47 protein-coding genes, 1 pseudogene and 1 riboswitch (2 of these 49 cut by a window edge) are annotated in these 57671 nt (G+C 72.7%); of the genes and pseudogenes, 30 read left to right on the top strand and 18 right to left on the bottom strand.

The annotated features are described in order from the left end of the window. From ACZ7D7_RS04470 to recQ, 12 genes are all read left to right on the top strand, one after another. On the top strand, positions 1-603 hold the end of the coding sequence (locus ACZ7D7_RS04470) for an NADH-quinone oxidoreductase subunit D (RefSeq protein ID WP_470822232.1). Its footprint begins 720 nt before the window's first position; only the last 603 of its 1323 coding nucleotides appear in the window; its start codon lies beyond the left edge, outside the window; the stop codon is at positions 601-603. Next, positions 600-1472, top strand: a complete 873-nt coding sequence (gene nuoE, locus ACZ7D7_RS04465; protein WP_470822230.1) for an NADH-quinone oxidoreductase subunit NuoE — start codon at positions 600-602, stop codon at positions 1470-1472. Before ACZ7D7_RS04470 ends, nuoE begins: the two co-directional genes overlap by 4 nt. Then, positions 1472-2818, top strand: coding sequence for an NADH-quinone oxidoreductase subunit NuoF (gene nuoF / locus ACZ7D7_RS04460; protein WP_470822228.1), 1347 nt, complete (start codon positions 1472-1474; stop codon positions 2816-2818). The genes nuoE and nuoF overlap by 1 nt, the downstream gene beginning before the upstream one ends. Beyond that, the gene (locus ACZ7D7_RS04455) at positions 2815-5319 is read left to right on the top strand and encodes an NADH-quinone oxidoreductase subunit G (protein WP_470822226.1); all 2505 of its coding nucleotides are present in this window, start codon (positions 2815-2817) and stop codon (positions 5317-5319) included. Before nuoF ends, ACZ7D7_RS04455 begins: the two co-directional genes overlap by 4 nt. Beyond that, entirely contained in the window at positions 5316-6692 is a 1377-nt protein-coding gene (nuoH, locus tag ACZ7D7_RS04450; protein ID WP_470822224.1) for an NADH-quinone oxidoreductase subunit NuoH, read from the top strand. Before ACZ7D7_RS04455 ends, nuoH begins: the two co-directional genes overlap by 4 nt. Beyond that, the gene (gene nuoI / locus ACZ7D7_RS04445) at positions 6685-7335 is read left to right on the top strand and encodes an NADH-quinone oxidoreductase subunit NuoI (RefSeq protein ID WP_470822222.1); all 651 of its coding nucleotides are present in this window, start codon (positions 6685-6687) and stop codon (positions 7333-7335) included. The genes nuoH and nuoI overlap by 8 nt, the downstream gene beginning before the upstream one ends. Next, the gene (locus tag ACZ7D7_RS04440; RefSeq protein ID WP_470822220.1) at positions 7332-8174 is read left to right on the top strand and encodes an NADH-quinone oxidoreductase subunit J; all 843 of its coding nucleotides are present in this window, start codon (positions 7332-7334) and stop codon (positions 8172-8174) included. The genes nuoI and ACZ7D7_RS04440 overlap by 4 nt, the downstream gene beginning before the upstream one ends. After that, positions 8171-8470: an NADH-quinone oxidoreductase subunit NuoK gene (nuoK, locus tag ACZ7D7_RS04435; RefSeq protein ID WP_470822218.1), complete on the top strand. Its 300-nt coding sequence runs from the start codon at positions 8171-8173 to the stop codon at positions 8468-8470. The genes ACZ7D7_RS04440 and nuoK overlap by 4 nt, the downstream gene beginning before the upstream one ends. A gap of 14 nt (positions 8471-8484) precedes the next feature. Next, positions 8485-10449, top strand: a complete 1965-nt coding sequence (gene nuoL, locus ACZ7D7_RS04430; protein ID WP_470822216.1) for an NADH-quinone oxidoreductase subunit L — start codon at positions 8485-8487, stop codon at positions 10447-10449. Between the two features lie 5 nt (positions 10450-10454). Then, complete coding sequence (locus ACZ7D7_RS04425; protein WP_470822214.1) at positions 10455-12026, top strand: NADH-quinone oxidoreductase subunit M; 1572 nt, start codon at positions 10455-10457, stop codon at positions 12024-12026. Further along, positions 12023-13672 (top strand): NADH-quinone oxidoreductase subunit NuoN, encoded by a 1650-nt coding sequence (gene nuoN / locus ACZ7D7_RS04420; protein ID WP_470822212.1) that lies wholly within the window; start codon positions 12023-12025, stop codon positions 13670-13672. The genes ACZ7D7_RS04425 and nuoN overlap by 4 nt, the downstream gene beginning before the upstream one ends. 196 nt (positions 13673-13868) lie before the next feature. Continuing rightward, a complete protein-coding gene (recQ, locus tag ACZ7D7_RS04415; protein WP_470822211.1) occupies positions 13869-15905 on the top strand; it encodes a DNA helicase RecQ in 2037 nt (678 codons plus the stop codon). A 63-nt stretch (positions 15906-15968) separates the two neighbouring features. On the opposite strand, the gene ACZ7D7_RS04410 is transcribed toward recQ, so the two are convergent. Further along, positions 15969-16907, bottom strand: coding sequence for a M56 family metallopeptidase (locus tag ACZ7D7_RS04410; RefSeq protein WP_470822209.1), 939 nt, complete (start codon positions 16905-16907; stop codon positions 15969-15971). 274 nt (positions 16908-17181) lie between these two features. Next, entirely contained in the window at positions 17182-18393 is a 1212-nt protein-coding gene (gene fahA / locus ACZ7D7_RS04405; RefSeq protein ID WP_470822207.1) for a fumarylacetoacetase, read from the bottom strand. Between the two features lie 219 nt (positions 18394-18612). On the opposite strand from fahA, the gene ACZ7D7_RS04400 reads away from it, so the two are divergent. The 5 genes and pseudogenes from ACZ7D7_RS04400 to ACZ7D7_RS04380 all read left to right on the top strand — a co-directional run bounded on the left by ACZ7D7_RS04400 (position 18613) and on the right by ACZ7D7_RS04380 (position 25302). Continuing rightward, the gene (locus tag ACZ7D7_RS04400; protein ID WP_470822205.1) at positions 18613-20061 is read left to right on the top strand and encodes a DegT/DnrJ/EryC1/StrS family aminotransferase; all 1449 of its coding nucleotides are present in this window, start codon (positions 18613-18615) and stop codon (positions 20059-20061) included. Between the two features lies 1 nt (position 20062). Next, positions 20063-21553: pseudogene (locus ACZ7D7_RS04395) on the top strand (lipopolysaccharide biosynthesis protein); the annotation flags it as partial. 169 nt (positions 21554-21722) lie between these two features. Beyond that, positions 21723-23714 (top strand): glycosyltransferase, encoded by a 1992-nt coding sequence (locus tag ACZ7D7_RS04390; protein WP_470822204.1) that lies wholly within the window; start codon positions 21723-21725, stop codon positions 23712-23714. After that, positions 23714-24139: a hypothetical protein gene (locus ACZ7D7_RS04385; RefSeq protein WP_470822202.1), complete on the top strand. Its 426-nt coding sequence runs from the start codon at positions 23714-23716 to the stop codon at positions 24137-24139. Before ACZ7D7_RS04390 ends, ACZ7D7_RS04385 begins: the two co-directional genes overlap by 1 nt. A 23-nt stretch (positions 24140-24162) precedes the next feature. Further along, a complete protein-coding gene (locus ACZ7D7_RS04380) occupies positions 24163-25302 on the top strand; it encodes a glycosyl hydrolase (RefSeq protein ID WP_470822200.1) in 1140 nt (379 codons plus the stop codon). A gap of 115 nt (positions 25303-25417) precedes the next feature. Here the strand turns inward: ACZ7D7_RS04380 and ACZ7D7_RS04375 are convergent, their stop codons facing one another. Genes ACZ7D7_RS04375 through ACZ7D7_RS04365 form a run of 3 tightly spaced genes read right to left on the bottom strand, consistent with a single transcriptional unit; the run spans position 25418 to position 28609 of the window. Then, positions 25418-26173 (bottom strand): polysaccharide deacetylase family protein, encoded by a 756-nt coding sequence (locus ACZ7D7_RS04375; RefSeq protein ID WP_470822461.1) that lies wholly within the window; start codon positions 26171-26173, stop codon positions 25418-25420. Between the two features lie 34 nt (positions 26174-26207). Continuing rightward, positions 26208-27545, bottom strand: a complete 1338-nt coding sequence (locus tag ACZ7D7_RS04370; protein ID WP_470822198.1) for a glycosyltransferase family 2 protein — start codon at positions 27543-27545, stop codon at positions 26208-26210. Beyond that, complete coding sequence (locus ACZ7D7_RS04365; RefSeq protein WP_470822197.1) at positions 27542-28609, bottom strand: GNAT family N-acetyltransferase; 1068 nt, start codon at positions 28607-28609, stop codon at positions 27542-27544. Before ACZ7D7_RS04365 ends, ACZ7D7_RS04370 begins: the two co-directional genes overlap by 4 nt. Before the next feature lie 321 nt (positions 28610-28930). On the opposite strand from ACZ7D7_RS04365, the gene ACZ7D7_RS04360 reads away from it, so the two are divergent. After that, the gene (locus ACZ7D7_RS04360) at positions 28931-29758 is read left to right on the top strand and encodes an HAD family hydrolase (RefSeq protein ID WP_470822195.1); all 828 of its coding nucleotides are present in this window, start codon (positions 28931-28933) and stop codon (positions 29756-29758) included. On the opposite strand, the gene ACZ7D7_RS04355 is transcribed toward ACZ7D7_RS04360, so the two are convergent. Then, entirely contained in the window at positions 29752-30231 is a 480-nt protein-coding gene (locus tag ACZ7D7_RS04355; protein WP_470822193.1) for a transglycosylase SLT domain-containing protein, read from the bottom strand. The two genes, ACZ7D7_RS04360 and ACZ7D7_RS04355, sit on opposite strands and share 7 nt — an antisense overlap. Positions 30232-30235: 4 nt before the next feature. Beyond that, positions 30236-30402, bottom strand: a riboswitch (cyclic di-AMP (ydaO/yuaA leader). A 580-nt stretch (positions 30403-30982) separates the two neighbouring features. Between ACZ7D7_RS04355 and ACZ7D7_RS04350 the strand changes: the two genes are divergently transcribed. The 4 genes from ACZ7D7_RS04350 to ACZ7D7_RS04335 all read left to right on the top strand — a co-directional run bounded on the left by ACZ7D7_RS04350 (position 30983) and on the right by ACZ7D7_RS04335 (position 35405). Beyond that, a complete protein-coding gene (locus tag ACZ7D7_RS04350; protein ID WP_470822191.1) occupies positions 30983-31993 on the top strand; it encodes a polyprenyl synthetase family protein in 1011 nt (336 codons plus the stop codon). Between the two features lie 282 nt (positions 31994-32275). Beyond that, positions 32276-33511 (top strand): LolA family protein, encoded by a 1236-nt coding sequence (locus tag ACZ7D7_RS04345; RefSeq protein ID WP_470822189.1) that lies wholly within the window; start codon positions 32276-32278, stop codon positions 33509-33511. A gap of 39 nt (positions 33512-33550) precedes the next feature. Further along, a complete protein-coding gene (locus tag ACZ7D7_RS04340; RefSeq protein WP_470822187.1) occupies positions 33551-34498 on the top strand; it encodes an ABC transporter ATP-binding protein in 948 nt (315 codons plus the stop codon). After that, positions 34485-35405, top strand: coding sequence for an ABC transporter permease (locus tag ACZ7D7_RS04335; protein WP_470822185.1), 921 nt, complete (start codon positions 34485-34487; stop codon positions 35403-35405). Before ACZ7D7_RS04340 ends, ACZ7D7_RS04335 begins: the two co-directional genes overlap by 14 nt. A 23-nt stretch (positions 35406-35428) precedes the next feature. On the opposite strand, the gene ACZ7D7_RS04330 is transcribed toward ACZ7D7_RS04335, so the two are convergent. Then, on the bottom strand, positions 35429-36010 hold the full coding sequence (locus ACZ7D7_RS04330) for a flavodoxin family protein (protein WP_470822183.1): 582 nt from the start codon (positions 36008-36010) through the stop codon (positions 35429-35431). Positions 36011-36153: 143 nt separating this feature from the next. Beyond that, entirely contained in the window at positions 36154-36678 is a 525-nt protein-coding gene (locus tag ACZ7D7_RS04325) for a DUF6668 family protein (protein ID WP_470822181.1), read from the bottom strand. 1054 nt (positions 36679-37732) lie between these two features. On the opposite strand from ACZ7D7_RS04325, the gene ACZ7D7_RS04320 reads away from it, so the two are divergent. Beyond that, positions 37733-38821 carry a tetratricopeptide repeat protein gene (locus ACZ7D7_RS04320; protein WP_470822179.1) on the top strand — a complete coding sequence of 363 codons (1089 nt, stop codon included), beginning with the start codon at positions 37733-37735 and terminating at the stop codon, positions 38819-38821. 69 nt (positions 38822-38890) lie between these two features. Here the strand turns inward: ACZ7D7_RS04320 and ACZ7D7_RS04315 are convergent, their stop codons facing one another. The 3 genes from ACZ7D7_RS04315 to rarD all read right to left on the bottom strand — a co-directional run bounded on the left by ACZ7D7_RS04315 (position 38891) and on the right by rarD (position 41535). Continuing rightward, positions 38891-39835 carry a M28 family metallopeptidase gene (locus ACZ7D7_RS04315; protein WP_470822177.1) on the bottom strand — a complete coding sequence of 315 codons (945 nt, stop codon included), beginning with the start codon at positions 39833-39835 and terminating at the stop codon, positions 38891-38893. Between the two features lie 152 nt (positions 39836-39987). Next, positions 39988-40461, bottom strand: coding sequence for a VOC family protein (locus ACZ7D7_RS04310; RefSeq protein WP_470822175.1), 474 nt, complete (start codon positions 40459-40461; stop codon positions 39988-39990). A gap of 39 nt (positions 40462-40500) precedes the next feature. Next, positions 40501-41535 (bottom strand): EamA family transporter RarD, encoded by a 1035-nt coding sequence (gene rarD / locus ACZ7D7_RS04305; protein ID WP_470822173.1) that lies wholly within the window; start codon positions 41533-41535, stop codon positions 40501-40503. 247 nt (positions 41536-41782) lie between these two features. On the opposite strand from rarD, the gene ACZ7D7_RS04300 reads away from it, so the two are divergent. Further along, complete coding sequence (locus ACZ7D7_RS04300) at positions 41783-42367, top strand: M23 family metallopeptidase (RefSeq protein WP_470822171.1); 585 nt, start codon at positions 41783-41785, stop codon at positions 42365-42367. Between the two features lie 152 nt (positions 42368-42519). On the opposite strand, the gene ACZ7D7_RS04295 is transcribed toward ACZ7D7_RS04300, so the two are convergent. The 7 genes from ACZ7D7_RS04295 to ACZ7D7_RS04265 form a co-directional block, all read right to left on the bottom strand. Then, positions 42520-45414, bottom strand: coding sequence for an AfsR/SARP family transcriptional regulator (locus ACZ7D7_RS04295; protein WP_470822169.1), 2895 nt, complete (start codon positions 45412-45414; stop codon positions 42520-42522). A 200-nt stretch (positions 45415-45614) separates the two neighbouring features. Then, complete coding sequence (locus tag ACZ7D7_RS04290) at positions 45615-46469, bottom strand: SDR family oxidoreductase (RefSeq protein ID WP_470822167.1); 855 nt, start codon at positions 46467-46469, stop codon at positions 45615-45617. A gap of 149 nt (positions 46470-46618) precedes the next feature. Next, positions 46619-47698, bottom strand: a complete 1080-nt coding sequence (locus ACZ7D7_RS04285; protein WP_470822165.1) for a 2-oxoacid:ferredoxin oxidoreductase subunit beta — start codon at positions 47696-47698, stop codon at positions 46619-46621. Beyond that, positions 47691-49622: a 2-oxoacid:acceptor oxidoreductase subunit alpha gene (locus tag ACZ7D7_RS04280; RefSeq protein WP_470822163.1), complete on the bottom strand. Its 1932-nt coding sequence runs from the start codon at positions 49620-49622 to the stop codon at positions 47691-47693. The genes ACZ7D7_RS04285 and ACZ7D7_RS04280 overlap by 8 nt, the downstream gene beginning before the upstream one ends. Before the next feature lie 155 nt (positions 49623-49777). Then, positions 49778-50437, bottom strand: a complete 660-nt coding sequence (locus ACZ7D7_RS04275; protein WP_470822460.1) for a LuxR C-terminal-related transcriptional regulator — start codon at positions 50435-50437, stop codon at positions 49778-49780. Positions 50438-50840: 403 nt separating this feature from the next. After that, positions 50841-52211 (bottom strand): sensor histidine kinase, encoded by a 1371-nt coding sequence (locus tag ACZ7D7_RS04270; RefSeq protein ID WP_470822161.1) that lies wholly within the window; start codon positions 52209-52211, stop codon positions 50841-50843. Between the two features lie 156 nt (positions 52212-52367). Further along, positions 52368-53579: a sensor histidine kinase gene (locus tag ACZ7D7_RS04265; protein WP_470822159.1), complete on the bottom strand. Its 1212-nt coding sequence runs from the start codon at positions 53577-53579 to the stop codon at positions 52368-52370. Between the two features lie 203 nt (positions 53580-53782). Between ACZ7D7_RS04265 and ACZ7D7_RS04260 the strand changes: the two genes are divergently transcribed. The 6 genes in view from ACZ7D7_RS04260 to ACZ7D7_RS04235 are tightly spaced (each overlapping or abutting the next) and all read left to right on the top strand, a layout consistent with a single transcriptional unit that may run on beyond the window. Beyond that, positions 53783-54205 carry an NADH-quinone oxidoreductase subunit A gene (locus ACZ7D7_RS04260; protein ID WP_470822157.1) on the top strand — a complete coding sequence of 141 codons (423 nt, stop codon included), beginning with the start codon at positions 53783-53785 and terminating at the stop codon, positions 54203-54205. Then, positions 54196-54861, top strand: a complete 666-nt coding sequence (locus tag ACZ7D7_RS04255; protein ID WP_470822155.1) for an NADH-quinone oxidoreductase subunit B — start codon at positions 54196-54198, stop codon at positions 54859-54861. Before ACZ7D7_RS04260 ends, ACZ7D7_RS04255 begins: the two co-directional genes overlap by 10 nt. After that, on the top strand, positions 54858-56066 hold the full coding sequence (locus tag ACZ7D7_RS04250; RefSeq protein ID WP_470822153.1) for an NADH-quinone oxidoreductase subunit C: 1209 nt from the start codon (positions 54858-54860) through the stop codon (positions 56064-56066). The genes ACZ7D7_RS04255 and ACZ7D7_RS04250 overlap by 4 nt, the downstream gene beginning before the upstream one ends. Beyond that, positions 56063-57031 (top strand): complex I subunit 1/NuoH family protein, encoded by a 969-nt coding sequence (locus ACZ7D7_RS04245; RefSeq protein WP_470822152.1) that lies wholly within the window; start codon positions 56063-56065, stop codon positions 57029-57031. The genes ACZ7D7_RS04250 and ACZ7D7_RS04245 overlap by 4 nt, the downstream gene beginning before the upstream one ends. Continuing rightward, entirely contained in the window at positions 57031-57594 is a 564-nt protein-coding gene (locus tag ACZ7D7_RS04240; protein WP_470822150.1) for a NuoI/complex I 23 kDa subunit family protein, read from the top strand. The genes ACZ7D7_RS04245 and ACZ7D7_RS04240 overlap by 1 nt, the downstream gene beginning before the upstream one ends. After that, on the top strand, positions 57591-57671 hold the start of the coding sequence (locus ACZ7D7_RS04235; RefSeq protein ID WP_470822149.1) for an NADH-quinone oxidoreductase subunit J family protein. 480 nt of this gene lie beyond the right edge of the window; 81 of the gene's 561 nt are visible here — the first part of the coding sequence; the start codon lies at positions 57591-57593; its stop codon lies off the right edge, out of view. The genes ACZ7D7_RS04240 and ACZ7D7_RS04235 overlap by 4 nt, the downstream gene beginning before the upstream one ends.

Raw genomic sequence — 57671 nt, 5'->3', positions numbered from 1 at the left:
CTCACCGGCTGCGTCGCCCTCGGCGCGACGGGGCCCATCCTGCGCGCCAGCGGCCTGCCGCACGACCTGCGCAAGGCGCAGCCGTACTGCGGCTACGAGACGTACGACTTCGACGTCCCGACCACCGAGACCTGCGACGCCTACGGCCGCTTCCTGATCCGTCTCGAAGAGATGCGCCAGTCGCTGCGGATCATCGAGCAGTGCCTCGACCGGCTGGAGCCCGGGCCGGTCATGGTCGCCGACAAGAAGATCGCCTGGCCCGCCCAGCTCGCCCTGGGACCTGACGGACTGGGCAACTCCCCCGATCACATCAAGGAGATCATGGGCACCTCCATGGAGGCCCTGATCCACCACTTCAAGCTGGTGACCGAGGGATTCCGCGTACCGCCGGGGCAGGCGTACGCGGCCGTCGAGTCGCCGAAGGGCGAACTCCTGGTGCACGCCGTGTCCGACGGCGGCACCCGCCCCTACCGGGTCCACTTCCGTGACCCGTCGTTCTCCAACCTTCAGACGATGGCGGCGATGTGCGAAGGCGGCCAGGTCGCCGACGTCATCGTCGCTGTCGCGTCCATCGACCCCGTGATGGGAGGCGTCGACCGGTGACCACCAGTTCTTCGGAGCGGGGCGTCAGCCTGGGCATGCCTGAACTGCCCGCGCCCGCCTACCCGGACGACGTCCGAACCCGGCTGGAGACCGACGCGCGCGAGATCGTCGCCCGCTACCCGGACTCCAGGTCAGCCCTCCTGCCGCTGCTGCACCTCGTGCAGTCGGAGGAGGGACACGTCACGCGCACCGGAATGCAGTTCTGCGCGGACGTGCTCGGCCTGACCACCGCCGAGGTGACCGCCGTCGCCACCTTCTACACCATGTACCGGCGCAGGCCCTCCGGCGACTACCAGGTCGGCGTGTGCACCAACACGCTGTGCGCGGTGATGGGCGGCGACGCGATCTTCGAGGAGCTCCAGGAGCACCTCGGCGTCGGCAACGGCGAGACCACCGACGACGGCAAGGTCACCCTGGAGCACATCGAGTGCAACGCGGCCTGCGACTTCGCGCCCGTCGTGATGGTCAACTGGGAGTTCTTCGACAACCAGACCCCGGGCAGCGCCAAGCGCCTCGTCGACGACCTGCGCGCCGGGCGCGAGGTCACGCCCACGCGCGGGGCGCGGCTGTGCACCTTCAAGGAGACCGCGCGGATCCTGGCCGGCTTCCCCGACGAGCGGCCCGGGGCCGTCGAGGAGAGCGGCAGTGCGGGACCGGCGTCGCTGGTGGGTCTCCGCCTGGCCAAGGGAGAGACCGCACCCGCGCGCGTGGTCCATCCGCGCGACGGCGGACCCCACGACGAGACGCGGGGCACCGCCGTGCACGAGCCGTCACCGGCGGAGCACCTGAGCTCGCACGACGCGCCACAGGACACGTCGGCCTCCGACCCGGCCCACCCGGCCGGGCCTGTCGCCGAGGAGGGGGAGTGATGACCTTGGCACCCGAACTCAAGGACACGAGCCCGGAGAAGCTGCTCGCACCCGTGCTGTCGGCCTTCTGGGACGAGGACCGGTCCTGGACGCTGGACGTCTACCGGAGGCACGAGGGGTACGAGGGGCTCCGCAAGGCGCTCGCCATGTCGCCCGACGACGTGATCGCGTACGTCAAGGACTCGGGTCTGCGCGGCCGCGGCGGCGCGGGGTTCCCGACGGGCATGAAGTGGCAGTTCATTCCGCAGGGTGATGGAAAGCCGCACTATCTAGTTGTCAACGCCGACGAATCGGAGCCCGGGACCTGCAAGGACATCCCGCTCCTCTTCGCGAACCCGCACAGCCTCATCGAGGGCATCATCATCGGGTGCTACGCGATCAGGTCGTCGCATGCCTTCATCTATCTGCGGGGTGAAGTCGTCCCCGTCCTGCGGCGGTTGCACGAGGCCGTGCGCGAGGCCTACGCGGCGGGCTACCTCGGGAAGAACGTCCTGGGCAGCGGCATGGACCTCGACCTCACCGTGCACGCCGGCGCCGGCGCGTACATCTGCGGTGAGGAGACCGCGCTGCTGGACTCCCTCGAAGGCCGCCGTGGTCAACCGCGGCTGCGTCCCCCCTTCCCCGCCGTGGCGGGCCTCTACGCGTGCCCGACTGTGGTGAACAACGTCGAGTCGATCGCGTCGGTTCCCGCCATCATGAACCGGGGCAAGGAATGGTTCCGGTCGATGGGGAGCGAGAAGTCCCCCGGCTTCACGCTGTACTCCCTCAGCGGGCACGTCGCCAACCCCGGACAGTTCGAGGCGCCGCTCGGTGTCACGCTCCGCCAGCTCCTCGACATGAGCGGCGGCATGCGGCCCGGGCACCGCCTCAAGTTCTGGACGCCGGGCGGCTCCTCGACCCCGCTGCTCACCGACGAGCACCTCGACGTCCCCCTCGACTACGAGGGCGTGGGCGCGGCGGGATCCATGCTCGGCACCAAGGCCCTGCAGTGCTTCGACGAGACGACCTGCGTCGTCCGCGCCGTCACCCGCTGGACCGAGTTCTACGCCCACGAGTCCTGCGGCAAGTGCACACCCTGCCGCGAAGGGACCTACTGGCTCGTGCAGCTGATGCGCGACATCGAGGCCGGCAAGGGCGTGATGAGCGACCTCGACAAGCTGAACGACATCGCCGACAACATCAACGGCAAGTCGTTCTGCGCCCTCGGCGACGGCGCCGCCGCGCCGATCTTCTCCTCGCTGCAGTACTTCCGTGAGGAGTACGAGCAGCACATCACGGGCCGCGGCTGCCCCTTCGACCCGGCCAAGTCGACGGCCTGGGCCGACCGCACGGAGGTGAACGCATGACCGTGACCACCAACGCTCCCTCAGGCGGGGGAGAGGCGGCGGTCCCGCCGGAGGACCTCGTCACGCTGACGATCGACGGCGCCGAGATCAGCGTGCCCAAGGGCACCCTGGTGATCCGCGCCGCCGAGCAACTCGGCATCGAGATCCCCCGGTTCTGCGACCACCCCCTCCTCGACCCGGCCGGCGCCTGCCGCCAGTGCATCGTCGACGTCGAGGGACAGCGCAAGCCGATGGCGTCCTGCACCATCACCTGCACCGACGGGATGGTGGTCAAGACCCACCTCACCTCCCCGGTCGCGGAGAAGGCCCAGAAGGGTGTGATGGAGCTCCTGCTCATCAACCACCCGCTGGACTGCCCCGTCTGCGACAAGGGCGGCGAGTGCCCCCTGCAGAACCAGGCGATGTCGCACGGCAACGCGGAGTCCCGCTTCGAGGGCAAGAAGCGGACCTACGAGAAGCCCGTGCCGATCTCCACGCAGGTGCTGCTCGACCGTGAGCGGTGCGTGCTGTGCGCCCGCTGCACCCGGTTCTCCAACCAGGTCGCGGGCGACCCGATGATCGAACTGATCGAGCGGGGCGCGCTCCAGCAGGTCGGCACCGGCGAGGGCGACCCCTTCGAGTCGTACTTCTCCGGCAACACCATCCAGATCTGCCCGGTCGGCGCCCTCACCTCGGCCGCCTACCGGTTCCGCTCCCGCCCCTTCGACCTGGTGTCCTCGCCGTCGGTGTGCGAGCACTGCTCGGGCGGCTGCGCCACCCGCACCGACCACCGGCGCGGCAAGGTCATGCGCCGCCTCGCCGCCGAGGACCCCGAGGTCAACGAGGAGTGGATCTGCGACAAGGGCCGCTTCGGCTTCCGGTACGCGCAGCAGCGTGACCGGCTCACCACGCCGCTGGTGCGCAACGCGGAGGGCGAGCTCGAACCGGCGTCCTGGCCCGAGGCGCTCCAGATCGCCGCGCAGGGGCTGCTCGCCTCGCGGGGCCGCACCGGCGTGCTGACCGGCGGCCGGCTCACCGTCGAGGACGCCTACGCCTACAGCAAGTTCGCGCGCGTGGCGCTCGACACCAACGACATCGACTTCCGCGCGCGCGTGCACAGCGGTGAGGAGGCCGACTTCCTCGCCGCACGCGTCGCGGGCCGCGGTCACTCCCTCGACGGGACGGGTGTCACGTACACCGCCCTGGAGAAGGCGCCCGCGGTGCTGCTGGTCGGTTTCGAGGCGGAGGAGGAGGCGCCCGGCGTCTTCCTGCGGCTGCGCAAGGCCTGGCGCAAGCACGGCCAGCGCACCTTCGCGCTGGCCACGTACGCCACCCGGGGCCTGGAGAAGGCGGGCGGCACGCTGCTGCCGGCCGCTCCCGGCACCGAGACCGAGTGGCTGGACGCGCTCGCCAGCGGCGTCGGCCTGGAGGGCGACGGCGCCACGGCCTCCGAGGCGCTGCGCGCCGAGGGCGCGCTGATCGTCGTCGGTGAGCGGCTGGCCGCCGTGGCCGGCGGGCTCACCGCCGCCGTGCGGGCCGCCGCGGCGACCGGCGCCCGGCTGGTGTGGATTCCGCGCCGGGCCGGCGAGCGCGGCGCGATCGAGGCGGGCGCGCTGCCGTCGCTGCTGCCGGGCGGGCGCCCGGCGACCGATCCACGCGCGCGTGACGAGGTCGCCGCGGTCTGGGGCGTCGCCGAACTCCCGCACCGCTACGGCCGCGACACCGGCCAGATCGTCGAGGCGGCGGCGTCCGGCGAACTCCAGGCGCTGCTCGTCGCGGGCGTGGAGATCGCCGACCTGCCCGATCCGGCACGCGCGCGTGCGGCGCTCACCGAGGTCGGCTTCCTGGTCTCGCTCGAACTGCGGCCCAGCGAGGTCACCCGGCACGCCGACGTGGTCCTGCCGGTCGCGGCGGTCGCCGAGAAGGCGGGCACCTTCCTCAACTGGGAGGGCCGGGCCCGCCTCTTCGAGACCGCGCTCAAGCCCGACCAGATGACCCGGCGCGTGGCCCCCACCGACGGGCGCGTGCTGCAGATGCTGGCCGACGCCATGGACGTGCACCTGGGTCTGCCGGACCTGCGGACCACGCGCGCGGAGCTGGACCGGCTCGGCGCCTGGGACGGGCCGCGGGCCGACGAGCCCCTGGAGAGCGCGGGCGTGCTGCCCCGGCCCGCGGCCGGTGAGGCCGTTCTCGCCGGGCACCGGCTGCTGCTCGACCAGGGTCTGCTCCAGCAGGGCGACGAGGCGCTCGCCGGGACCCGGCACGCCGCCTGCGCGCGCGTGTCGGCCGCGACGGCCGCCGAGGCCGGCGTCAAGGACGGCGACCTGCTGGCCGTGACCGGCCCGGCCGGAGCGACCGAACTGCCGCTGCGCGTCACCGAGATGCCCGACCGGGTGGTGTGGCTCCCGCTGAACTCCCATGGCGTGGGCGTCGCCTCCGACACCGGGGCCCGGCCCGGCTCCCTCGTCCGTATCGGTCCGGCGACCCTCGCCGGCGAGGCCCCCAAGGAGGTGGAGGCATGAGCCCGTATCTCGCTGCTGAAGACCTCTCGATGTTCGGCCGCGACCCGTGGTGGCTGATCGCCCTCAAGGCGGTGTTCTGCTTCGCCTTCCTGATGGGGACCGTGCTGATCTCCATCGTCATGGAGCGCAAGGTCATCGCCTGGATGCAGCTGCGCATCGGCCCCAACCGGCACGGCCCCTGGGGCATGCTCCAGTCGCTCGCCGACGGCGTGAAGCTGATGCTCAAGGAAGACGTCGTCGTCAAGCGCGCCGACAAGGTCGTCTACGTCCTCGCGCCGATCGTGGCCGCCGTCCCGGCGTTCATGGCGGTCGCCGTCATCCCCTTCGGCCCGGCCGGCAACGAGATCTCGATCTTCGGCCAGCGCACCACGATGCAGCTCACCGACCTGCCGATCGCGATGCTGTACATCCTGGCCGTCGCGTCGGTCGGCATCTACGGCATCGTGCTGGCGGGCTGGAGCTCCGGCTCGACGTACCCGCTGCTCGGCGGCCTGCGGTCCTGCGCGCAGATGATCTCGTACGAGATCGCGATGGGCGCCGCGTTCGCCTCCGTCTTCCTCTACTCGGGTTCGATGTCGACGTCGGCGATCGTCGAGCAGCAGGCCGACCGCTGGTACATCCTGCTGCTGCCGGTCTCCTTCCTGCTCTACATCGTGACGATGGTCGGCGAGGTCAACCGCGCGCCGTTCGACATGCCGGAGTCCGAGGGCGACCTGGTCGGCGGCTTCAACACCGAGTACTCGTCCATCAAGTTCGCGATGTTCATGCTCGCCGAGTACGTGAACATGGTGACGGTCTCGATGGTCGCGGTCACGCTGTTCCTGGGCGGCTGGCGGGCCCCGTGGCCCATCAGCACCTTCTGGGAGGGCGCCAACCACGGCTGGTGGCCGATGCTGTGGTTCACCGGCAAGGTCGTGATGCTGCTGTTCTTCTTCGTCTGGCTGCGCGCCTCGCTGCCACGCGTGCGCTACGACCAGCTGATGAAGCTCGGCTGGAAGGTCCTCATCCCGGTCTCCGTGGTGTGGCTGATGCTCGTCGCGACCGTGCGGGCCCTGCGGAACGAGAACTACGACTTCGCCGACATCGCCCTCTACATCGGCGGTGGCGTGCTCGTCCTGCTCCTGCTGTCCTTCGTCGCCGACATGTTCCGCGAGCGGTCCGGGCCGGACGAGAAGGCCGCCGGGGAACCGGCCGCGTTCGACCCGATGGCCGGTGGATTCCCCGTGCCGCCGCTGCCCGGACAGGAGTTGCCACCCGTGCCGCGGCGCCGCCCGCGCCGCGAGCGGGAGCTGATTGTCAGTGGCGGACCCGATACTCAGAGTGACGGATCTCTGGGCGGATCTACGGATGGAAAGGAGGCGTCCGATGGCTGAGGAGCCCAAGGAGGCCGGGCACACGTCGCCCGGTTTCCTGAACCCCGTGGCCGGCTTCGGCGTGACCTTCAAGGCCATGTTCAAGAAGCGGCTCACGGAGCAGTACCCGGAGCAGCAGAAGACCACGGCTCCGCGCTTCCACGGACGGCACCAGCTCAACCGCCATCCGGACGGCCTGGAGAAGTGCGTCGGCTGCGAGCTGTGCGCCTGGGCCTGTCCCGCCGACGCGATCTACGTGGAGGGCGCGGACAACACCGAGGAGGAGCGCTACTCGCCGGGCGAGCGGTACGGGCGGGTGTACCAGATCAACTACGCCCGCTGCATCCTGTGCGGCCTGTGCATCGAGGCGTGCCCCACGCGCGCGCTCACGATGACGAACGAGTTCGAGCTGGCCGACTCCAGCCGCGCCAACCTCATCTACACCAAGGAGCAGTTGCTCGCCGGTCTCGAGGACGGCATGGTCGACTCCCCGCACGCCATGTACCCGGGCACGGACGAACAGGACTACTACCGGGGCCTGGTGACCGAGGCCGCGCCGGGCACGGTGCAGCAGGTGGCGCACTCCGAGGGCGAGGTCGTCCAGGAGGGCGACTCGACCTTCGGCGAGAGCGAACCGGCGTCGGAGAAGGTGATCGGCCGATGACCGCGCAGCTCGCCGCCTACACCACCTCCACCGGAGAGGCGTTCCAGTTCTGGGTGCTCGGCACGATCGCCGTGATCGGCGCCCTGTGCACCGTATTCATGAAGAAGGCCGTGCACAGCGCGCTCTGCCTCGCCGGAACCATGATCATCCTGGCGGTGTTCTACCTCGCCAACGGCGCCTACTTCCTGGGCATCGTGCAGATCGTCGTCTACACCGGCGCGATCATGATGCTGTTCCTGTTCGTCGTGATGCTCGTCGGCGTCACCTCGGCGGACTCCCTGAAGGAGACCATCAAGGGCCAGCGCTGGCTGGCGCTGGTGAGCGGGCTCGGCTTCGGCCTCCTGCTGATCGGCGGCATCGGCAACGCCTCCCTAACGGAGTTCAGCGGCACCGGCCAGGCCAACGCGGGCGGGAACGTGGAGGGCCTCGCGACCCTCATCTTCACGAAGTACGTCTTCGCCTTCGAGATCACCGGCATCCTGCTGATCACGGCCGCCATCGGCGCCATGGTGCTCACGCACCGGGAGCGCACCGAGCGCGCCAGGACGCAGCGCGAACTCGCCGAGGCGCGCGTCCGCGAGGGCAAGCACCTCCCGCCGCTGCCCGCGCCCGGCGTGTACGCCCGGCACAACGCGGTGGACATCGCGGCCCTGCTGCCCGACGGCACCCCGTCCGAGCTCACCGTCAACAAGACGCTGCGAGAGCGCGGGCAGATCCGGGACGTGTCGACGGAGGCGCTCAACGATCTGCGGGCGCTGGAGCAGCGTTCCGAGGAGCGTCTTGAACGCCGTGCCATCGATCCGGCGAACGTCAAGCGGGCCGAGGAGGCGTCGAAGTGAATCCCGCCAACTACCTCTACCTCGCGGCCCTGTTGTTCACGATCGGCGCCACGGGCGTGCTGATCAGACGGAACGCGATCGTGGTGTTCATGTGCGTGGAGCTCATGCTCAACGCCTGCAACCTCGCGTTCGTCGCGTTCTCCCGCATGCACGGCAACCTCGACGGCCAGATCATCGCGTTCTTCACGATGGTCGTCGCCGCCGCGGAGGTCGTGGTGGGGCTCGCGATCATCGTGTCCCTGTTCCGTGCCCGCCACTCGGCCTCGGTCGACGACGCCAGCCTGATGAAGCTGTGAGGGGTCGCTGAATCGTGGAGAACCTGATTGCGCTGCTGGTGACGGCGCCTCTGCTCGGAGCGGCGGTCCTGCTGTGCGGCGGACGCCGGCTGGACGCCGTGGGCCACTGGATCGGCACGGCGCTCGCCGCCGCGTCCTTCGTCATCGGCCTGGTGCTCTTCGCCGACCTGCTCGGTGAGGACGCCGCACACCGCACCCTGACGCAGCACGTGTTCAGCTGGATTCCGGTGGAGGGCTTCCAGGCCGACGTGGCCTTCCGCCTCGACCAGCTGTCGATGACGTTCGTCCTGCTGATCACGGGCGTCGGCTCGCTGATCCACCTCTATTCCATCGGGTACATGGAGCACGACGAGCGGCGCCGCCGCTTCTTCGGCTACCTGAACCTGTTCCTCGCGGCGATGCTGCTGCTCGTCCTCGCCGACAACTACCTTCTGCTGTACGTCGGCTGGGAGGGCGTCGGTCTCGCCTCCTACCTGCTCATCGGCTTCTGGCAGCACAAGCCGAGCGCGGCCACGGCCGCGAAGAAGGCCTTCCTCGTCAACCGCGTCGGTGACGTCGGCCTGTCCATCGCGATCATGCTGATGTTCACGACGTTCGGGACGTTCGCCTTCGGGCCGCTGCTCGGCTCGCACGAGGAGCCCGGCCTCGCCGGGGACGCCTCCGAGGGGCAGCTCACCGCGATCGCGCTGATGCTGCTGCTCGCCGCGTGCGGCAAGTCCGCCCAGGTGCCGCTGCAGTCCTGGCTCGGCGACGCGATGGAGGGCCCGACCCCGGTCTCGGCCCTCATCCACGCCGCGACGATGGTGACCGCCGGCGTCTACCTGATCGTCCGCTCCGCGGCCGTCTTCAACGGCGCCCCGGACGCGCAGCTCGTCGTCACCGTCGTCGGCGCGGTCACGCTGCTGTTCGGTGCGATCGTCGGTTGCGCGAAGGACGACATCAAGAAGGCGCTGGCCGGATCGACCATGTCGCAGATCGGCTACATGGTGCTCGCCGCGGGCCTCGGCCCCATCGGCTACGTCTTCGCGATCATGCACCTGGTGACGCACGGCTTCTTCAAGGCCGGGCTGTTCCTCGGCGCGGGCTCCGTCATGCACGGCATGAACGACGAGGTCGACATGCGCCGCTACGGCGGCCTGCGGAAGTACATGCCGGTCACGTTCATCACCTTCGGCCTCGGCTACCTCGCCATCATCGGCTTCCCGGGCCTGTCCGGCTTCTTCTCCAAGGACAAGATCATCGAGGCGGCGTTCGCCAAGGGCGGCACCGAGGGCTGGATCCTCGGCGCCTGCGCCCTGCTCGGCGCGGCCATCACCGCGTACTACATGACGCGGGTGATGCTGATGACGTTCTTCGGCGAGGAGCGCTGGCGCAACGCGCCGACCCCGTCGCCGGCCGAGCCCAGTGTGGAGCCGGCCGCGAAGACCGGCGGCGAGTACGAGCCGCCGCACCCGCACGAGTCGCCGAAGGTCATGACGATCCCGATGATCGTGCTGGCCGTCGGCTCCGTGTTCGGCGGCGCGTTCTTCGGCATCGGCGACCGCTTCCTGCACTGGCTGGAGCCCGTCACCGGGCACGACCACGGCCACGCCCCGATCAGCGCCCTGACGGTCACGGTGTCCACGGTCGCCGTGATGGTGATCGGCGTCTCGCTCGCCTGGGCGCAGTACGGGCGCCGCCCGGTCCCGGCCGTCGCCCCGCGCGGGTCGCTGCTCACCCGGGCGGCCCGGCGCGACCTGCTCCAGGACGACTTCAACCACGTCGTCCTGGTCCGCGGCGGAGAGCACCTCACGCGCTCCCTCGTGTACGTCGACCACAAGCTGGTCGACGGGGTCGTCAACGGCACGGCGGCGTCGGTCGGCGGTCTGTCCGGTCGGCTGCGCAAGGCGCAGAACGGCTTCGCGCGCTCCTACGCGGTCTCGATGTTCGGCGGTGCGGCGGTCCTCGTCGCCGCGACCCTGCTGATGAGGGCGGTCTGATACCGATGTCCTTTCCCCTGCTGACAGCGACGGCGGTGCTCCCGGCCGTCGGGGCCATCGCCACGGCTGCCGTACCGGCCGCGAAACGCACCGCGGCCAAGTGGCTGGCGCTGCTCTTCTCGCTCGCCACGCTCGTCCTGGCGATCGTTGTCCTGGTCCGTTTCGACCCGGGCGGCGACCGCTACCAGCTCACCGAGTCCCACTCCTGGATCAAGGACTTCGGGGTCCGTTACGAACTGGGCGTGGACGGCATCGCGGTGGCGCTCATCGCGCTGACCGCCCTGCTCATCCCGTTCATCATCCTGGCGGGCTGGCACGACGCCGACCCGCTGGAGACCGGCAGCAAGCGGTGGCGGCCGACGCAGGGCTTCTTCGCCCTGATCCTGGCCGTCGAGGCGATGGTGATCATCTCCTTCGAGGCCACCGACGTCTTCCTCTTCTACATCTTCTTCGAAGCCATGCTCATCCCGATGTACTTCCTCATCGGCGGCTTCGGGGACCGTGCCCACGAGCACGGCGAGAAGGTGGCGTCGACCCAACGGTCGTACGCGGCGGTCAAGTTCCTCCTCTACAACCTGGCCGGCGGCCTGATCATGCTGGCCTCGGTGATCGGGCTGTACGTGGTCGCCGGGAACTTCTCGCTCACGGAGATCGCCGAGGCGCGGGCCAACGGCTCGCTGGACATGGCGACGAACACCGAGCGCTGGCTGTTCCTCGGCTTCTTCTTCGCGTTCGCGGTGAAGGCGCCGCTGTGGCCGCTGCACACCTGGCTGCCCAACGCCATGGGTGAGGCCACCGCCCCGGTCGCCGTGCTCATCACGGCGGTCGTCGACAAGGTCGGCACCTTCGCGATGCTGCGCTTCTGCCTCCAGCTGTTCCCGGAGGCCAGCAAGTGGGCGACGCCCGCGATCCTCGTCCTCGCCCTGGTCAGCATCATCTACGGGGCGCTGGTCGCGGTGGGCCAGCGGGACATCAAGCGGCTGGTGGCGTACGCGTCGATCTCGCACTTCGGCTTCATCATCATGGGCATCTTCGCGATGACCAGCCAGGGCCAGTCGGGCGCGACGCTGTACATGGTCAACCACGGCATCTCGACGGCCGCGCTGATGCTGGTGGCCGGCTTCCTGATCTCGCGGCGCGGCTCGCGGCTCATCGCCGACTACGGCGGTGTGCAGAAGGTCGCCCCGGTGCTCGCCGGCACGTTCCTGATCGGCGGTCTGGCGACGCTGTCGCTGCCGGGCCTCGCGCCGTTCGTCAGTGAGTTCCTGGTCCTGGTCGGCACGTTCGCGCGCTATCCGGTGATCGGCATCATCGCCACCCTCGGCATCGTCCTCGCCGCGCTCTACACCCTCGTCCTGTACCAGCGGACGATGACGGGCCCGGTGAAGCCCGAGGTGGCCGCGATGCCGGACCTCAGGGTGCGGGAGATCGTGGTGGTCGCCCCGCTGGTCGTGCTGCTGATCTTCCTGGGCGTCTATCCGAAGCCCTTGACGGACGTGGTCAACCCGGCAGTCGAGCAGACCATGTCCGACGTTCAGAAGAAGGATCCCCAGCCCGAGGTGGAGGCGGCCAAGTGAGCGCATCAGCCGTCCACAGCCTGTGGACAACCGCGGCCGACCCGATCTCGAAGATCGACGCGCCGAAGATCGAGTACGGCCAGCTGGCACCGACCCTGATCATCGTCGGGGCGGGACTCGTCGGCGTGCTGGTCGAGGCGTTCGTGCCGCGCAAGGCCCGTTACCACGTCCAGATGTTCGTGTCGGCCGTCGCGCTCGTCGCCGCGTTCGCCGCGGTGGTCGCGCTCGCGGCCGACGGGTACGGCACGACGAAGGCCCGGATCGCGGCGATGGGCGCCATCGCCGTCGACGGACCCGCCCTGTTCCTCCAGGGCACCATTCTGCTGGCCGGACTGGTCGGCCTGTTCACGTTCGCCGAGCGCCGGCTCGATCCGCTGGTGCACGGCAACCGCGTCGACTCGTTCGCCGCGCAGGCCGCGTCCGTGCCCGGCAGCGACAGCGAGAAGGCGGCGGTCAAGGCCGGGTTCACCACCACCGAGGTCTTCCCGCTGCTGATGTTCGCCGTCGCCGGCATGCTGATCTTCCCGGCGGCGAACGACCTGCTGACGCTGTTCATCGCGCTGGAGGTGTTCTCCCTCCCGCTGTACCTGATGTGCGCGCTGGCCCGCCGCAAGCGGCTGATGTCGCAGGAGGCCGCGGTCAAGTACTTCCTGCTCGGCGCGTTCGCCTCGGCGTTCACACTGTTCGGCATCGCGCTGCTGTACGGCTACGCGGGCTCGATGTCGTACGCGACGATCGCGCAGGTCGTCGACGGCTCCGTGCAGAACGTGACGCCGGCGCTCGCCAACACCATGGGCAACGACGCGCTGCTGCTGATCGGCGCGGCGCTGCTGGTGATGGGTCTGCTGTTCAAGGTGGGCGCCGTGCCGTTCCACATGTGGACGCCGGACGTGTACCAGGGCGCGCCGACGCCGGTGACGGGCTTCATGGCGGCGGCGACCAAGGTCGCGGCCTTCGGCGCCCTGCTGCGGGTGCTGTACGTGGTGCTGCCGGGCCTGCGCTGGGACTGGCGGCCGGTGATGTGGGCGGTCGCGATCGTCACGATGCTGGGCGGCGCGATCGTCGCGATCACGCAGACCGACATCAAGCGGCTGCTGGCGTACTCGTCGATCGCGCACGCGGGCTTCATCCTCGCGGGTGTCATCGCGACGACGCCCGACGGCGTGTCCTCGGTCCTCTTCTACCTGGCGGCGTACTCCTTCGTGACGATCGGCGCGTTCGCGGTGGTCACGCTGGTGCGGGACGCGGGCGGCGAGGCGACGCACCTGTCCAAGTGGGCGGGGCTCGGCCGGCGGTCGCCGCTGGTGGCGGCCGTGTTCGCGGTGTTCCTGCTGGCCTTCGCCGGCATTCCGCTGACGTCCGGGTTCGCGGGCAAGTTCGCCGTGTTCAAGGCGGCGGCGGAGGGCGGCGCGGCCCCGCTGGTCGTGATCGGTGTGATCTCGTCGGCGATCGCGGCGTTCTTCTACATCCGGGTGATCGTCCTGATGTTCTTCAGCGAGCCGAAGCCGGAGGGCCCGACGGTCGCGGTGCCGTCCCCGCTGACGATGACGGCGATCGGCGTCGGCGTGGCCGTCACCCTGGTCCTGGGTGTGGCCCCGCAGTACTTCCTGGACCTGGCGGGACAGGCGGGAGTGTTCGTGCGCTGACGCCGCACCCCGCCCGCACGACGGCTCGGCACCCGCTCGGGGGGTGCCGGGCCGTTTCGCGTGGACGTGCGGCGCGGGACGTGCGGCGCGGACCTGTGTCCTGGACCTGTGGACAACTTCCTGGCCTGTCGGCGCCGACCCCTATCGTGGAGGCAGTGGTCGAGGGACCGCGTACGGGGGACGGGCGATGCATGGGATGGGCGGGACGGTTGTGACGACCGACGTGGACACGTCGAGGGTGTACGACGCGAGCGAGGCGCTGGCCACGCTGCACCGGGTCTTCGGCTACGAGGCCTTCCGCGGCGAGCAGGAGGCCGTGATCGAGCACGTCGTGGCGGGCGGCGACGCCGTGGTGCTGATGCCCACCGGCGGCGGCAAGTCCCTGTGCTACCAGATTCCGGCCCTGGTCAGACCGGGCACGGGTGTCGTCGTCTCGCCGCTCATCGCGCTGATGCAGGACCAGGTGGACGCCCTGCGGGCGCTGGGCGTGCGCGCCGGGTTCATGAACTCGACGCAGGACTTCGACGAGCGGCGCATGGTCGAGGCCGAGTTCCTGGCCGGCGAGCTGGACCTCGTCTACCTCGCGCCGGAGCGGCTGCGGCTCGAATCGACGCAGGACCTGCTGTCGCGCGGCAAGATGTCGGTCTTTGCCATCGACGAGGCGCACTGCGTGTCCCAGTGGGGCCACGACTTCCGCCCCGACTACCTGTCGCTGTCCCTGCTCGGCGAGCGCTGGCCGGACGTCCCGCGCATCGCCCTCACCGCGACGGCCACGCACGCCACGCACCAGGAGATCACCCAGCGGCTGAACATGCCGGCGGCCCGGCACTTCGTGGCGAGCTTCGACCGGCCCAACATCCAGTACCGCATCGTCCCGAAGGCCGACCCCAAGAAGCAGCTGCTGGCCTTCCTGCGCGAGGAACACCCCGGCGACGCGGGCATCGTCTACTGCCTCTCGCGCAACTCGGTCGAGAAGACCGCCGAGTTCCTCTCGCGCAACGGCGTCGAGGCGGTGCCGTACCACGCGGGGCTCGACGCGGGGACGCGCGCCGCGCACCAGTCCCGCTTCCTGCGGGAGGACGGGTTGGTGGTCGTGGCCACCATCGCCTTCGGCATGGGCATCGACAAGCCGGACGTCCGCTTCGTCGCGCACCTGGACCTGCCCAAGTCGGTCGAGGGCTATTACCAGGAGACGGGCCGCGCCGGCCGGGACGGACTCCCGTCGACGGCGTGGATGGCGTACGGGCTCAACGACGTCATCCAGCAGCGCAAGATGATCCAGACCTCGGAGGGCGACGAGGCGTTCCGCCGGCGGGCCGCCCAGCACCTCGACTCGATGCTCGCGCTGTGCGAGACGGTCGAGTGCCGCAGAGGCCAGCTCCTCGCCTACTTCGGCCAGGACCCCGACGCGCCGCGCTGCGGGAACTGCGACACCTGCCTCACCCCGCCCGAGACGTGGGACGGCACGGTGGCCGCGCAGAAGGTGCTGTCGACGGTGGTGCGGCTCAAGCGGGAGCGCGGGCAGAAGTTCGGCGCGACGCAGATCGTCGACATCCTGCTGGGGCGGCGCACCGCCAAGGTGATCCAGTACGACCACGACCAGCTGTCCGTGTTCGGCATCGGCGAGGAGCTCGCCGAGAGCGAATGGCGGGGTGTCGTACGGCAGTTGCTCGCCCAAGGGCTGCTCGCGGTCGAGGGGGAGTACGGCACGCTGGTGCTGACCGAGGCGAGCGGAGCCGTGCTGCGGCGGGAGCGCGAGGTGCCGCTGCGCAAGGAGCCGAAGAAGCCGGCCACCGCGCGCGGCACGACGTCCCGGGGCGAGCGCAAGCCCAGAGCGGCGGCGGCCGAACTGCCGGAGGCACTGCTCCCGGCGTTCGAGGCGCTGCGCGCCTGGCGCGCCGAGCAGGCCAGGGAGCAGGGCGTCCCGGCGTACGTCATCTTCCACGACGCGACGCTCCGCGAGATCGCCACGGTCTGGCCGACGTCGGTCGCGGAGCTCGGCGGCATCAGCGGCATCGGCGAGAAGAAGCTGACGACGTACGGCGAGGGCGTGATCGGGGTCCTGGCCTCGCTGGACGCGCCCGGCGCCGCCGCCCCGGCATCCGGGCCGACCGAGGCCCCGACCGCGGCTCCGGTCTCCGGCTCCGCCCCGGCCCCGGCCGACGGCGTGGGACCGGACCCGGACCTGTGGCCCGACGAGGAGTCGGAGCCCGAGCCGGACGACTGGATGTAGGGCGCGCCGCGGCCGCTGTCCCGCACGTCGCCGCCCCGCTACCCGTGCCGGGGCTCGCTCCCGCTACGACAGTGCCGTCAGCCCCGGGGCGAAGGTGATCAGAAGGGGGATCAGCGGGACGAGGGCCGCGGCCGTCGTGGTGAGGGCGCGCTGCCTGCGGTCCAGGCGCGGCCGGGGCTCCAGGAGGCGGTCGACGCGCTCGCCGAGGAGGCGGTTGCTGGAGGAGCAGGACAGCACGCCCCGGTGCTGGTTCAGCTCGATCAGGGCCAGGGCCGTGGTCAGGTGGCCGCAGCGGCGGGAGGCGGTGTCGTCGGCGGCCAGCTCGACGAGGCGGTGGGTCTGGTCGCAGAAGTGGGTGAACAGCGGCACCCGCGGGAAGCTGGTGGCCAGCGCGCTCGACAGGTGCAGCAGCCAGTCGTGCCGGGCGCGGGCGTGACCGCGTTCGTGGGTGAGGACGGCGTCGAGCTGGTGGTCGGTGAGGCGGTGCAGGGCGCCGGTGGTGACGACCAACTGGGGCCGGCTGCCCGGCATCCACCAGGCGTCGGGGTACTCGTCCTCCAGGACCAGCAGGGGGCCGCGGGCCGCGGGCAGGCCGGCGGGGAGTTCGGGGGCGCGCTCGCGCAGGTGCGCTCGGGCGCGGGCCCGGCGGCGGCGGGCCTCGACCAGCTCGCGGGCGAGCATCGCCGTCGTCCACGCGGCCCCGGACGCCAGTAGCACGAAGAGGACGAGGGCCCAGGCCGGCGCGGCGGACAGGTTGTACGCGGCGGTCACCGCGGGCGGCGCGGGGGCGAACAACTGCGCGCGGACCGTGCCGAACACGGCGGCGGCGCCGAGGGCGAGCGCCGTCAGACAGCACAGCAGGACGGTGGCGACCAGGCACTGCCAGACCCACAGTCCGACCACGGGTTCCCGCTCGGGCCAGGCGGCCCGGGTCAGTGCGCGCGGCACCGGCACGGCGGCGGTCAAAGCGACGACGCTCAGCAGGAGCAGGCAGACAGTCATGCCACGGGCTCCGGTTCATGGTCGGAAGAGGTGCGGCTTCGGGTCGTGCTGTCGGGGCCGGTGCGCGGTGACCGCGACGCTCCCGGTACCGCGACGCTCCCGGTACCGCGGCTCGCCCGGACCCGCCCGCACCGACGCCGTACACCGGCCGCGGCGCACGCAGTGGCACCGGGCGCGGCGTGCCTCCCGCGCACACCGCCCGACGCCAGTATGACGGCGCCGGGCGGTGCGAGACAGGGTCAGGAGCGATCCGCCGGGAACACGCTCCCGGCGATCACTGCGGCACGATGCGCCCGGTGACCTCGCCGAGCCCCACGCGGACCCCGTCCGGTCCGGGCGCCCAGGCGGTCATGGTCACGACGTCCCCGTCCTCGAGGAACGTCCGCTTGCCGTCGGGGAGTTCCAGCGGGTCGCGGCCGTTCCACGTCAGCTCCAGCAGCGAGCCGCGCTGGCCCTCCTCGGGGCCGCTGACGGTGCCGGATCCGTAGAGGTCGCCGGTGCGCAGGGAGGCGCCGTTCACGGTCATGTGGGCCAGCTGCTGGGCGGCCGTCCAGTACATGGTGGAGAAGGGCGGCTCGGACACGGTGTGGCCGTTGATCGCGACGGAGATCCGCAGGTCGTAGCCGCCGGGCTCGTCACCGGCGTCGTCCAGGTAGGGCAGCAGGCCGTGGGTGCGCGACGGGGGTGCGACACGGGCCGCGTCCAGGGCGTCCAGCGGGGTGATCCACGCGGACACGGAGGTGGTGAAGGACTTGCCGAGGAACGGGCCGAGCGGGACGTACTCCCAGGCCTGGATGTCGCGCGCCGACCAGTCGTTCAGCAGGCACAGCCCGAAGACGTGCTCGCGGAAGTCGCCGAGCGCCACGGGGCGGCCCAGCTCGGACGGCACGCCGACCACGAAGCCGACCTCCGCCTCGATGTCCAGGCGGACGGACGGCCCGAAGACCGGCGCCGGGTCGGTGGGCGCCTTGCGCTGACCCGACGGCCGTACGACATCCGTGCCGGACACGACGACCGTGCCGGAGCGGCCGTGGTAGCCGATGGGCAGGTGCTTCCAGTTCGGGGTGAGGGAGTCCTCGGCGTCGGGGCGGAAGATCTGCCCGACGTTCCGGGCGTGGTTCTCGGAGGCGTAGAAGTCGACGTAGTCGGCGACCTCGAAGGGCAGGTGCAGGGTCACGTCGGACAGCGGGTGGAACAGCGGCTCCAGGGTCTGACGGTGGGAGGGCACCGTCACCCACGCCGTCAGCGCGCGCCGGACGTCCGACCAGGCGGTGCGACCGGCGGCGAGCAAGGGGTTCAGGGTCGGCCGCGCGAGCAGGGAGGCGTACGGCGAACCGAGCGCGTGGGCCGCCGCGCCCGCGTCGAGGACGTGGTCGCCGAGCCGGACGCCCACGGTCCGCTCCTCGGAGCCGGGGAGCGAGAACACGCCGTACGGGAGGTTGTGCGGGCCGAAGGGGTCGCCCTCGGGTACATCGAACGGGGGCATGGGGTGCTGCCTCGCTTTCGTGTGCGCCAGGTGCTCCACGTGTCGTGGGACCGTGCCACACGTTACGGCCGGTTCGTCGGTCTTGGGCAGGGGCCACGGCTGTACCGGAAGTTATCCACAGACAGGCACGCAATCTTGACGGAGCGGTGCGAACAGGGCGACTCTGGGCGCGTGCCGGAAGGCCTCGGGGAGGGGGTCTACGGCGCGTCTGGGGGGCGGATGGCCATTGGGGAGGCCGGCCTCGGGCCGGCGCTGCCGGGCTCGCGGTCGAAACGGCTGGAAGAGACCATGCGCGGCCGGCTCGGCCGGGAATGCGTGTACGTACCGTCGTGCCGGGTCGGCCTGTACGCGGCGCTGCGCCACTGGTGCCGGCCCGGCGGGCGGGTGCTGATGTCGCCGGTCAACGACGACGTGATCCTCTTCGTCGTGCTCGCGGCGGGACTGCGGCCCGTGCAGGCGCCGTTGCACCCGCTGGACGCGTCCGTCGACGCCGACGCCGTGCCGGACGAGGTGTGGGGTTCGCTGTCCGCCGTCATGACGACGAACCTGTACGGGAACCCGGACCCGGCGCCCGAACTGCGCGCGCGGTGCGACGCGTTGGGCATCCCGCTGTTCGAGGACGCGGCGCACGCCATCGGCAGCGAGGTCGGTGGCCGCCCGGTCGGGGCCTGGGGCGACGCCTCCGTGTTCAGCCTGTCCAAGCACGCCGGGGCCGGGGCCGGCGGGTTCCTGTCCTGCGCCGACCCGGGGCTGCGGGAGGCGCTGGAGAAGGCCTGCGCGGACCTGCTCGTGCCGGGCCGGAGCGCCTCCGAACTGGCCTTCGCGGTCCGGCCGTACGCGGAGGCGGCCGTGCGCGGGCTGGGGCTGCGGCGTGCCGCGCGGGCGGCGCTGCGTCTGCTGGGGCAGGCCGAGCGGGACGGGATCCGCATGCCGCTGCGCCCGGACGCGCTGGCCCGCGCCGTCGAGGCGGCGCCGGACCTCGACGCGCACCACCCGTGGGTGCGGGTCGACATGCACGACTACCGGCGGGAGTCCGGCGGGCTGCGGCTGGCCCGTGTCGGCCGCCGGCTCGACCGGCTGGACGACGTGCTGGCCGCGTGCCGGGAAGGGACGGAGCTGCTGCTGTCCACGCGGAGGGCGCGGCCACGCACCCGGCCCGTGCCCGGCGGCGGTCGGACCCAACCGCTGTTCCGCGTCCCGCTGTTCGTCGCCGACCGGGACGCGGCCGTGCGGGCGCTGGACCGGCGCGGCATCGTCGTCGGCTACCTCTACGACCCGCCGCTGGACGACTACGCGGGCACGGCGTTCACGGATCCCTCGCCGGCACCGGAGGCGGCGCGCTGGTTCGCGCGGCACGCGTTGCCGGTCGACCCGCTGCGGGCCCGCGAGGCGGTGCGGGTGCTGGAGGACGCGGGCGCGCGGCCCGCCGGCCCACCGCCGGGGCCGGAGCCGGGGCGTGCGTCGGGGCTTGACCGGCGGGGCGGTCGTGCGTCGGGGCTTGATCCGTGGGGCGGTCGAGCGTTCGGGCTGGAGCCGCGGGGCGGCCGTGTGCCGGGGCTGGATCCGAGCGGTGGCCGTGCGTCGGGGCTGGATGCGCGGGGCGGTCGTGCGTCGGGGCTGGAGCCGCGGGGCGGTCGTGCGTTGGGGCTGGATCCGCGCCGTGGCTGAGATGCCGGTGCGGGAGCGGGAGCGGGCCGAGGCGGCCTCGGGCGGGGGCGGGTCGTCCGGGAGGGGGCGGCGCGGCGACTCGATGTTCAAGAACGCCTACTTCCTCATGCTCAGCACCGGGGTCTCCGCCGTGCTCGGCCTCGGCTTCTGGCTGGTGGCCGCCCGCTTCTACTCGGAGGACGCGGTCGGCCAGGGCTCCGCCGCGATCGCCGCGATGCGGCTGCTGGCCGCCATCACGGCGACGACGATGATCGGCGCCGTGGTCCGCTTCGTCCCGCGCGCGGGGCGCGAGACCGCGCGGCTGGTGTGGGGCGTGTACGGGGCGAGTTCCCTGGTCGTGGCCGTGGCCGCCCTCGTCTTCCTGCTCACGCTCGACCTGTGGGGCCCGTCCTACGCGCCGCTCGGCACGCCCGCCGCGGGGGCGCTGTTCGTCGCGGCGTGCGTGGCCTGGGCGTTGCTCACGCTGCAGGACGGGGTGCTGACCGGGCTGCGCAAGACGGAGTGGGTGCCGGCCGGGAACGCGGTCTTCTCGGCCGGGAAGCTGATCCTGCTGGTGGTGTGCGCGACCGCCCTGCCGGTGCTCGGCGTCTTCGTGTCCTGGGCCGTGGCCATCGCCTTGTCCACCCTGCCGCTCGGCTGGCTGGTCTTCCGCAGGCTCATCCCGCGTCAGGCCGCCGCCGACCGGGACCTCGAACCGCCGAAGGTCCGGGACGTCAGGCGCTTCCTGGCGGGCGACTCGCTCGGCGCGCTGTTCAGCCTGGCGATGATCAACCTGCTGCCGGTGATGGTCGCGGTCCGCTTCAGCGCCGCGGAGAACGGCTACTTCTACGTGGCGTACACGGTCGGCGGGACGATGGAGTTCATGGCCATCAACATGGCCTCCTCGCTCACCGCGCACGCCTCGCACGATCCGCGCCGGCTCGCCGACAGGGTGCGCGGGGCGCTGCGGCGCATGGCGCTGCTGCTGGTGCCGGTGGTGCTGGTGCTGGTGGTGTTCGCGCCGTACATCCTCACGCCGTTCGACGACGACTACGCCGAGCACGGCTCGACAGTGCTGCGGCTGCTCGCGCTGGGCGCGCTGCCGAGGGTGGTCGTGGAGCTGTACATCGGGGTGCTGCGGGTGCAGGGCCGTACCGGCGCGCTGGCCCCGCTCCAGGGCGCGATGTGCGTGCTCGTCCTGGGCGGCGCGGCGGTGCTGTTCGCGCCGGCCGGAATCGCGGGAGCGGGCTGGGCGGTGCTGCTGGCCATGTCGGCGGTCGCGGTCGTCTCCGTGTTCGGGCTGCGCGCCGCCCTACGGGGCAGCGGCGGCCGTCCCGCAGGTCCGGGGCATGGACCCGACGCCCTCGGCCGCGCCGATGTCGACGCCCCCACCGATGCCCATGTCGACGCCCCCACCGATGCCCATGCCAATGCCCGCACCGATGCCGATGCCGATGCCGACGACGGTGGCGGATACGGCACGACCTGGGCCCGGTTGAACGCCGCGGCCGGGCTGCCGCCACCCCTGCTGGTGCCGCCCTCGCGCCCCCGGCCCACGCCCGGTCGAAGACGTACGTCCGGCCGGAGTCGTGCGCCCGGTCGAAGATCCACGCCCGGCCGAGCCGTCGACTGACCAGTTCCGGAGCCGAACCTCCGGAGCCGAACCGCCAGGGGGGACCGTCGTGCATCCGCCAACAACGTCGGGGGAGAGATCCCGACCGGACCGGGCGCGGCTCGGTGCCGAGAGCTGGGCCGGTGAGGCCCGTGAGGCCGGCGAGGCCGGTGGGTCCGGCGCGGACCTCGCCGACCTGCCGCCCGCGTGGCCCCGCCGGGGCGCGGGCGCCCGGCCCGGCGTCGCGCTGCTCGCCGCGCTCGCCCTGTGGCTGTACGCGGTGCGGCACACCGACGTCTCCGACCTGGACGACTTCGGTCTGGTCACCGCGCTGCACCCCGCCTTCTGGGCGGGCCTCGCGCTGCTCACCGTCGGCTTCTGGCTCACCGTCCGTGATCCGCGCCGCGCGCACAGCTGGTCGGCGGCGTACGTCCTGGCCCTGCTGGTGATGGAACGGGCCACGCAGGCCGTGCTGTACCCGACCCCGCTGTACGCGTGGGCGTGGAAGCACGACGCCATCGTCGACCACCTGCTCACGGCGGGACGGCTGGAAAGTGCCGACCGGCTCGGCGACATGGCCGTCTACGACCAGTGGCCCGGCTTCTTCGCCGCGCAGGCCGCCCTGGTGCGCCTGCTGGGCGTGGACTCGGCGGCGACGTACATGGCGTGGTGGCCGCTGGTGGCCGGCCTGATGCTGCTGCTCCCGCTGCTGCTCATCTACCGCACGTTCACCGAGGACCGGCGGCTGATCTGGACGGCGGTCTGGCTGTTCCACGTCGCCAACTGGGTGGGCCAGGACTACTTCTCGCCCCAGTCCGTGGCGTTCGCGCTGCACCTCGGGGTGCTGGCCGTCGTCCTGCGCCGGTACCGGCGTACGGGCGTGCGGGGTGGTCAGCGGCGGGCACCGGTGTGGACGGTGACGATCACGCTGCTCGCCGTCGCGATCGTCGTCTCGCACCAGCTCACTCCGGGCATGCTGATCGTCTCGCTGGCCGTCCTGGGTCTGACGCGCCGCTACCGCGACTGGGTGCCGACGGCGACGGTGGTCGTGATCTTCCTGGCCTGGTGCCTCACGGCCGCGCTGCCGTTCCTGTCCGCCGCGCTGCCGGAGATGATCCGTTCCGTCGGCGACATCGGCGGCAACGTCACCACGGGCTACGGCACGACCCCGACCGGCACGGGCGCGGTGGTCACGTCCTGGGCGGCGCGGCTGCTGTCCGGCTCGGTGCTGCTGCTCGCGCTGGCCGGGGTGGTGCGCCAGCGGGTGCTGCGGCACCGGGCGCTGCCGCTGCTGCTGCTCGCGGCGGCCCCGCTGCCGATGGTGGCGGCGAGCAGCTACGGCAGCGAAATGATCTTCCGGGTGCTGATGTTCATGCTGCCCGGCGTCGCGTTCTTCGCCGCCGCGGCGCTGCTGCCGAAGGTCCGCACCCTGGCCGCCGACGCCGCGGTCCGGGAGGCCCGGGAGGCCCGGCAAGCCCAGGAGGCCAGGGTGGCCCGGGAGGTCCGGGAAGTCGGGGCCCGCTCGGCCACGGGAGACGCCGCGGGCTCCGGAGACCGGCACCGGACGCGACGGGGGGCGTGGCTGCCGCCGCTCGTACTGCTGGCGGTGACGCTCGCGTTCGTGCCCAGCTACTCCGGCAAGGACCGGATCACCTACTTCCCGCCGCAGGAAGTGGCGCTGGTGCGGGAGCTCCTCGACCGGGCTCCGGTCGGTTCGCTGGTCGTCGCCGCCAACCGCAACTACCCCCTCGCCCACGGCTCCTACTGGGACGTCGACCACTACTGGTTCCTGGACGACGAACGGCGGCACGTCGACGAGATCCTGCGCAGCCCCGCCGCCACCCTCGCGGCCGACATGGCCGGGGTGCGGGCGCCGGGCCGGGCCTACTTCCTGCTCACGCGGGGCCAGTCGGCCGACTCCACGATGAACGGCCGGCTCACCGGGCCGGAGTGGGACCGGATACGGAAGTCGGTCGCCGCGTCGCCCGCGTTCCGGCTGGTCGCGGAGAACAGCGCCGGGCGGCTCTACGAACTGGCCCCGGCAGCCGGGAGGGTGGAGTGATGAGACCGCGCGAGGTCATGATCCGGGCGCTGCCCCCGCTCGCCGGCTGGCTGGCGCTGGCCGCCCTCGCGCTGCCCGACGGCGCACCGCTGAGGGCCGCCGCCGTGTGCGTCTTCCTCGCCGCCGGACCCGGCGCGGCCCTGGTCGGGGTCTGCGGGCCCGCTCTCGGCGCGTGGCCCGCGGAAGGCCCCGTCGACCGCCGGGACCCGGCCTTCGCCCGCCACTCCGACCTGCTGGAGCGGCTGATGCTCGCCGTCTTCCTGAGCGTCGCCGTCGTGATGCTCGTCGCGACGGCGCTGATCGCCACGCACGCGTTCAGCGCGCCTCGCGTGCTGCTGACGACGACGCTGCTGACCACGCTCGCCGCGCTCTGCCCGCGGCTGGGCGCCTCCCCGCGACGGACACCGAAGGGCGCTCCCCCGTGAGGTTCCCCCGCACCGTCCCCCGCGTGCGCCGCGTGCGCCGCGTGCGCCGCGTTCGCCGCGCTGGTCGCGCGCGCGGCCGTCGGCTGCTGGTCGCGTCCGCCCTGGTCCTGTGCACCGTCCTGCTCGGCACGCTCGCCCTGCGCGACTCCTCCGGACCGGCGGACCGGTCCGCGGGGGACGGGTCCGCGGGGGACGGGTCCGCGCGGGCCGGGGACTGCCGCCCCACGGACCTGCTCGAACCGCCGTGCGGCGCGTGGTTCGGGGCGTTCGTGCCGCACGACCGGGACGACCTCCCGCAGAAGGTGCGGGCCTACGAGGACAAGGTGGGCCGCCGGCTGGACATCGTGTACGCGTACCACGACATGTCCCTCGTCACGGAGGCCCGCCGCGAGGGCCAGTTGCTCACCCCGGAGGAGCAACGGGTGGGGGAGGACCGCCTGTTGCTGCTCTCCTGGGAGAGCAAGTGGTGGGGCGGCACGCCGGAGCAGCAGCCCACCTGGAAGCGCATAGCCGCGGGCGCGCTGGACGCCACCGTCGTCGACGTACAGGCGCGGCGCGTGAAGGAGTACGGGGAGCGCACCGGGCGGAAGGTCTTCCTCTCCTTCGACCTGGAGATGGACACCCGCACCCCGGCCGGCGGCAGCCCGGAGGACTTCGTGCGGGCCTGGCGACACCTCCACGACCGCTTCGCCGAACTGGGCGCCGACAACGTGGTCTGGACGTGGATCATCACCGGCTACCTGGGCCACGCCGAGCTGTTCGAGCGGCTGTACCCCGGGGACGCGTACGTCGACTGGATCGGCTACAACCAGTACAACTACTACCGCTGCCACCAGGCCGACTGGCTGTCCTTCGCGCGGACCCAGCACGCCTCGCACGCGTGGATACGCGCGCACATCTCCGACGACAAGCCGCTGATGCTCTCCGAGTTCGGCAGCGCCGCCGATCCGGTCCGGCCGGGGCGGCAGGCCGAGTGGTACGCGCAGGTGCCCCGGGTGCTGAAGCGGCTGGACGGCGTCCGGGCCGCGCTCCAGTGGAACCACCGGGACCCCGGGCCGCACTGCGACCTGTCGGTGGCCGACGACCGCGCCTGGAGCGCCCTCCGCGAAGCGGCCGCGGACCCCCACCTCAACCAGCCGCACCCGACCGGCCCCCGGCCTTGAACCAGCCGCCCGGACCGGGCCCGCACCTGATGCGGCCGCACGGCGACCAGCCCGGACCCGCTCACCCGCTCACCCACCTTGCCCCGCCTCACCCCCGCTCACCGCCTCGCCCCGCTCACCCCGCGAAGACCGGCCCCATCACCGCCGCGCGTGTCCTGCGGTACCAGCGCCACGCCACCGTCTTCGGGCCGTCCCGGTAGGGCGCGAGCCGGGCGCCCTCGCCCGCCAGCCAGCGCCGCACGTCCGCGAGGGTGTGGCCGCGGCGCACGATGAGCCGGGCGATGCGGTACGGCTCGTCGCGGTCCGAGCTGAGCGCGTGCCGCACGGCGGTCGCCGTCTCGTAACCGGCGCGCGCCGCCAGGGCCCGCACGCGGGGGCTGTTGTAGCCGTGCGGATAGGCAAGGTGGCGTACCGGATGACCGAGGGCGTGTTCCAACACGGCTTTGGACGTGCGCAGTTCGTGCTCCAGGGCGCCGGTGCGCAGGGTGTCGAGCTGGGCGTGGGTGACGGTGTGGCTGCCGACCTCCAGACCGTGCCGCTCCAGGTCGGCCACCTGGTCCAGGGTCATCATCGGGGCGGGGGGCAGCAGGCTGCGCCCGCCGGGTGCGACGGCGCCGGTGGTCAGGTAGGCGGTCGCGGGCAGGCCGCGCTCGGCGAGCGCCTCGGCGGTGGGCCCCGGCAGGTCGGCGAAGCCGTCGTCGAAGGTGAGCACGACGGGCCGGGGCGGCAGGGCCGCGCGTCCGGCCAGGTGGTCGGCGACCGCGCCGACGGTGACCGGCGTACGGCCGCTGTCGCGCACGGCGTCGAGATGCGAGGCGAACACCCTCGGGGTGACGGTGAATTCGGCGATCCACGCGGGCGGATCGTCCATCACGGCGTGATACAGGAACACGGGGATCACCACGTCAGCCCACCCCTCTCGGCGCCGTGCGCAGGGCACGCCGGGCGCGCAGGTAGCCGAGCGGTCCGTACAGCATGCCCCTGCGCTGGAGCCGGGACAGGCGACGCGGCCACGGGTGCGTACGCACGCCGTACCCGCCCGGCGACCGGTCGCGGGCCTCCGTGCCGCCCCGTACGGCGGTCAGCGCACGCGCGTGGGCGAGACCGCGCGGCAGCCGGGCGAGGAACGCGGGCAGCAGCGCGGGGCGGTTGACCAGGAGCGCCGTGAGGTAGGCGGTGAGGCCGGCGCCGTAGCCGTACGCCTGGGTCTCCAGGTCCCGCCAGGTCTCCCGGTGGTGGTGCCAGACGAGGGCCTGCGGGGCGTAGCGCAGGCGGTGTCCGGAGGCCAGGACGCGGACGAAGCCGTAGAGATCGTCACCGCCCCGGGCGTGGGTGCCGGCGCCGGTCGCCGGGTCGAAGCCGCCGACGGAGCGCAGCACTCCGGTGCGGAAGGCCATGTTGGCGCCGGAACCGAAGCGGCCCGCCGCGAACGGGAACAGCGGCTCGTCGGCGGGCGGTTCGGCGGGGTCGTACGTCCGTGGGGTGAAGCCCTTCGCGAAGCCGCCGTGGCTCTCCAGCAGCACCTGGGCGGGGGTCCGCAACCGGGCCGGCAGGATCAGGCCGGTGACGCAGCCGAGGCCCGGGTCGGCCGCGAACGGCCTGGTCAGCTCGGTCAGCCAGCGCGGATCGGCGACCACGTCGTCGTCCGTGAACGCGACGGCCTCCCCGTGCGCGGCGAGGAGACCGCGGTTGTGCGCGACCGCGAGTCCGGGCACCGGCTCGCACACGTACCGCACGCGCTCGCCGTACTTCCGCTCGACCAGCTCACGGGTCGCGGGTGTTACGGGCGCGTTGTCGACGACGACGATCTCGAAGCGGGGGTGGTCCTGGGCGAGGAGCGAGTCGAGCGCGCGGGCGAGCTGCCCGGAACGCTCGCGGGTGGCGACGACGACCGTCGTGAACGGCGGCGGCCCGGCGTCCGCCTTGCCCACTTCCACCGCTCTCCCCGCCTCGGCCGCCCTCAGCGCCTCCACCGCCCTCAGCACCTCGGCCGCCCCCAGCGCCTCCACCGCCCCCACCCCCTCCGGCACCCGCGTCAGTACCGTCCCGACCGGCCGTCCCTCCCGTCTGACCAGTACGAACACCTCGCCGTGGGTCAGCGGTGGGCCGCCCGGTGCCGGGTGCACGGAGACCCCGGCCGCCGTGACGTCCACCTGTGCCACCTGCACCGGCCCGACGCTCAGGAACCGCCGGATCTCCTCCCGCGTGCGAGCGCCGCGCCCCGTCCGTCCCGTACGTCTCATGCCGCCCTCCGCAGCCGCCCCGCGCCCCTCAGCGCCCGTGATGCCAGCGACGCCAGCCGCGGGTGGCCGCGTACGAAACCGTGGGCGCGGCGGACCGGTTCGCGGCTCAGCCAGTGGGCCGCCGCGCCCGGCCCCGGCCGGGTCGCCGCGCCCTCGTACACGGGACGTTCGCCGGTCTTCAGCGCGTCCTTGTACTCGGCCCGGCCGCGCCCCAGGTCGAGCAGGCCGATGCCCTCGGCCGCCGCGGCCTCGGCCATCCGCAGGTGCAGCACCAGACCCGGTGAGTACTTCGCGAACCCGGGGTCGTACGCCGGGAACCAGCAGGACAGCACCGTCGCCGAGCGCAGCCCGAAGTGGGCGGCCACCGGGCGCCCGGCGGCGTACAGCACGGAGAGCGTCCCGGTGCACTGCGCAGCGCGCGTCCCCGCGAGCCGGGCCACGAGCCGGGTGATCCACTCCTGCGCGAACCGGTCGCGCCGGCCCGTCCGGCGGTACTGGGCCGACTTCCACGCCATGAGGGTGCGCAGCGCGGCGGGGTCGCGCTCGTCGAACACGAACCGCAGGTCGCCGGCCTGCCGGCCGAGCCTGCGCTCCTTGGCGAGCGTGGTCTTGAGGAACTTCGGCGACTGGGCGCGCAAGCCGGACTCGTAGCTCTCGTAACCCTTTCCGACGTCGACGACGAAGGTAGGGTGCTCCTCGGCCGCGTACGGGAGGAAGAGGTGCTGCTCCGCCTCCAGGTTGTCGAAGGCGAGGCTGGACACCGAGCAGGCGCGCAGCAGTTCGGCGGTGGCGAGCCGGAGGCCGGGTCGCAGTACCGCGCCCTGGCAGTCCGAGACGCCGAGTCCGATCGCGCGGCCCTGCCCGAGCCGTCCGCGCTCGTGGGGCAGGAAGCCGACGGCCTCGCGCCCCTCGTACACGACGGCGACGCGGGCCCGCGGGCGCACGTGGCCCACGGCGTCGGTGAACTCCGGTTCCATGAACGGGTTGCGCGGTGCCCGCGCGGCGGCGCGCAGCTCGCGCCAGCGTTCCCGGTCGGCCTCGCCCAGCGCCTCGGGCGTCAGCACACGTACGCGTCGTCCACCGCTCAACTCGACCCCCCGATCAAGTCCCCCCTGGACACATGGAAGGTACCGCCCAATGCGGCCCCGAGGGTAGGTAGCGGAGCATGGTGCCGCGAACCGGCGCCAAGCCGCCGAACCGGACGCTTCGCGCGCCCCAGGGGCGGCGGGACCGTGGCCGCGCCGCGCCGAACAGGACCGATCAGCCGGTGAGCTGCCGCGCTCACAAACGGCTGGCGAAGATCAGAAACGGCGGGTCGGGATCAGAAACGGCGGGTGGGGAAACCGCGGTGAAGGGACGGCGCGCGTTGTCCGTATTCTCTGATCATGCCCGCACCCCTCGCGTACTCCCTTATCGCCACCGACCTGGACGGAACGCTTCTGCGTGGTGACGACACCATCTCCGACCGGTCCCGCGCCGCGCTCGCGCGGGCGGCCGGGGCCGGCGCCCGGCACCTCGTCGTGACCGGGCGCCCGGCACCCCGGGTGCGGCCGCTGCTCGCCGACCTCGGCAGCACGGGGCTCGCGGTGTGCGGGCAGGGCGCGCAGGTGTACGACGCCGCCACGGACCGCCTGCTGTGGTCGGTCACCCTGGACCGGGAGCTGGCCGAGACGGCGCTCGGCAAGATCGAGGCCGAGGTGGGCGAGGTGTACGCGGCCGTCGACCAGGACGGCGTGGACGGGCTCACGCTGATAGAGCCGGGCTATCTGATGCCGCACCCCACCCTGCCGGCCGTGCGCGTCGACCGGCGCGAGGACCTGTGGGCGGCGCCGATCAGCAAGGTGCTGCTGCGCCACCACGGCCTGTCGGACGACGAGTTGGCGGCGACGGCCCGCGGGGTGATCGGCTCCCTCGCGACGGTGACGATGTCCGGGCCGGGCACCGTGGAGCTCCAGCCGTGCGGCATCACCAAGGCGACCGGTCTCGCCCTGGCCGCCGAGCACCTCGGGCTGGGCGCCGACCGGACGATCGCCTTCGGGGACATGCCCAACGACATCCCGATGTTCGACTGGGCCGCGCACGGCGTCGCCATGGCCAACGCGCACCCCGAACTGAGGGCGGTCGCGGACGAGATCACGCTGTCGAACGAGGACGACGGCGTCGCCGTCGTCCTCGAACGCGTGTTTCCGGCGTCCGGCGGGCCGGCTCAGTAGGCCCCGAAGACGTTGTCGATGGAGCCGTACCGCTGGGCCGCGTAGTTGCAGGCGGCGGTGATGTTCGCGACCGGGTCGTACGGGTCGAGCGAGGTGCCCGGCACGTGGTACGCCTGGAACGTCGGGTCGATCACCTGGAGCAGGCCCTTGGACGGGGTGCCGGCGGCGGCGTTGGAGTCCCAGTTGTTGATGGCGTACGGGTTGCCCGAGGACTCCCGCATGATGTTGCGGTGGATCCCCTCGTAGGAGCCGGGGATGCCGCGCTCCGCCATGACGGCGAGCGACTGGCGGATCCAGCCGTCGAGGTTGTCCGGGTACGTCGTCGCGGCGGTCGCCGAGGTCGTGGTGTGGGCGGACGCGCCGGTCGCGCCGACCAGCGGGAGCGCGAGCACGGCGACGCCGGTTCCGGCGACGGCGAGCTTGCGGACGAGGCTGCGGTTCCCGGCGCGGCGGGACTGACCGAATGCAGGCATGACGAATTCCTCTCCTACGCCTGCGAGGTGAGCTGTCGGGTTCGGGCGGGAGGTGCCCGGCCGCCCGTGAGGCACGGCTTCACCCCGAGCCGTTCCAGTCTTGTGACCGGCCCGGCGTCCTACCTGGGTCCCCCGCTCCTGCCGTACGAGTGGGTTCGTCGTCGGTGGTGCGGGCGGTGGCAGGATTCGGCGTCCGCCCGACAGGCCGGGAACGTATGCGAGGGCACATGTCGGGAACAAGTGGCGAGATCACAGAACGCCCCGGTTGACCTTGGTGTGGTGCGTATGGGGTACTTGATCCTTTGCGATCGCCACGGCTCAACTCGCTTGCGCGAGGCGCGGATACGGGCCTCGGGGGAGTGCGGTGTCCGGCGGGGGGAACGCGTGATTCAACTCACGGGTAAAGGTCTCGAAGGCATTTAGGGCCAAGGTGGATCGAGGTGTCAAGCACGGCAAAACGGGCGCCGGGGGGAGTGTGTGCGCCGAAGGGGTGGCGGTCCGCTCCGGCGGAGTCGGTTGCCCGCGTCGGCGGGCGCATTGCCGGACGATTCGTTTCGAGTCGTACATAACGGCTATGTCATTGCGTATCGAGTGATCGAGAATATGCGCGTCGTGATCCGATACCTGGTGGCCTGGACGGGTGGGCGCTGGCGGTGATCGAAACGTGACCGGATACGCTGACTTGAGTGATGGCAGTGACCTATCGACAAACAGGTAATCGCCAGTAGGCGCCAGCAGACAGGAGACCTTCGTGACCGTCGTCGGGCCGTTCGGGCTGAGCGTGCGGGACCAGGCTCTGGAGGCCGATGTCCAGGCCGGTTTGAGGGCTGTCGAAGAAGGGTTGCTCGAAGCAACCAAGAGCGAGGTGCCGTTCATCACCGAGGCCGCCCAGCACCTGGTGCGGGCGGGCGGCAAGCGTTTCCGTCCGCTGCTCGTGATGCTCTCCGCGCAGTTCGGCGACCCGTACGCGCCCGGGATCGTGCCGTCGGCCGTCGTCGTCGAGCTGACCCACCTGGCGACGCTGTACCACGACGACGTGATGGACGAGGCCGACGTGCGGCGCGGGGTGCCCAGCGCGAACACCCGCTGGGGCAACTCGGTGGCCGTCCTCACCGGAGACTTCCTGTTCGCCCGCGCCTCACAGATCCTCGCCGACCTCGGACCCGAGGCGGTGCGCGTGCAGGCCCTCGCGTTCGAGCGGCTGGTCACCGGACAGATCCTGGAGACGGCCGGACCGCAGGACGGCCGTGACCCGGTCGAGCACTACCTGGACGTGCTCGGCGGCAAGACGGGCTCGCTGGTGGCCGTCTCGTGCCGGTTCGGCGCGATGATGTCCGGCGCCGACGAGCAGGTCGTGGACGTCCTCACGCAGTACGGCGAGCGGCTCGGGGTCGCCTTCCAGCTCGCGGACGACGTGCTCGACATCGCCTCCGACTCCACCGAGTCCGGCAAGACGCCCGGCACCGACCTGCGCGAGGGCATCGCGACGCTGCCGGTGCTGCGGCTGCGCGAGCGGGCCGCGCGGCTCGGCCTCGCCGACGACCTCGCGCTGTGCGAGCTGCTGGACGGCGACCTGACCGACGACGTCCGCCACCAGCGGGCGCTGCGCGAGCTGCGGGCGCACCCGGCGCTGGAGCAGGCCCGCCGGGACACCGTCCGCTACGCGGAGGAGGCGCGCGCCGCGCTGGCCCCGCTGCGGGAGTGCGACGCCAAGGTGGCCCTCATGCAACTGTGCGACGCCGTGGTGCACCGCGCGGGCTGACCCGCGGCCCCCGCCGGGCGGCGTCGGCCGGCCCGCGCCCGGACCCGACCCCTACTGGTCGGGGGAGTCCCGGGGCCCACGTGTCATACCCCAGGTGTACGTGGAGTTGGGCCCCCGGGTTGACGCAACTCGGCGGCCGATTTGGTCAGATGGATGCCACGGACAACACCACTGCTCACCGATTCGGGTGACAATGGCGGCCCGGGGTGGGACCGGCGCGAGTACACGAGACGCGGGGACACGAGACGGACAGCCGCCGCCGACGACGGAGGTAAGGCACACATGGCACCGTACGCATCCGACGACACCACGACCGCAGGGGAGGCCGACGACCGAAGCGCGGGCCGGCGCAAGGCCGCGCGGTACGTCGTCCCGGTAGCGGTGATGGGGGTGGCGGCCGCGACCATCGGGCTCGTTCCCGCGCTCGCCGACTCCGGTGACCCCGACCTCCCGGAGATCACCGCCCAGCAGCTGATCGAGAAGATCGCGAAGTCGGACGTCCAGCAGCTGTCCGGCACCGTGAAGATCAGCACCGACCTCGGGCTCCCCGACCTCGGCGGGCTGGAGAACAGCCTGCTGTCGGGCGCCGGCCGCCCGGACGGCGGCAGCGGCTCGTCCGCCGACCCGTCCGCCCGGCTCACCGAGCTGGCGAACGGCACGCACACGCTGCGCGTCGCCGCCGACGGCCCGGACCGGCAGAAGCTCTCCCTGCTGGAGAACGCCGCCGAGTACAGCCTCATCCACAACGGCGAGGACGTCTGGGGCTACGACAGCGAGTCCAACGAGGTCTACCACGCCACCGCCGAGGACACCGGCCGCGGCGAGCGCGAGCACGAGGTCCCGGCCACGCCGAAGGACTTCGCCGAGGAGGCCCTGAAGGCCGTCGACGACACCACGTCCGTCACGGTCGACGGCACCGCCCAGGTCGCCGGCCGGGACGCGTACAAGCTGCTGATCGAGCCGAAGCAGTCCGGCTCCACGGTCGGCGCCGTCAGCGTCGCCGTGGACGCGAAGACCGGCATGCCGCTGAAGTTCACGCTGACCCCGGCCTCCGGCGGCGCCGCCGTCATGGACGCGGGCTTCACCAAGGTCAGCTTCGCCAGGCCGGCCGCGTCGACCTTCGACTTCACGCCGCCCAAGGGCGCCAAGGTCACCGAGGAGGACACGACCACCCACGCCCCCCGGCCGACGGGCAGGCCCGGCGCGGAGTTCGACAAGGAACTCGGCAAGGAACTCGGCAAGAAGCCCGAGGGCCTGAAGGTCATCGGCGAGGGCTGGAACGCGGTCGCCGCCTTCGACACCGGCGGCCAGGGCCTGCCGACCGGCTCCGAGGCCGGTGAGCTCGGCGCGTTCGGCGGCTTCCTGGACTCCCTCGGCGACAAGGTGAAGGGCGAGTTCGGCTCCGGCACGGTCTTCAAGACCCGCCTGGTCAACGCGCTGATCACCGACGACGGCAAGGTCTACGTGGGCGCCGTCACGAAGGACGCCCTCGTGAAGGCCGCCGACGCCGCGAAGTAAGTCCCGTACGCACAGGGCGCGGGGGGATCGGGGGAGCCGATGGCTGACACGGACGGCGGCGGCGTCGTCGAAACCCGCGCGCTCACCAAGCGCTTCCGCGGCGGACAGCTCGCCGTGGACGGTCTCGACCTGACCGTCCCGGCGGGCAGCGTCTTCGGCTTCCTCGGCCCGAACGGCTCGGGCAAGACCACCACCATCCGCATGCTGATGGGGCTCGTCGAACCGACCTCCGGCACCGCGCGCGTCCTCGGGCAGCCCATGCCCCGGGCCGCGCGCTCCGTGCTGCCGCACATCGGCGCCCTCATCGAGGGGCCCGCGCTGTACGGCCACCTCTCCGGCCGCGACAACCTGATCCGCTACGACGCCGCCGATCCGACCGCCGACCCCCGCACCCGGCGTGCCCGTGTCGCGGCGGCGCTGGAGCGGGTGGGGCTCGCCGCGGCGGCCGGCAAGAAGGCGAAGGCGTACTCGCTGGGCATGAAGCAGCGGCTGGGGCTGGCCGCCGCGCTGCTGAGACCGCGCCGGCTGCTGGTCCTGGACGAGCCGACCAACGGGCTCGACCCCCAGGGCATGCGCGAGATCCGCGCGCTGGTGCGGGAGTTGGCCTCGGACGGCACGACCGTGTTCCTCTCCTCGCACCTGCTGGACGAGATCGAGCAGGTCTGCACGCACGCCGCCGTGATGGCGCGGGGCCGCCTCCTCACCCAGGGCCCGGTCGCCGACCTGGCTGCCGGGGCGCGCGGGCGGCTCGCGGTGACCACGCCGGACACCGGCGACGCGGCCCGGGTGCTGAAGGAACAGGGCGTCGCCGATGTCGTGGTCGACGGCGACCGGGTGACCGGCGGGACCCCGGAGCGCGACCTCGCCGAGGTGAACGCCGCGCTGGTGACGGCCGGCGTCCGGGTCCGCGGCTTCGGCGTCGAACGGGCCTCCCTGGAGGACGCGTTCGTGGCGCTGACGGGGGAGGGCTTCGATGTCGCGCGCTGACACGACCGCGGGGACGAGCCACCCGGAGGGCGACCGCGAGGGCCTTGCCGTGGTCCGCCCGGCGCGCGCCCTGTGGACGTTCGGACTGCTGCGCAACGAACTCGCGACGACCTTCCGGCGCTGGCGCACCCTCGCGCTGCTGGGCGTGCTGGCCGCCGTGCCGGTGCTCATCGGGATCGCCGTGGAGATCGAGACCGGTGACGGTTCGCCGGGCGGCGGAGGCGGGGGCGGCGAGGGCCCCGCGTTCATCTCCCAGGTCACCAACAACGGCCTGTTCCTGGTCTTCAGCGCCCTCGCCGCGACCCTGCCGTTCTTCCTGCCGATGGCGGTCGGTGTCGTCGCGGGCGACGCCGTCGCCGGTGAGGCGAGCGCGGGCACCCTGCGCTATCTGCTGGTCGCCCCCGCGGGCCGCACCCGCCTGCTCCTCACCAAGTACGCCGCGGTCCTCGCGTTCTGCCTGGTCGCCACCCTCGTCGTCGCGGTCTCGGCGCTGACCGTCGGGGCGCTGCTGTTCCCGCTGGGCGACCTCACGACGATCTCCGGGACGCGCATCGGGTTCGGAGACGGCCTGGTCAGGGCACTGCTGATCGCCCTCGTCGTCGCCGCGTCACTGACCGGCGTCGCGGCGCTCGGCCTGTTCGTGTCCACGCTCACCAACAGCGGCATCGCGGCGATGGCCACCACCGTGGGCCTGCTGATCACCGCGCAGATCCTCGGCCAGATCCCCCAGCTCCACGCGATCCACCCGTACCTCTTCCCGCACTACTGGCTGTCCTTCGCCGACCTCATGCGCGAGCCCGTGTACTGGGACGACCTGCTGAGGAACCTCGGCCTGCAAGGGCTGTACGCGGTGGTGTTCGGGTCGGCGGCGTGGGCCCGGCTGGCGGCGAAGGACATCACGACGTAGATCCGGGCCGCCCGCGCCCGCCGTCAGCTCTCGTAGGGGAAGCGGGCCAGGGGCGCGTCCTGGTCGAAGAACGTCTTCGCGCGCGTCAGCGCCTCCGTGTCCCGCAGGACGTCGCCGGGCTTGCTGCCGTTGCCGAGCAGGACGCCGCCGAAGCGCATCCCCAGGTACGCCGCCGAGTTGTTGAGCGTGCCGACCAGCGGCTCGGCGACCTCCTGCTCCTCGTGCGCGAGCGCGGTCACGCCCCACAGGGTGCGGCCCGCCATCGTGGCCTTGAAGTCCAGGCCGGGGGTGCGCAGCCAGCCCGACCAGTGGTCGAGGTAGCGCTTGGTGTGCGCGGAGACCGCGTACCAGTACAGCGGCGAGGCGATGACGAGGTCCGTCGCCGCGAGCGTGGCGTCCAGCAGCAGCGCGACGTCGCCCTCGGTGGGCCGGACGTGGTCGCTGTCGTGCCGGAGGTCCTCGAAGTCGGGCAGGGGGTGCTCGGCGAGGTCGATCCACTGCTGCTCGACGTCGGCCGGGAGCTGTTCGGCGGCGGCCCGGGCGAGCAGTTCGGTGTTGCCGTCGCTGCGGCTGCTGCCCAGCACGAAGAGGAAACGGCGAGTCATGGGATCCCCAATTTGATCGGCGTCCATCAATTATGTGCATCTGCATCATATGCACGTGCATGAATTACCTCAAGGGGGTGGCTCAAGGGGGTGGGGGGCGGGGTGAGGTGGCGGGGCTCGGGCAGGTCGGCGCACGGCTCGGGTCAGCGCACGGCTCGCGTCAGCCGGGCCAGGGTCTCCGTCTCACGCGGCCGGCCGCCGCTCAGGTCGCCCAGCCGCCAGGCCGGGACCCACGGGACGCGGTGGACGTCGACGACCGACTCGATGGCGCGTACGCGCTGGACGAGCGGGCGCGGCAACCGGCCCGGCGCGTCCGCGACGAGCACCACGGCGTCCAGGTCGAGCCCCGGCGGCGTCTCCGCGCACCGGAACGCCTCCACCGCGCGGACGACGGACTCCAGGCCGGTGGCGTGGGTGCGGGCGACGAGCAGCACCGAAGGCGGGTCGCCGGGGCCGGGCCAGGCGTGTCCGCAGTCGTGGCCGCCGTAGACCGCGGCCAGCGTCGTGGCGCCGGCGCCGCCGTGCGTGGCGACCCAGGAGAAGCGCCGGGCGGAGGCGCGGGCCTCGGCGGGTGGCCCCGGCGCGGGTGCGGGTACCGGCCCGTGCTCGGGTGCGGGCACCGGCCCGCGGATCCAGCTCTCCGGCCCCGGTGACTTGCCTGTCTGCATGCCGGTCTCCTCCCTCGTCCCGCGGATTTCATGCCACCGGGCCCGCCCCGCGGCGCGGCCACGGCTTGGGACGAGCCTGTGACACCTCGGTGACGTGAGAAACGCGGCCGAACGGAGAGACTCGGAGACAGGTGTACGTACGACCGGCCACTCCCCGGCGCACCCGAATGAGGGGACGATGTCTCGACTCAGCCGCGACAAGAAGCGGGAACAGAAGCGTGGCGCGGGACCTGAGGCTCCCCCGGCCCCGATCGAGGTACGCGTGCCCGTGCCGGTCCCCGCACGGGCGGCGGACGGGGCCGGGGGCGCCGGGGCGGCGCGGCTCGGCGCCTCGGTCGGCGGCGTGCCGGTCGCCCCGGCCGACGGCGAGGAGATCCAGCAGGCCGTCCTCAACCGCCTCCACACGATCGCCCTCGCCGCCGGCCGGCCGGTCCTGGCCACGGTCCACGACGCCCGCATGGGATACGTCATCCCCCTCCGGGTCGACCTGGACGGCTCGAGCCACTTGACGGGGGACCCGGTGCCGGTGACTCCGCCCGGGGCGGGGGAGGGGCCGGCGCCGACGCAGGCACCTGGGGCGGGTCCGGCGCCCACACGGACGCCCGAGTCCGCCCCTCCGTCCGCACGGACGCCCGAGTCCGCCCCGGCACCCGCACCGCCGGCCGAACGGCCTGCGACGCCTGCGGCACCGGCTGCGCCTGCCGCTCCGGCTGCACCGCCGACTCAGGCCGCACCGGCGGCCGAACGGCCGACGATGTCTGCGGCATCCGCTGCTCCTGCGGCTCCGGCCGGGCCGGTCGCGCCGTCCGGGCCCATGGACGCACTGTTCGGGCCCACGGCGCCCACGGTCGCTCCGGCCGGGCGCGCCGGGTCCGCCGCGTCCGCCGGGACCGCCGGGTCCGAAGCGCCCGCCGGGTCCGCCGCGTCGTCCGGTGGCGAGGCGGACCAGTCGTCTCAGTCGGCCCAGGCTCAGCCGGCACAGTCACCGCAGTCGCCTGATCCCTCGGACACCCGTGACCGGCGGACGCGCTTTCTGCGGCCCGTCGTCGAGCCGGTGCGGGAGTCGGCCCCGACGTTCCGTATGCGGGCCGTGCCCGAGTCGGAGGCGGCGGCGGAGCCCGGCCACGAGGCGGCCCCCGCGCCGCACGCCGAGTCGGCGCCCACCTTCCGGATGAAGGCGATCCCCGAGTCCGAGTCCGGGTCCGGGTCCGGGGCCGAGTCGCGTGGGCAGGGCGCGGGCACCGGGGCGGGTGCTGCGACGTTCCCTCTGCGGGCCGTGCCGTCGTGGGCCGCCGGGCGGGCTGCCGCGCCGGACGCCGCGCCCCCCGGTACGGTCGCCGCCCCGACCGGCGCGTTCGGCCCGCCGCCGCGCATGGACGCCGGGGCGCACGCCGCGACACCTCCACCCGCACCCGACCCCACCCGGTCCGCGGAACACGGCCGCGCCTCCGAGTCGGCCCCGCCCCCGGCGGCCCGCCCGGGCGCGCACGCCCCGGCGTACAACCGCGCGCCTGCCTCCGCCCACGCCTCAGCCCGTGCCTCCGCACCCGCCCCGACCCGCGACCTCGCCCTCTCGCCCCACCTCGACCCCGACCCCAAGCCGACTCCGCCGCGCGGCTTCGACGCCGTGGCCGAGGCCGTACTCGGGGACGAGCCGATCACCGCGCCCGGCGACGACACCGCGCCCGCGCTGCTCGCCGAGCCGATGGGCCGCATCAACGACGCCGTCCGCGGCGGCCGTACGGAGGAGGCGGCGCGGCTGGCCGAGGAGACCGTCACGGAGGCGGCCGGGACGCTGGGCGCGGAGCACCCCGAGGTGCTGCGGCTCCAGGAACTCACCGCGTACATCGCCTACTTGGCCGGAGAGCCGCTCCGCGCCCTGCGGCTGTCCCTCGAACTGGCCGGCGTCCACCGCCGGCTGGGCGACGCGGAGGCCGCGTACGGCAACGTCCAGAGCGCGGCGACCGCCTGGCGTGCCGTACGCGACCCGGCGCGCGGCCTGGAGTTGGGCCGCGAGGTGATCGACCTGTGGACCGGGCTCGCGGCCGAGGGCGGACCGGCCGCCGACGAGATCGAGCAACTGGAGTCGATCCGCACCCGCATGGAGCGGCTCGCCCAACGGGCCCGGGAGTCACAGGACTAGATCAACGATCAACGATCAACGATCAACGGGAGCGGACCGCGGACGCGGGCCGCAGGAGCGGTCCCCGGGTCACGACGACAGCTGCCAGACCGCGTGGGCCAGGGCGTCGCTGTTGCGGTTCAGGGCCGTGTCGTTGATGTTGGACGTCGTGTCGCAGGACGAGTGGTAGCAGCGGTCGAAGGCCACGCCCGCCGTGCCGCCCCACTTCTGCGCCTGCGCCGCCGTCTTCGTCCGGCTCGCGCCCGTGAACAGGCCGCCCACCGGCACGCCCGCGCTCTTGAACGGCGCGTGGTCGGAGCGGCCGTCGCCCTCGGTCTCGATCTCCGTGGGCACGCCGATGCCGGTGAAGTAGTCCTTGAAGGTCTTCTCGATCACGGGGTCGTCGTCGTAGACGAAGTAGCCGGGGTTGGGCGAGCCGATCATGTCGAAGTTGAGGTAGGCGCGGATCGTCGCGCGGCTGCCGGTGGTGAGGCTGTTGACGTACTGGCGGGAGCCGACGAGGCCCAGCTCCTCCGCGTCCCACCAGGCGAACCGCAGGTGCTTGGTGGGCTTGTACTGGGCGCGCGCCACGGCCAGCGCGGTCTCCAGGACGGCCGCCGAACCGGAGCCGTTGTCGTTGATGCCGGGGCCGGAGCTGACGCTGTCCAGGTGCGAGCCGGCCATGACGACCTGGTTGGTGTCACCGCCGGGCCAGTCGGCGATGAGGTTGTAGCCGACGCGGCCGGAGTACGTGAACTGCTGGATCCTGGTGGTGAATCCGACCGCGTCCAGCTTGGCCTTGACGTAGTCGAGGGAGGCCCGGTAGCCGGGGCGGCCGTGGGCGCGGTTGCCGCCGTTGGCGGTGGCTATGGACTGCAGTTGCGTCAGGTGCGCCTTGACGTTGGCGACGGGTATGTCGGGCGCGGCGGTCGGCAGGGGCGCGGGGGCCGCGTCGGCGACGGTGCCGCCGGCCAGCAGGGTGGTGGCCGCGACGACAGCCGCGGCCACGGCACGCGCGGAAACGGGGAGCTTCATGTGGGGGGCTCCGAATTCCTCGGGAATCCTGGGGGATTCCGGCTGAATGGGTGCCCTGGATGCTCAGGGAACGGCTGACCCTCCGTCAAGAGCGCTATCCGGACAGGGGTTTCGCTATCCGAATAGCGGAGGGTGTCCCGTGTCCCCTCCCGCTAGTGGACGCAGAACTCGTTGCCCTCCGGGTCCGCCATGACGACCCACGAGCCCGACGGTTCCGACACCCGCCGCAGCACGCTCGCGCCCAGCCCCTCCAGCCGCCCGACCTCCTCGTCGCGCCGGCCCTCACCCGGGTGCAGGTCGAGGTGGAGCCGGTTCTTCACCGTCTTCGCCTCGGGCACGCGCTGGAACAGCAGGCGCCGCCCGAGCCCCGTGCCGCTCTCCTCGTCGTGCGGGTCCCCGGGATGCCGTACGGCGGCCAGATCCCGCCAGAAGCGCCGGCCGTGGCGCTCCACGGTGAGCTCCACGGGGGCGGCGCCGAGGTCGAGCAGCTTGCCGATGAGCGCGCTGTTGTCCTCCAGCGCGTAGTGGAGGGCGGCGGCCCAGAAGTCGGCCTGGGCGTGCGGGTCGGCCGCGTCGACGACGAGTTTCCAGTGCACGGGCGCGGGGGTCTGCGCGGGCTGAGTCATGCGACCACTTATATCCGGGCGGCCCCGGCCTGACCCCGGTTACGCCTCCACGGGGTCGGTGTTCGCCTTCGCCTTCGCTTCCGCCTTCGCTTCCGCCGTCGCCGTCGCCGTCGCCGTCGCCGTCGCCGCCGTCGCCGCCGTCGCCGTCGTACGCGGCAGCCGGAGTTCCGCTCGGGTGCGCGCGGTCTTTCGGGCGGTGCGCAGGGCGTCGCCCGTGAGGAGGGACAGGGCCAGCCACACCAGGGCGAACCCGGCCCAGCGCTCCGGCGGCATGGCCTCGTGGAAGTAGAAGATGCCGAGCAGGAACTGGAACACCGGCGCCATGTACTGCAGCAGCCCCAGCGTGGACAGCGGTACGCGGATCGCCGCCGCGCCGAAGCAGACCAGCGGCAGCGCGGTCACGATGCCGGTCGCGGCGAGCAGTGCGGCGTGCCCCGCGCCCTCCGAGCCGAACGACACGTCGCCCCGTGAGCCGAGCAGCAGCAGATAGCCCAGCGCGGGCAGGAAGAGGACGGCGGTCTCGGCGGCCAGCGACTCGACGCCGCCCAGGTTGACCTTCTTCTTCACCAGGCCGTAGACCGCGAAGGAGAAGGCGAGCACGAGGGAGATCCACGGCGGCCTGCCGTAGCCGACGGTGAGGACGACGACGGCCGCGAAGCCGATGCCGACGGCCGCCCACTGCGCGGGCCGCAGCCGCTCCTTCAGCAGCAGGACGCCCATGGCGATGGTGACGAGCGGATTGATGAAGTACCCGAGGGACGCCTCGACGACGTGGCCGGAGTTCACGGACCAGATGTAGAGGCCCCAGTTGACGGTGATGACGGCCGCGGCGAGCGTGACCAGCCCCAGTCGGCGCGGCTGCCGCAGCAGCTCGCCCGCCCAGGCCCAGCGTCGGATCACCAGCAGCGCGACGGTCACGAAGGCCAGGGACCACACCATGCGGTGGGCGAGGATCTCCGTGGCCCCGGCCGGCTTCAGCAGGGGCCAGAACAGGGGCACGAGGCCCCACATCCCGTAGGCCGCGAAGCCGTTCAGCAGTCCTATGTGCCGCTCGCCCTTCGACTTCCCGGTCACGGGCACCTCCTTCTCGCCTGGCCGCCCACACATGCAGCACCGACGAAGGTAACGCCGACCGGCCCCGCCTGTCATGCCCGTATCGGCATACGGTCATGACAGTTTCACGGCGCCGAGCGGCGGCCCGAGCGGTGCCCGAGCGGCTCCCGGTTCCCGGGCCCGGAGGGCCGCCTGTATCGGCTTGTATCCGCTTTGTATGCCCGCCTCCTTCAATCGCCACGTCACCTCGGCGACCACGGGAGGAACCATGCAGAGACGTAAGAGACACGGCCGTCGGCTGCTCGCGGCGCTGTTCGGCCTGGCCGCGCTGGTGGCGGCGGCCCCGGCGGCCACCGCCGCTTCGGACACGGTCTCCACCGAGGCCGAGGCCGCGGCGACCCGCCCCGCGTTCCGCATGCCGTTCCTCTGCGGTCAGACCTGGCGCGGCAGCAACTGGCAGGGCCACAGCCCGGCCCACTCCATCGACTGGAACCACTACGACGCCAACGGCAACCCGGACGACCTCGGCCGCCGGGTGTTCGCCAGCGCCGGCGGCACCGTCCTGGAGTCGTACTACGCCACGAACACCGGCTACGGGAACACCATCGTCATCGGGCACGGCAACGGCTGGCGGACCCGGTACGCGCACCTGAAGACGCGTGACGTGGCCAGGGGCGCCACCGTCGCGCGCGGTCAGCGCATCGGCGAGGTGGGCGCCACCTCCGCGCTCTACAACATCTCCCCGCATCTGCACTACGAGCAGATCTACAACGGCAACGTCGTCGTCGCCGTCGTCCAGGGCCTGTCGTACCCGGACTACACCGTGCGGTACCAGACGAGCAACAACTGCTGATCCCGCACCGGACCCGAACGCACCGCACCGCACCGAGCCGCCCCGGAGCGGGGGGCGGGTACGGCGTCGCGCAGCCGCCGTACCCGCACTCCGGGGCAAGCGCCGCGCGGGCCGCTTCCGCCCGCGCAGGCCGCTCACGCCGCGCGAGCCCGTCAGCGCAGCGACCGCAGCTTCGCGTCCACCAGCTCCGCCTGGTCCCGCACGTCGAGGCGCCGCCAGGCCGACAGCGAGCGGTGGAAGTAGCGCCGCGCGGTTTGCTTCCGGCCCGTCGCGTGATGCAGCTCGCCCAGCAGACACGCCACCCGCGCCTCCGCGCGCCGGTCACCGAGCTGCTGCTGCACCGCCAGCGCCCCGACCAGCAGCGCCGACGCCTGCCCCGCGTCACCCAGCCGCAGGCACAGCTCCCCGATGCTCTGCTGCACGTACGCCGCGCAGTGCGTGTCGGTCAGCTCGTCGAAGATCCCCAGCGCCCGCTCCAACTCCGCCCGCGCCAGGTGCGGTTCACCGCGCAGCTCGTGCAGGACGGCGATCCGGCGGCGGACCTGCGCCTCGCGGTGCCGGTCGCCCACGCCGCGCGACAGGGCGAGGGCGCGCGCCAGCCACGGCGCCGCGGCGTCCGCGTCGCCCCGCTCCAGCCACACCGAGGCGATCGCGTTGTGCGCGACGGCCTCGCAGTGCCGGTCGCCCGCGGCCCGGGACGCGTGCAGCGCCTCGGTGAACGCGGTGAGCGCCGCGTCCAGATCACCGGTCACGCGGTGCACGGAGCCGGTGCCGAGCCCGGCGACGGCCTCGCCCGAACGGTGTCCGAGGGCGGCGAAGACCTTCCGCGACCGCTCGAAGGCGCCGAGCGCGTCGCCGTACCGGTCCTGGTAGAGGTGGAGCTGGCCGAGGTTGCGCAGCAGGGCGGCGGACCGCGCGTCGGTCGCGGAGGGCACCGCGTCGAGGACGAGGCGGTGCGTGCGCAGCCAGTCGCCGTAGTAGCCGCGCATGTCGAAGAAGCCCGCCAGTTCGACGGCGAGGTCGGCGGCCCGCGCGTGCTCGCCGAACCGCAGCGCGGTCTCCACGGCGGAGACGAGGACCCGGCGCTCGCTCTCGAACCACTCGATCGGGCGGGCCCGCACGGCACGGGCGAGGCCCGCGGTCGGGCCGGGCAGCGGCACCGCCTCGCCGAGCACCCCGAGGAAACGCGTCGGCATCGCGGCGTTCGCGCAGCGGGCCAGGGCGATCAGGGCGTCCACGGTCCGCAGCGCGCGCTCGCGCCAGACGCCGGGCGGGTCCGCCTCGGCGAGTTCACGCGCGTAGATGCGGAGCAGATCGTGCATGCGGTAGCGCTGGAGGCCGAGCGGGTCGGTGCCCACCACCTCCACGAGGTGTTCGTCCAGCAGTGTCTCCAGCACGTGGTCGGGCTCGTGGGGCCGGCCCATCGCCACCGTCACGAGCCAGCCGGGCACCGCCTCGGCGGGCAGCCGGCCGAAGGCGCGGAAGGCGGTCGCCGCGTCCTCGGGCAGATGCCGGTAGCTCAGCTCGGCGCTCGCCCGCACCTCCAGCTCGCCGGTCTGCAACTGGTCGAGCCGGCCGCGCTCGTCGTGCAGGAAGTCGGCCAGCGCGCCCACCGTCCAGCCGGGCCGGTTGGCCAGCCGTGCCCCGGCGATCCGCACCGCAAGCGGCAGTGAGCCGCAGCCGGTGAGCACCCGGTCCGCGTCCGCGCCGGCCACGCTCAGCCGGTCCTCGCCGACGATCCGGCCGAGCAGCGCGCGGGCCTCGTCGCGCCGCATCACACCGATCGGGAAGGGCTGCGCGGGCAGGGACGGCATCCGGCGGCGGGAGCTGACCAGCACGGCGGAGCCCCCGGTGCCCGGCAGCAGCGGTCCGACCTGGGCGCCGGTCGCGGCGTCGTCCAGGACGATCAGGACGCGTCGCTGGGCCAGCCGGGAGCGCAGCAGCGCGGCCCGCTCGCCCGGCTCGGCCGGCATCGCGTTGTCGATCACGCCGAGGCCGCGCAGCATCTCGGCGAGCACGTCGGACGCCTCGCGCGGCCGGCCGCTCATGCCGCCCAGGTCCACGAAGAGCTGCCCGTCGGGGAACATGTGCCGCACGCGGTGGGCGACATGGACGACCAGGGTGGACTTCCCCGACCCCGGCGGGCCGGACACCACGGCGACGACCGGCCGCCGCCCGGCCCCGGACAGCAGCGCCTCCAGGGCGGCGACCTCCGTGTCGCGGCCCGTGAAGTCCGGTACGTCCATCGGCAGCTGGCACACCGGCGGGGCCGGAGCGGCTCGGCGCGGGGCCGCGTGCCCGTTGATCTCCTCGCCGGTGGCGCGCAGCGGGGCGCCGGGGGCGACGCCGAGTTCGACGGCGAGGACGCGTTCGGCCTCCGCGTAGGCGGCGCGGGCCTCCGTGATCCGGCCGGCGCCGTGCAGGGCGCGGACCAGCATCTGCCACAGGTCCTCGCGCAGCGGGTCCTCGGTGAGCCGTTTGCGCAGGTCGGCGACGAGCGGCGGGTAGTCGCCGAGCCGCAGCCTGACCTCCAGGCACTCGTCCACGGCGAGGGACCGCAGCTCCTCGACGCGGGTGAGCACCGGGTCCCACACCACGCTGGACGGCAGGTCCTGGAGCACACTGCCCCGCCACAGCGCGAGCGCCGCGTCGTAGCCGCGCAGGGCGGTGTCGTCGTCGCGCCGGTCGCGGGCGGCGCGCGCGCCGTCCAGGAGCCGCTCGAAGAGGAGCATGTCGTGGTCGCCGGGGTCGACGTCCAGGGTGTAGCCCGCCGGCTGGGTGCGCAGTCCGTCGGTGGGGATGCCGGCGGCGGTCAGGGCCCGGCGTAACGCGCGGACGTAGGTGCGGACGTTGGCCACCGCCGAGCGGGGCGCGCCGCCCGGCCACAGGACCTCCGTCAGCACGTCCAGCGACACGAACGCGCCGGGTTGCAGGAGCAGCGTCGCGAGGACCGCCCGCGGTTTCGGGCCACCCAGTGGCAGTGGTCCCGGTGCGCCCCGCGCCCTCACCCGGAGCGGGCCCAGCACGCCGAATGTCGGCTCCCCCATGCTGCCTCCGTACCTGCCCGTGACAGTCCGTGACTGCGGCACAGACTACTCGCGCGTAGGGTCGCCGAACAGGAGTTCAACGATCCAGTACGGGACCGACACCGCGTGGCCACTTCCCGTCGACCCGGCCGGAACCGGGCGGCCGTCGGGAGGCCGGGAGTCCCCGCTCCATGGGGTGACGCGGTGGGAGGGCCGGGTCGTCAGCCCTTGAGGGCGACCGCGATCGCCTCCGCGAGCGGCGTCGTCGGGCGGCCCGCCAGCCGGGCCAGGTCGCCGGAGTCGACCACCAGCTCGCCCTTCTCGATGCACGCGTCCACGCCCGCGAGGATCGCCGCGACCGGTTCCGGCAGCCCGGCGCCGGTCAGGACGCCGGCCAGCTCGTCGGTGGACACGGGGCGGTAGACGATCTCCCGCCCGGTCTGCCGGCTCAGCTCCGCCGCGTACTCGGCGAAGCTCCAGGCCTCGTCGCCGCCCAGCTCGTACGTGCGGTTCTCGTGGCCCTCGCCGGTCAGTACGGCGACGGCGGCGGCCGCGTAGTCGGCGCGCGCGGCGGAGGACACGCGGCCCTCGCCGGCGGCGGCCAGCACGGCGCCGTGCTCCAGGACGGGGGCGAGCTGCTCGGTGTAGTTCTCGTGGTACCAGCCGTTGCGCAGCAGCGTGTAGGGCACGCCCGAGGCGAGGATCGCGTCCTCGGTGCCCCGGTGGTCGTCGGCCAGCGCCGCGCTCAGGGTGCCGGGGGCGCTGGTGTAGGCGAACAGGGCGACCCCGGCGGCCCTGGCGGCGTCGAGGACGACCTGGTGCTGGCCGACCCGGCCCTTGGCGACCTCGTTCCCGGAGATCAGCAGCACCTTGTCGCCGGCCGCGAACAGACCGTCGAAGGTCTCGGGCGCGTTGTAGTCGGCGACGGCGAGTCGCACGCCGCGCCCGGCGAGGTCGGCGGCCTTCGCCGGGTCGCGCACGACGGCGGTGACCTGCCCGGCCGGGACCTTCTCCAGCAACTGCTCCACGACGAGACGGCCGAGCTTTCCGGTGGCGCCGGTGACGACGATGCTCATGTTCTGGGCTCCTTCGGGGGTGGTTGTACCACTAACCCTAGAGCATGCGCTTTCCAAGGGAAAGTGTCTGGCCCTGTTCACTGATCTCCGCAAACGACGGGGGCCCGGGCGCGAAGTGCGCCCGGGCCCCCGTAGCGGGTACCGCGTGATCAGCCGATGACGGTCCAGGTGTCGCCGCCGGCGAGGAGGGAGGCGAGGTCGCCCTTGCCGTTCTGCTCGACGGCCGTGTCGAGCTGGTCCGCCATCAACGTGTCGTACACCGGCCGCTCGACGGACCGGAACACCCCGATCGGCGTGTGGTGCAGCGTGTCGGGGTCGGCCAGCCGGGACAGCGCGAACGCCGTCGTCGGGGAGGCCGCGTGCGCGTCGTGGACGAGGACGTCGGCCTCGTTCTCGGCGGTGACGGTGACGACCTCGAGGTCCCCGGTCCGCCGGTCGCGGACGACGCCCTTGCCCAGGTCGCCGCCGAAGCGGATCGGCTTGCCGTGCTCCAGGCGGATCACGGCCTCCTCGGCCCGCTCCTTGTCCTTGAGCGCGTCGAAGGCGCCGTCGTTGAAGATGTTGCAGTTCTGGTAGATCTCCACCAGCGCCGTGCCCGGGTGGGCGGCGGCCTGGCGCAGTACGTCGGTGAGGTGCTTGCGGTCGGAGTCGACCGTGCGGGCCACGAACGACGCCTCCGCGCCGACCGCCAGCGAGACCGGGTTGAACGGCGCGTCCAGCGAACCCATCGGCGTCGATTTGGTGATCTTGCCGACCTCGGAGGTCGGGGAGTACTGGCCCTTGGTCAGACCGTAGATCCGGTTGTTGAACAGCAGGATCTTGAGGTTGACGTTGCGCCGCAGGGCGTGGATCAGGTGGTTGCCGCCGATCGACAGCGCGTCGCCGTCACCCGTGACGACCCACACCGACAGGTCCCGGCGGGACGCCGCCAGACCCGTCGCGATGGCCGGGGCGCGGCCGTGGATGGAGTGCATCCCGTACGTGTTCATGTAGTACGGGAAGCGGGAGGAGCAGCCGATGCCGGAGACGAAGACGATGTTCTCGCGGGCCAGGCCCAGCTCCGGCATGAAGCCCTGCACGGCGGCCAGGATCGCGTAGTCGCCGCAGCCCGGGCACCAGCGCACTTCCTGGTCGGACTTGAAGTCCTTCATCGACTGCTTGCCCTCGGCCTTGGGGACGAGCGAGAGCGCCTCGATCGTGCCCGTGCCTTCCGTGGACGTGTCAGCCATCGATGGCCTCCTTGAGAGCGGTGGCGAGCTGCTCCGCCTTGAACGGCATGCCGTTGACCTGGTTGTACGAGTGGGCGTCGACCAGGTACTTCGCCCGGACGAGGGTGGCGAGCTGGCCGAGGTTCATCTCGGGGATCACCACCTTGTCGTAACGCCCCAGGATCTCGCCGAGGTTCCGCGGGAACGGGTTGAGGTGGCGCAGGTGGGCCTGGGCGATCGTGTCGCCGGCCGCGCGCAGCCGCCGGACGGCCGCGGTGATCGGGCCGTACGTCGAGCCCCAGCCCAGCACCAGCGTCCTGGCCTCGCCGGACGGGTCGTCGACCTCGACGTCGGGGACGTCGATGCCGTCGATCTTCGCCTGGCGGGTGCGGACCATGAAGTCGTGGTTGGCGGGCGAGTAGGAGATGTTGCCCGTGCCGTCCTCCTTCTCGATGCCGCCGATGCGGTGCTCCAGACCCGGGGTCCCGGGCACGGCCCACGGCCGGGCGAGGGTCTGCGGGTCCCGCTTGTACGGCCAGAAGACCTCGGTGCCGTCGTCCAGGGTGTGGTTCGGTCCCTGCGCGAACCGCACGGCGAGGTCGGGCAGTTCCTCCAGGTCCGGGATGCGCCACGGCTCGGAGCCGTTCGCCAGGTAACCGTCCGACAGCAGGAACACCGGGGTGCGGTACGTGAGCGCGATCCGGGCGGCTTCCAGGGCGGCGTCGAAGCAGTCGGCGGGGGTGCGCGGGGCGACGACGGGGACCGGGGCCTCGCCGTTGCGGCCGTACATCGCCTGGAGCAGGTCGGCCTGCTCGGTCTTGGTCGGCAGGCCGGTGGAGGGGCCGCCGCGCTGGATGTCCACGATCAGCAGCGGCAGTTCCATCGACACCGCGAGGCCGATCGTCTCCGACTTCAGCGCCACGCCGGGGCCGGAGGTGGTGGTCACTGCCAGGGACCCGCCGAACGCCGCGCCCAGCGCCGCCCCGATGCCGGCGATCTCGTCCTCGGCCTGGAAGGTGCGGACGCCGAAGTTCTTGTGCTTCGACAGCTCGTGCAGGATGTCGGAGGCCGGCGTGATCGGGTACGAGCCCAGGAACAGCGGCAGATCCGCCTGCCGGGACGCCGCGACCAGGCCGTAGGCCAGGGCGAGGTTGCCGGAGATGTTGCGGTAGACGCCCGGCGGGAAGGCCTGCGCCGCCGGAGCCACCTCGTAGGAGACGGCGAAGTCCTCCGTCGTCTCGCCGAAGTTCCAGCCCGCGCGGAACGCGGCGATGTTCGCCGCCGCGATGTCCGGCTTCTTGCCGAACTTGGCCTTCAGGAACTTCTCCGTGCCCTCCGTGGGCCGGTTGTACATCCACGACAGCAGGCCCAGCGCGAACATGTTCTTGCTGCGCTCCGCCTCCTTGCGGGACAGCCCGAACTCCTTCAGCGCCTCCACCGTCAGCGTCGTCAGCGGCACCGGGTGCAGGTGGTAGCCGTCCAGCGAGCCGTCCTCCAGCGGCGAGACCGCGTAGCCCACCTTCTGCATGGCCCGCTTCGTGAACTCGTCGGTGTTCACGATGATCTCCGCGCCGCGCGGCACGTCCCCGATGTTCGCCTTCAGCGCGGCCGGGTTCATGGCCACCAGCACGTTCGGTGCGTCACCGGGGGTGAGGATGTCGTGGTCGGCAAAGTGCAGCTGGAACGACGAGACACCGGGCAGTGTCCCTGCGGGCGCGCGGATCTCCGCGGGGAAGTTCGGCAGCGTCGACAGGTCGTTGCCGAACGACGCCGTCTCCGAGGTGAAACGGTCGCCCGTGAGCTGCATACCGTCACCCGAGTCCCCCGCGAACCGGATGATCACTCGGTCCAGCCGGCGGACGTCCTTCGTCCCGGCCGGTTTGCGCTGCTCTCCCACGACGGCTCCGTCGGCCTGCTCCGCTGGGCTACTGACCTGGCTGGTCACTGAACTGGACCTCCCTGGTGGACGGCTGTCCGGGACAGGCCTTCCCGCAGGCCCACCCGGATCAACCCTACGTCCGTGCGACACGCACCTTGCTCGACATTCGCATGATGGACACCATGATGGACACGGAGACGCCTGCTCCGGTCCACCGGTTCTCAGGAGTTGAGATAGGTGAGGACGGCCAGCACCCGCCGGTGGTCGCCGTCGCTCGGGGACAGCCCCAGCTTCAGGAAGATGTTGCTGACGTGCTTCTCGACCGCGCCGTCGCTGACCACCAGCTGCCGCGCGATCGCCGAGTTCGTCCGGCCCTCGGCCATCAGGCCCAGCACCTCGCGCTCCCGCGGGGTGAGTCCCGCGAGGACGTCCTGCTTCCGGCTGCGCCCCAGCAACTGCGCGACGACCTCCGGGTCCAGGGCCGTACCGCCCCGGGCCACGCGCACGACGGCGTCCACGAACTCACGTACTTCGGCTACCCGGTCCTTGAGCAGATAGCCGACGCCGCGGCTGGAGCCCGCCAGCAACTCCGTGGCGTAGCGCTCCTCCACGTACTGCGACAGGACGAGGACCCCGAGGCCGGGGTGCGCCTTGCGCAGCTGCACCGCGGCCCGGACGCCCTCGTCGGTGTGCGTCGGCGGCATCCGTACGTCGGCGACCACCACGTCGGGCAGCTCGCCCCGGTCGGCCAGCTCGGTGATCGTCTTGATCAGCGCGTCCCCGTCGCCGACGCCGGCCACGACGTCGTGCCCGCGGTCGGTCAGCAGCCGGGTCAGGCCCTCCCGCAGCAGCACCGAGTCCTCGGCGATGACCACCCGCACCCTGTCCTCCACGTCCTACGGCCCCCCTGCCCGACGGCCCGCCCCACGGCGGGCCTGCGACAGGTCCAGCATTCCAGCAAAGCGGGCCGGATGCGGCCGGGCGCCGGGAATGGGGGAGCGGACTCCGGTTGAGCAACCCGTCCGGGCCGAAGGGACGGCGCCGGTCTGCCGACGGGTTCCGGCGACTTGCCGCTACCTGCAAGTCCCGACACGCTGCGGCTCCCTTCGGCTCCCTTCCTGGCCGCCACGGCCGTCCGGCGACGCCGCGCGGGCTTCCACGTCCCGTCACGGTGACAGTTCCGGCGACGTCGTGCGGACCTCACCGCCGTCGCGCGGCCGTCCGGCGACGCCGGGCGGTTCTCACCGGCGCCACCGCAGACCGCCGACCGACGCGTACCAGGTGTCAGCGTCGCCACGGCAGTTCGGCCGTCACTCGGGTCGGGCCGCCCGCCGGGGAGTCCACCACGAGGATGCCGTCCACCGCGCCCAGCCGCTCCGCCAGCCCGGCCAGCCCTGCGCCCCGGCTCACGTCCGCGCCGCCGACCCCGTCGTCCATGACCTGGAGCATCAGCCGGTTCTCCACGCGCCACACCTCCACCACCGCCGACGTGGCCCGCGCGTGCTTGCTGACGTTCTGCAGCAGCTCCGACACCGTGAAGTACGCGATCCCCTCGATCGCCGGCGCCGGCCGCTCCCGCAGGTCCACCTCGACCCGCACCGGCACCGCGCACCGCGACGCCACCGCCGACAGCGCCGCGTCGAGCCCGCGGTCGGTGAGCACCGCCGGATGGATCCCGCGGGCCAGGTCGCGCAGTTCCTGGAGCGCCGTCTTCACCTCGCCGTGCGCCTCGTCGACCATGCGCGCCGCCGTCTCCGGGTCCTCGCGCAGCTTCTCCTTCGCCAGCCCCAGGTCCATCGCCAGCGTCACCAGCCGGGCCTGCGTGCCGTCGTGCAGGTCCCGCTCGATGCGCCGGAGGTCGGCCGCCGCCGTGTCGACCACGACACCCCGGTCCGACTCCAGCTCCACGACCCGCGTCGCCAGCCGCGACGGCCCGAGCAGCCCGTGCACCATCACCCGGTCCACCATCGTCAGCGCCCGCACGATCCACGGCGTGGCCAGCGTGAACAGCAGCCCCACCAGCCCCGTCACCGTGATCTCGAACGGGTTGTCCAGGTACACGCGGTGCGTCTCGTCCCCGTACAGCTGAAGCCCGTCCTGCCCCGCCCACACCGGGAAGACCCAGAACCACAGCGGATACGTCAGCAGCGCCCACCCGTACGCCCAGAAGTTCACCGCGACGACGAAGGAGAACACCGCCCACGGGAAGTGCAGCAGCGCGTACAGCACCGCCCGCCAGGACGTGCCGCTCTTGAGGACGGCGCCCATCCACGCCATCGGGCCCGGCTTCCGCGTCCGCAGCGGCTCCGGCTCCGCCACCTCCAGGCCCAGCAGCCCGCGCGCCCGCGCCCGCTCCAGCGCCCCGAGCCCGCGGCAGCCGGCCAGCGCCGCCGCCAGCACGGGAATCCCGAGGAACGTCACCAGCAGACCCGCGCCCAGCGAGATCATCGTGACCGCGTACACGAACAGCAGCACGCTGATCGGCAGGCTCAGCAGCACGAAGCCGAACTCGCGCCAGTAGCGTCCCTCGAACGGCGCCCGCAGCCCCACCGGCAGCCGGGGCCCCCGCCCCCCGCTCCCGCGCCTCGCGGACCCGTGGTCCCTCACCCCGTAGCCCGTCACCCCGTACTCCGTCTCCCCGTACTCCATGGCCATCGGTGTCGTCCGTTTCTCCTCGTCCGGTGCCGTACCACCACACTGCTCCGCCGCAGGTCGGCGGACCATGGAGTCCGTCGGCGTCTTGGCACGGGGGTTTTCCCCACCCCATCCCGCCCCGCGCGCCCGAGGCCCGCCCGCCGGGCGAACCGACCCCTATCCCCGGTCGCGGTCCCGCCACGGCAGCTCCGCCGTGACCGTCGTCGGGCCGCCCTCCGGCGAGTCGACGACGAACAGGCCGTCCACCGCGCCCAGCCGGTCCGCGAGCCCCCGCATCCCCGTGCCGCCGTCCAGCCGCGCGCCCCCGCGCCCGTCGTCCCGCACCTGGATCAGCAGCCGGTCGTCCGCCCGCCACACGTCCACCGACGCCGACCGCGCCCCGCTGTGCTTGCTGACGTTCTGCAGCAGCTCCGAGACGGTGAAGTAGGCGATGCCCTCGATGGCCGCGACCGGCCGGGCTGTGAGGTCCACCGTCACCTTCACCGGCACCGTGCACCGCGACGCCACCGCCGACAGCGCCGCGTCGAGCCCGCGGTCGGTGAGCACCGCCGGATGGATCCCGCGGGCCAGGTCGCGCAGTTCCTGGAGCGCCAGCTTCACCTCGCCGTGCGCCTCCTCGACCATCGCCGCCACGTGCTCGTCGGCCTGGCCCTCCAGCAGCTTCTCCTTGGCCAGACCCAGACCCATCGCCAGGTTCACCAGGCGGGCCTGCGCCCCGTCGTGCAGGTCCCGCTCGATGCGCCGGAGGTCGGCCGCCGCCGTGTCGACCACGACACCCCGGTCCGACTCCAGCTCGGCGATGCGCCGCTCCAACTCGTCGGACGGCGACAGCAGCGCGCGCACCATCGCCCGGTCCGCGTTCGTCAGACCCCGCGCGATGAACGGCAGCACCGGCCACAGCACGAACAGCGACGTCAACGTGATCGTGAACGTCAGCACCCCCCAGGGCAGCCGGATGAAGTCGTACAGCACCGTGCGCCAGCCCACCGGGTCCTTCAGCGCCATCCACAGGTGCGCGAAGAACCCGCCGTCGTCCCGGCCACGGCGGCGCAACGGCAGCGGACTCGGCTCGTCCACCCGCACCCCGAGCAGCGCCCGGGCCCGCGCCCGCTCCAGCTTCCCGATCTGCCGCGCCCCCATCAGACCGGCCGCCAGCAACGGGAACCCGATGACCGTGACGGTCAGCCAGAAGCTCGTGAACAGCACCGTCATGACGTAGACGAAGCCGAACAGCGCCATCGGCAGGTTCGCCAGGAGATGCGCGATCTCCTTCCAGGTGTGCCGGTCGTAGGCGAAACGCGCGGGCGGCGGCGAGGCGGCGGTGCCGTCGGCCCCGGCCGGGCTCGGAGACGGAAGACGTTCGGTCATACGGGTCAGCGTGCCCGGCGGCGGCCCCCCGCGCCATGAGGTGGACCGGCGACCCGGCCCTGGGGAAAACCCCACCCCGCTTCGGGCCCACAGGGGAGACGGGCTGCTTACCGTCCCTTTAACAGGGCCTAGACTCCCGTGCGTACAGATCGTCGAACAACGACATCCACAGGCGCTCAGGGAGCAGGGAGCGAGGGACGGACGTGCGGGAACCGACCGTCGTCGCCACGACCGGCGTCGAGACGACCCCCGTCGCGGCGGACTACTTCCAGTCGTACTCGGTCGTCGGACTGCTCGCCGTCGTCGGCGTGCTCTTCGTCGCGGTCGCCTTCGGCGCGGGCCGCCTGCTGCGCCCCGTCGTCCCGACCCCCGAGAAACTCCTGACGTACGAGTGCGGCGTCGACCCCGTCGGCGAGGGCTGGGCCCACACCCAGGTCCGCTACTACGTCTACGCGTTCCTGTACGTCATCTTCGCCGTCGACTCGATCTTCCTGTTCCCCTGGGCCACCGTGTTCGCCGCCGACGGCTACGGCGCGACGACCCTCGTGGAGATGTTCATCTTCCTCGGCTTCCTCGCCGTGGGCCTGCTGTACGCATACAAGAAGGGCGTCCTGACATGGACGTGAACCCCGAGCCCGAGCCCGTGATGCTGCCCGAGCCGAAGAGGCTGGGCGCCCTCGCGCGCCTCGCCCCCGAGCCCATGAAGGTCGTCCTCAACTGGGGACGCCGCTACTCGCTCTGGGTCTTCAACTTCGGTCTGGCCTGCTGCGCCATCGAATTCATCGCCGCGTCCATGGCCCGCCACGACTTCATCCGCCTCGGCGTGATCCCCTTCGCCCCCGGTCCGCGCCAGGCCGACCTGATGGTGGTCTCCGGCACGGTCACGGACAAGATGGCCCCGGCCGTCAAGCGCCTCTACGAGCAGATGCCCGAGCCGAAGTACGTCATCTCCTTCGGCGCCTGCTCCAACTGCGGCGGCCCCTACTGGGACTCCTACTCCGTCACCAAGGGCGTCGACCAGATCATCCCCGTCGACGTCTACGTCCCCGGCTGCCCGCCCCGCCCCGAGGCGCTGCTCCAGGGCATCCTCAAGCTCCAGGAGAAGATCGCGCGGGAGTCGCTCGGCGAGCGCTACGCCTCGACGCCCCGCCCGTCGGCCGCCGCCCTCACCAGCGGCCTCGTGAAGCCGCCGGCGTCAACCCCGACGTCAACCCCGACGCCGGCCGGTGACACCGCCGCGCCGGGGAACGCCGCCGCGCCGGGAGAGGGGGAGACCCGATGACGACGGCCGGCTGGCTGCCCGCCGACACCGAGGACCTCTTCGGCCCGGACGCCACCGCCGAGGAGGCGTACGAGGTCCTGACCGTCGACGTCCCCCCGGCCGCGTGGATCCCCGCCCTGGAGACCGCCCGCGACCGGCTGGGCTGCACGTACTTCGACTGGCTGAGCGCGGTGGACGAACCCGGTACCGGCTTCCGCGTCGCCGCCCACGTGGTGGCGCTGTCCCCGGTCCGCCGCCTGCTCCTGCGGACGACCGTCCCGCACGACGCGCCGACCCTGCCGACCGCCGGCGGCGTGTACGCGGGCGCGGGCTGGCACGAGCGCGAGACGCACGAGATGTTCGGCGTCGTCTTCGAGGGCCACCCGGGCCTGGACCACCTGCTCCTCCCGGAGGGCTTCGAGGGCCACCCCCTCCGCAAGGACTTCGTCCTGGCCGCCCGCGTCGCCAAGGCCTGGCCCGGCGCCAAGGAACCCGGCGAGTCGGAACACGGCGGCCCCAAGCGCCGCCAGATGCTCCCGCCGGGCGTCCCCGACCCGAACGAATGGGGCCCCCTGAAGGGCCAACTCCCGCCCGCCCCGGCCCGCGGCGCCGGCCGCGCGGCCGGCGACCGCCCCGTACGACGCACGCGCACCGCAGCGGAGGGCCCGGCCGGCCAGGCCACCCCGACCCCGGCCACGGAAACCCCGGCCACCCCCTCCCCGGCGGCGGAGACCCCCGCCCGCCCACCGCGCCGCGCCCGCACGGCATCGGAGGGCTCGGTGAGCCAGGCCGCCCCGGCGCCGGAAGACGCCCGGGGCACGGACGCACCAGCCACCGGACCGCGCCGGGCACGCAGCGCCGGCGAGGGCTCGGCGTCCCAGCGCACCGGCGCCGCCCCCGGACCCCGGCGCACCCGCAGCGCCTCGGAGGGCTCGGCCACCCAGCGCCCTGCGCCGGCGGACTCGACGCCGGGTGAGGTGGCGCAGGGCGCGCCCACCGCGCCCCCCGCCCCGAAGCCCGCCCCGCGCAGCCCCGACGCCCCGTGGCACCACGCCCGCCCGGCGCACGAGGACCCGCACGCCCCCGACCGGCCGGACGACGCCACCGACCGGCCGGACGACGCCCCCGAAGCCTCCCAGGACTCCGAGGCCCCCCAAGACCCCGAAGCCCCTCAAGGCTCCGAAGCGCCCCAAGCCCCCGAAGACTCCGCAGGAGGCCCGCAGTGAACGACGCTCTCGACGTCGCCCTGCGACTCCTCGTTGTCTTCGTCGTCTTCCTCACCTTCCCCCTGCTCGTCGGCCAGACCGAGCACAAGGTGATGGCGCACATGCAGGGCCGCCTCGGCCCCATGTACGCCGGCGGCTTCCACGGCTGGGCCCAACTCGTCGCCGACGGCGTGAAGTTCGCGCAGAAGGAAGACATCGTCCCGGCCGGCGCCGACCGACGCATCTTCCAACTCGCCCCCGCCGTCGCGCTCCTCCCGTACCTCCTCGTCCTCCTCGCCATCCCCATCGGCCCCGGCGAGGGCGCCGTCGGCCAGGTCGTCGACGCGGGCATCTTCTTCGTCCTCGCCGTCATGGGCGTCGGCGTCCTCGGCTCGCTCATGGCCGGCTGGGCGTCGGCCAACAAGTTCTCCCTCCTCGGCGGCCTGCGCACCGCCGCCCAGCTCCTCGCGTACGAACTCCCGATGCTGCTCACCGCCGCGTCCGTCGCCATGGCCGCCGGCACGGTGTCCCTCGTCGGCATCCTCGACGCCTTCGAGTGGTGGTGGCTGCCCTGGCAGATCGTCGGCGCGATCGTCTTCTTCGTCGCCGGCCTCGCCGAACTCCAGCGCCCCCCGTTCGACATGCCCGTCGCCGACTCCGAGATCATCTTCGGCGCGTACACCGAGTACACCGGCCTCCGCTTCGCCCTGTTCCTCCTCGCCGAGTACGCCGGGATCGTCGTCCTGTGCGGCCTGACCACCGTCCTCTTCCTGGGCGGCTGGCACGGCCCCTGGGGCGCCGACGGCCTCGGCTGGGTGTGGACCCTGCTGAAGACGGCCGTCCTCGCCTTCGTCGTCATCTGGCTGCGCGTCACCTACCCCCGGCTGCGCGAGGACCAGCTCCAGAAACTGTCCTGGACCCTCCTCGTCCCCCTCTCCCTCGCCCAGATCGCCCTGACCGGCATCGTGAAGGTGGTGATCCAGTAATGGCCCCCGTCCCCAGCTCCGGCCTGGCCAAGGGCCTGGCCGTCACCCTGCGCACGATGACAAGGAAGACCGTCACCGAGCAGTACCCCGACGTCCAGCCCGACCTCACGCCCCGCACCCGCGGCGTGATCGGCCTGTTCGAGGAGAACTGCACGGTCTGCATGCTGTGCGCCCGCGAGTGCCCCGACTGGTGCATCTACATCGACTCCCACAAGGAGACGATCCCCGCGGCCACCCCCGGCGGACGCGAACGCAGCCGCAACGTCCTCGACCGCTTCGCCATCGACTTCTCCCTCTGCATGTACTGCGGTATCTGCATCGAGGTCTGTCCCTTCGACGCGCTCTTCTGGTCCCCGGAGTTCGAGTACGCCGAGACCGACATCCGCGACCTCACCCACGAGCGCGACAAGCTCCGCGAGTGGATGTGGACCGTGCCGGCCCCGCCCGCCCTCGACCCCGGTGCCGAGGAACCCAAGGAACTCGCCGCCGCCCGCAAGACGGCGGACAAGCTCGCCGCCGTCCAGGCCGAGGAGCAGCGGGAAACGCGGGAGGGAGAGTCGTGAACCTCGCAGCCGAAACCCACGGCTTCCTCTCCCCGACCGGCGTCGAGATCGCCTTCCTCCTCGTCGGCCTGGTCACC

The sequence above is a fragment of the Streptomyces sp. NPDC037054 genome (genome assembly GCF_055606745.1).
Note: the sequence above shows the minus strand (reverse complement) of the source record. Positions and strands in the feature narration are given on the sequence as shown.

Excerpts from the sequence above, each read along its gene's own strand:
- nuoF (WP_470822228.1), top strand. The coding sequence starts at position 1,472 with ATGACCTTGGCACCCGAACTCAAGGACACGAGCCCGGAGAAGCTGCTC.
- ACZ7D7_RS04455 (WP_470822226.1), top strand. The coding sequence starts at position 2,815 with ATGACCGTGACCACCAACGCTCCCTCAGGCGGGGGAGAGGCGGCGGTC.
- nuoH (WP_470822224.1), top strand. The coding sequence starts at position 5,316 with ATGAGCCCGTATCTCGCTGCTGAAGACCTCTCGATGTTCGGCCGCGAC.
- nuoI (WP_470822222.1), top strand. The coding sequence starts at position 6,685 with ATGGCTGAGGAGCCCAAGGAGGCCGGGCACACGTCGCCCGGTTTCCTG.
- ACZ7D7_RS04440 (WP_470822220.1), top strand. The coding sequence starts at position 7,332 with ATGACCGCGCAGCTCGCCGCCTACACCACCTCCACCGGAGAGGCGTTC.
- ACZ7D7_RS04425 (WP_470822214.1), top strand. The coding sequence starts at position 10,455 with ATGTCCTTTCCCCTGCTGACAGCGACGGCGGTGCTCCCGGCCGTCGGG.
- recQ (WP_470822211.1), top strand. The coding sequence starts at position 13,869 with ATGGGCGGGACGGTTGTGACGACCGACGTGGACACGTCGAGGGTGTAC.
- ACZ7D7_RS04410 (WP_470822209.1), bottom strand. The coding sequence starts at position 16,907 with ATGACTGTCTGCCTGCTCCTGCTGAGCGTCGTCGCTTTGACCGCCGCC.
- fahA (WP_470822207.1), bottom strand. The coding sequence starts at position 18,393 with ATGCCCCCGTTCGATGTACCCGAGGGCGACCCCTTCGGCCCGCACAAC.
- ACZ7D7_RS04400 (WP_470822205.1), top strand. The coding sequence starts at position 18,613 with ATGGCCATTGGGGAGGCCGGCCTCGGGCCGGCGCTGCCGGGCTCGCGG.
- ACZ7D7_RS04385 (WP_470822202.1), top strand. The coding sequence starts at position 23,714 with ATGAGACCGCGCGAGGTCATGATCCGGGCGCTGCCCCCGCTCGCCGGC.
- ACZ7D7_RS04375 (WP_470822461.1), bottom strand. The coding sequence starts at position 26,173 with ATGGACGATCCGCCCGCGTGGATCGCCGAATTCACCGTCACCCCGAGG.
- ACZ7D7_RS04370 (WP_470822198.1), bottom strand. The coding sequence starts at position 27,545 with ATGAGACGTACGGGACGGACGGGGCGCGGCGCTCGCACGCGGGAGGAG.
- ACZ7D7_RS04360 (WP_470822195.1), top strand. The coding sequence starts at position 28,931 with ATGCCCGCACCCCTCGCGTACTCCCTTATCGCCACCGACCTGGACGGA.
- ACZ7D7_RS04355 (WP_470822193.1), bottom strand. The coding sequence starts at position 30,231 with ATGCCTGCATTCGGTCAGTCCCGCCGCGCCGGGAACCGCAGCCTCGTC.
- ACZ7D7_RS04345 (WP_470822189.1), top strand. The coding sequence starts at position 32,276 with ATGGCACCGTACGCATCCGACGACACCACGACCGCAGGGGAGGCCGAC.
- ACZ7D7_RS04340 (WP_470822187.1), top strand. The coding sequence starts at position 33,551 with ATGGCTGACACGGACGGCGGCGGCGTCGTCGAAACCCGCGCGCTCACC.
- ACZ7D7_RS04335 (WP_470822185.1), top strand. The coding sequence starts at position 34,485 with ATGTCGCGCGCTGACACGACCGCGGGGACGAGCCACCCGGAGGGCGAC.
- ACZ7D7_RS04330 (WP_470822183.1), bottom strand. The coding sequence starts at position 36,010 with ATGACTCGCCGTTTCCTCTTCGTGCTGGGCAGCAGCCGCAGCGACGGC.
- ACZ7D7_RS04325 (WP_470822181.1), bottom strand. The coding sequence starts at position 36,678 with ATGCAGACAGGCAAGTCACCGGGGCCGGAGAGCTGGATCCGCGGGCCG.
- ACZ7D7_RS04315 (WP_470822177.1), bottom strand. The coding sequence starts at position 39,835 with ATGAAGCTCCCCGTTTCCGCGCGTGCCGTGGCCGCGGCTGTCGTCGCG.
- ACZ7D7_RS04310 (WP_470822175.1), bottom strand. The coding sequence starts at position 40,461 with ATGACTCAGCCCGCGCAGACCCCCGCGCCCGTGCACTGGAAACTCGTC.
- ACZ7D7_RS04300 (WP_470822171.1), top strand. The coding sequence starts at position 41,783 with ATGCAGAGACGTAAGAGACACGGCCGTCGGCTGCTCGCGGCGCTGTTC.
- ACZ7D7_RS04295 (WP_470822169.1), bottom strand. The coding sequence starts at position 45,414 with ATGGGGGAGCCGACATTCGGCGTGCTGGGCCCGCTCCGGGTGAGGGCG.
- ACZ7D7_RS04290 (WP_470822167.1), bottom strand. The coding sequence starts at position 46,469 with ATGAGCATCGTCGTCACCGGCGCCACCGGAAAGCTCGGCCGTCTCGTC.
- ACZ7D7_RS04285 (WP_470822165.1), bottom strand. The coding sequence starts at position 47,698 with ATGGCTGACACGTCCACGGAAGGCACGGGCACGATCGAGGCGCTCTCG.
- ACZ7D7_RS04270 (WP_470822161.1), bottom strand. The coding sequence starts at position 52,211 with ATGGCCATGGAGTACGGGGAGACGGAGTACGGGGTGACGGGCTACGGG.
- ACZ7D7_RS04265 (WP_470822159.1), bottom strand. The coding sequence starts at position 53,579 with ATGACCGAACGTCTTCCGTCTCCGAGCCCGGCCGGGGCCGACGGCACC.
- ACZ7D7_RS04255 (WP_470822155.1), top strand. The coding sequence starts at position 54,196 with ATGGACGTGAACCCCGAGCCCGAGCCCGTGATGCTGCCCGAGCCGAAG.
- ACZ7D7_RS04250 (WP_470822153.1), top strand. The coding sequence starts at position 54,858 with ATGACGACGGCCGGCTGGCTGCCCGCCGACACCGAGGACCTCTTCGGC.
- ACZ7D7_RS04240 (WP_470822150.1), top strand. The coding sequence starts at position 57,031 with ATGGCCCCCGTCCCCAGCTCCGGCCTGGCCAAGGGCCTGGCCGTCACC.